Source organism: Leucobacter sp. G161 (genome assembly GCF_001482305.1).
Lineage (GTDB): Bacteria > Actinomycetota > Actinomycetes > Actinomycetales > Microbacteriaceae > Leucobacter.
In genome coordinates this window covers 1-55,905 of the sequence record NZ_LOHP01000002.1, presented here as the reverse complement: position 1 = coordinate 55,905, position 55,905 = coordinate 1, and the positions used below count along the sequence as shown (strand labels likewise).

Annotated in this window: 57 protein-coding genes (1 of these 57 only partly in view); 37 read left to right on the top strand and 20 right to left on the bottom strand. The window is 65.8% G+C overall.

The features are described from left to right. Positions 1-844, top strand: partial view of a cobalamin-independent methionine synthase II family protein gene (locus tag AUL38_RS00690; protein ID WP_059058276.1) — the 3' portion only. Its footprint begins 359 nt before the window's first position; only the last 844 of its 1,203 coding nucleotides appear in the window; its start codon lies off the left edge, out of view; its stop codon occupies positions 842-844. A gap of 274 nt (positions 845-1,118) precedes the next feature. On the opposite strand, the gene AUL38_RS00685 is transcribed toward AUL38_RS00690, so the two are convergent. Next, positions 1,119-1,475: a VOC family protein gene (locus AUL38_RS00685; RefSeq protein ID WP_059058274.1), complete on the bottom strand. Its 357-nt coding sequence runs from the start codon at positions 1,473-1,475 to the stop codon at positions 1,119-1,121. Between the two features lie 36 nt (positions 1,476-1,511). Next, a complete protein-coding gene (locus AUL38_RS00680) occupies positions 1,512-2,561 on the bottom strand; it encodes a lipoate--protein ligase family protein (protein ID WP_059058272.1) in 1,050 nt (349 codons plus the stop codon). 135 nt (positions 2,562-2,696) lie between these two features. Between AUL38_RS00680 and AUL38_RS00675 the strand changes: the two genes are divergently transcribed. Beyond that, complete coding sequence (locus AUL38_RS00675; protein WP_059058270.1) at positions 2,697-3,947, top strand: MFS transporter; 1,251 nt, start codon at positions 2,697-2,699, stop codon at positions 3,945-3,947. Between the two features lie 18 nt (positions 3,948-3,965). Here AUL38_RS00675 and AUL38_RS00670 read toward each other — a convergent pair whose 3' ends face one another. The 5 genes from AUL38_RS00670 to AUL38_RS00650 are packed head-to-tail and all read right to left on the bottom strand — an operon-like array spanning position 3,966 to position 10,348. After that, positions 3,966-4,769: a putative hydro-lyase gene (locus tag AUL38_RS00670; RefSeq protein WP_059058267.1), complete on the bottom strand. Its 804-nt coding sequence runs from the start codon at positions 4,767-4,769 to the stop codon at positions 3,966-3,968. 46 nt (positions 4,770-4,815) lie between these two features. Next, positions 4,816-6,579, bottom strand: coding sequence for a biotin carboxylase N-terminal domain-containing protein (locus AUL38_RS00665; RefSeq protein WP_059058265.1), 1,764 nt, complete (start codon positions 6,577-6,579; stop codon positions 4,816-4,818). Between the two features lie 16 nt (positions 6,580-6,595). Then, on the bottom strand, positions 6,596-8,221 hold the full coding sequence (locus AUL38_RS00660) for an urea amidolyase family protein (protein ID WP_059058263.1): 1,626 nt from the start codon (positions 8,219-8,221) through the stop codon (positions 6,596-6,598). Continuing rightward, positions 8,218-8,988, bottom strand: a complete 771-nt coding sequence (locus tag AUL38_RS00655; protein WP_059058261.1) for a LamB/YcsF family protein — start codon at positions 8,986-8,988, stop codon at positions 8,218-8,220. Before AUL38_RS00655 ends, AUL38_RS00660 begins: the two co-directional genes overlap by 4 nt. Positions 8,989-9,022: 34 nt before the next feature. Beyond that, on the bottom strand, positions 9,023-10,348 hold the full coding sequence (locus tag AUL38_RS00650; protein ID WP_083506482.1) for an NRAMP family divalent metal transporter: 1,326 nt from the start codon (positions 10,346-10,348) through the stop codon (positions 9,023-9,025). Positions 10,349-10,504: 156 nt separating this feature from the next. Between AUL38_RS00650 and AUL38_RS00645 the strand changes: the two genes are divergently transcribed. Next, positions 10,505-11,191 carry a GntR family transcriptional regulator gene (locus AUL38_RS00645; RefSeq protein ID WP_083506481.1) on the top strand — a complete coding sequence of 229 codons (687 nt, stop codon included), beginning with the start codon at positions 10,505-10,507 and terminating at the stop codon, positions 11,189-11,191. An 18-nt stretch (positions 11,192-11,209) separates the two neighbouring features. Here the strand turns inward: AUL38_RS00645 and AUL38_RS00640 are convergent, their stop codons facing one another. Next, a complete protein-coding gene (locus AUL38_RS00640; RefSeq protein WP_059058259.1) occupies positions 11,210-12,094 on the bottom strand; it encodes an alpha/beta fold hydrolase in 885 nt (294 codons plus the stop codon). Positions 12,095-12,134: 40 nt separating this feature from the next. Here AUL38_RS00640 and AUL38_RS00635 point away from each other — a divergent pair, with 40 nt between their 5' ends. Both AUL38_RS00635 and AUL38_RS00630 read left to right on the top strand, forming a co-directional pair. Then, the gene (locus AUL38_RS00635) at positions 12,135-13,088 is read left to right on the top strand and encodes an alpha/beta hydrolase (RefSeq protein WP_083506480.1); all 954 of its coding nucleotides are present in this window, start codon (positions 12,135-12,137) and stop codon (positions 13,086-13,088) included. 66 nt (positions 13,089-13,154) lie between these two features. Next, entirely contained in the window at positions 13,155-14,099 is a 945-nt protein-coding gene (locus AUL38_RS00630) for a 2-hydroxyacid dehydrogenase (protein WP_059058254.1), read from the top strand. A 31-nt stretch (positions 14,100-14,130) separates the two neighbouring features. On the opposite strand, the gene AUL38_RS00625 is transcribed toward AUL38_RS00630, so the two are convergent. Then, positions 14,131-15,525, bottom strand: a complete 1,395-nt coding sequence (locus tag AUL38_RS00625) for an APC family permease (protein ID WP_083506479.1) — start codon at positions 15,523-15,525, stop codon at positions 14,131-14,133. Positions 15,526-15,691: 166 nt separating this feature from the next. Between AUL38_RS00625 and AUL38_RS00620 the strand changes: the two genes are divergently transcribed. From AUL38_RS00620 to AUL38_RS00580, 9 genes are all read left to right on the top strand, one after another. Next, on the top strand, positions 15,692-16,312 hold the full coding sequence (locus tag AUL38_RS00620; RefSeq protein WP_059058252.1) for a TetR/AcrR family transcriptional regulator C-terminal domain-containing protein: 621 nt from the start codon (positions 15,692-15,694) through the stop codon (positions 16,310-16,312). 85 nt (positions 16,313-16,397) lie between these two features. Then, positions 16,398-17,783 carry a glycine--tRNA ligase gene (locus AUL38_RS00615; RefSeq protein WP_059058250.1) on the top strand — a complete coding sequence of 462 codons (1,386 nt, stop codon included), beginning with the start codon at positions 16,398-16,400 and terminating at the stop codon, positions 17,781-17,783. 12 nt (positions 17,784-17,795) lie between these two features. Then, on the top strand, positions 17,796-18,974 hold the full coding sequence (locus tag AUL38_RS00610; RefSeq protein WP_235590538.1) for a CPBP family intramembrane glutamic endopeptidase: 1,179 nt from the start codon (positions 17,796-17,798) through the stop codon (positions 18,972-18,974). Continuing rightward, positions 18,971-20,326 carry a hypothetical protein gene (locus tag AUL38_RS00605; RefSeq protein ID WP_059058248.1) on the top strand — a complete coding sequence of 452 codons (1,356 nt, stop codon included), beginning with the start codon at positions 18,971-18,973 and terminating at the stop codon, positions 20,324-20,326. Before AUL38_RS00610 ends, AUL38_RS00605 begins: the two co-directional genes overlap by 4 nt. A gap of 110 nt (positions 20,327-20,436) precedes the next feature. Then, complete coding sequence (locus AUL38_RS00600) at positions 20,437-20,766, top strand: hypothetical protein (RefSeq protein ID WP_059058246.1); 330 nt, start codon at positions 20,437-20,439, stop codon at positions 20,764-20,766. Continuing rightward, complete coding sequence (locus tag AUL38_RS00595; protein ID WP_083506478.1) at positions 20,763-21,260, top strand: phage holin family protein; 498 nt, start codon at positions 20,763-20,765, stop codon at positions 21,258-21,260. The genes AUL38_RS00600 and AUL38_RS00595 overlap by 4 nt, the downstream gene beginning before the upstream one ends. Beyond that, positions 21,257-21,520 (top strand): hypothetical protein, encoded by a 264-nt coding sequence (locus tag AUL38_RS00590; RefSeq protein WP_059058243.1) that lies wholly within the window; start codon positions 21,257-21,259, stop codon positions 21,518-21,520. The genes AUL38_RS00595 and AUL38_RS00590 overlap by 4 nt, the downstream gene beginning before the upstream one ends. Positions 21,521-21,715: 195 nt before the next feature. Next, on the top strand, positions 21,716-22,498 hold the full coding sequence (locus AUL38_RS00585; protein ID WP_059058241.1) for a uroporphyrinogen-III synthase: 783 nt from the start codon (positions 21,716-21,718) through the stop codon (positions 22,496-22,498). A gap of 2 nt (positions 22,499-22,500) precedes the next feature. Continuing rightward, positions 22,501-22,920, top strand: coding sequence for a hypothetical protein (locus AUL38_RS00580; protein WP_059058239.1), 420 nt, complete (start codon positions 22,501-22,503; stop codon positions 22,918-22,920). Positions 22,921-22,946: 26 nt separating this feature from the next. Here the strand turns inward: AUL38_RS00580 and AUL38_RS00575 are convergent, their stop codons facing one another. Together AUL38_RS00575 and AUL38_RS00570 are read right to left on the bottom strand one after the other, a co-directional pair. Then, on the bottom strand, positions 22,947-23,522 hold the full coding sequence (locus AUL38_RS00575; RefSeq protein WP_059058237.1) for a nitroreductase family protein: 576 nt from the start codon (positions 23,520-23,522) through the stop codon (positions 22,947-22,949). 83 nt (positions 23,523-23,605) lie between these two features. Beyond that, the gene (locus tag AUL38_RS00570) at positions 23,606-24,496 is read right to left on the bottom strand and encodes a LysR family transcriptional regulator ArgP (RefSeq protein WP_059058235.1); all 891 of its coding nucleotides are present in this window, start codon (positions 24,494-24,496) and stop codon (positions 23,606-23,608) included. Between the two features lie 91 nt (positions 24,497-24,587). Here AUL38_RS00570 and AUL38_RS00565 point away from each other — a divergent pair, with 91 nt between their 5' ends. Continuing rightward, complete coding sequence (locus tag AUL38_RS00565; RefSeq protein ID WP_059058233.1) at positions 24,588-25,199, top strand: LysE/ArgO family amino acid transporter; 612 nt, start codon at positions 24,588-24,590, stop codon at positions 25,197-25,199. Here AUL38_RS00565 and AUL38_RS00560 read toward each other — a convergent pair. Both AUL38_RS00560 and AUL38_RS00555 read right to left on the bottom strand, forming a co-directional pair. Further along, positions 25,196-26,242, bottom strand: a complete 1,047-nt coding sequence (locus AUL38_RS00560; protein ID WP_059058232.1) for a low specificity L-threonine aldolase — start codon at positions 26,240-26,242, stop codon at positions 25,196-25,198. The two genes, AUL38_RS00565 and AUL38_RS00560, sit on opposite strands and share 4 nt — an antisense overlap. Before the next feature lie 49 nt (positions 26,243-26,291). After that, positions 26,292-27,119 carry a siderophore-interacting protein gene (locus AUL38_RS00555; RefSeq protein WP_059058230.1) on the bottom strand — a complete coding sequence of 276 codons (828 nt, stop codon included), beginning with the start codon at positions 27,117-27,119 and terminating at the stop codon, positions 26,292-26,294. Positions 27,120-27,263: 144 nt separating this feature from the next. Here AUL38_RS00555 and AUL38_RS00550 point away from each other — a divergent pair, with 144 nt between their 5' ends. From AUL38_RS00550 to AUL38_RS00535, 4 genes are all read left to right on the top strand, one after another. After that, positions 27,264-27,989 carry an AAA family ATPase gene (locus AUL38_RS00550; RefSeq protein ID WP_059058228.1) on the top strand — a complete coding sequence of 242 codons (726 nt, stop codon included), beginning with the start codon at positions 27,264-27,266 and terminating at the stop codon, positions 27,987-27,989. A 104-nt stretch (positions 27,990-28,093) separates the two neighbouring features. After that, the gene (locus AUL38_RS00545; protein WP_083506477.1) at positions 28,094-30,265 is read left to right on the top strand and encodes an ATP-dependent Clp protease ATP-binding subunit; all 2,172 of its coding nucleotides are present in this window, start codon (positions 28,094-28,096) and stop codon (positions 30,263-30,265) included. Positions 30,266-30,340: 75 nt separating this feature from the next. Then, positions 30,341-31,276, top strand: coding sequence for a glycerophosphodiester phosphodiesterase family protein (locus AUL38_RS00540; RefSeq protein WP_059058226.1), 936 nt, complete (start codon positions 30,341-30,343; stop codon positions 31,274-31,276). A gap of 12 nt (positions 31,277-31,288) precedes the next feature. After that, positions 31,289-32,257: an aldo/keto reductase gene (locus tag AUL38_RS00535; RefSeq protein ID WP_059058207.1), complete on the top strand. Its 969-nt coding sequence runs from the start codon at positions 31,289-31,291 to the stop codon at positions 32,255-32,257. A 419-nt stretch (positions 32,258-32,676) separates the two neighbouring features. Here AUL38_RS00535 and upp read toward each other — a convergent pair whose 3' ends face one another. Continuing rightward, the gene (gene upp / locus AUL38_RS00530) at positions 32,677-33,309 is read right to left on the bottom strand and encodes a uracil phosphoribosyltransferase (RefSeq protein WP_059058205.1); all 633 of its coding nucleotides are present in this window, start codon (positions 33,307-33,309) and stop codon (positions 32,677-32,679) included. Positions 33,310-33,365: 56 nt separating this feature from the next. On the opposite strand from upp, the gene AUL38_RS00525 reads away from it, so the two are divergent. Beyond that, positions 33,366-33,800 (top strand): nucleoside deaminase, encoded by a 435-nt coding sequence (locus AUL38_RS00525; RefSeq protein ID WP_059058203.1) that lies wholly within the window; start codon positions 33,366-33,368, stop codon positions 33,798-33,800. Here the strand turns inward: AUL38_RS00525 and AUL38_RS00520 are convergent. Both AUL38_RS00520 and AUL38_RS00515 read right to left on the bottom strand, forming a co-directional pair. Beyond that, positions 33,797-34,075, bottom strand: coding sequence for a DUF4031 domain-containing protein (locus AUL38_RS00520; RefSeq protein ID WP_059058201.1), 279 nt, complete (start codon positions 34,073-34,075; stop codon positions 33,797-33,799). The genes AUL38_RS00525 and AUL38_RS00520 overlap by 4 nt on opposite strands. Positions 34,076-34,090: 15 nt before the next feature. Then, complete coding sequence (locus tag AUL38_RS00515) at positions 34,091-35,053, bottom strand: cation diffusion facilitator family transporter (RefSeq protein ID WP_059058199.1); 963 nt, start codon at positions 35,051-35,053, stop codon at positions 34,091-34,093. Positions 35,054-35,191: 138 nt separating this feature from the next. Between AUL38_RS00515 and proC the strand changes: the two genes are divergently transcribed. Beyond that, positions 35,192-36,043 carry a pyrroline-5-carboxylate reductase gene (gene proC / locus AUL38_RS00510; protein WP_059058197.1) on the top strand — a complete coding sequence of 284 codons (852 nt, stop codon included), beginning with the start codon at positions 35,192-35,194 and terminating at the stop codon, positions 36,041-36,043. 13 nt (positions 36,044-36,056) lie between these two features. On the opposite strand, the gene purD is transcribed toward proC, so the two are convergent. Then, entirely contained in the window at positions 36,057-37,316 is a 1,260-nt protein-coding gene (purD, locus tag AUL38_RS00505) for a phosphoribosylamine--glycine ligase (protein ID WP_059058195.1), read from the bottom strand. A gap of 22 nt (positions 37,317-37,338) precedes the next feature. On the opposite strand from purD, the gene AUL38_RS00500 reads away from it, so the two are divergent. The 4 genes from AUL38_RS00500 (at position 37,339) to tatA (ending at position 38,755) form a co-directional block, all read left to right on the top strand. Beyond that, on the top strand, positions 37,339-37,704 hold the full coding sequence (locus AUL38_RS00500) for a sterol carrier family protein (RefSeq protein ID WP_059058193.1): 366 nt from the start codon (positions 37,339-37,341) through the stop codon (positions 37,702-37,704). A gap of 68 nt (positions 37,705-37,772) precedes the next feature. Further along, a complete protein-coding gene (locus tag AUL38_RS00495) occupies positions 37,773-38,168 on the top strand; it encodes a hypothetical protein (protein WP_059058190.1) in 396 nt (131 codons plus the stop codon). A 52-nt stretch (positions 38,169-38,220) separates the two neighbouring features. Beyond that, positions 38,221-38,415: a twin-arginine translocase TatA/TatE family subunit gene (locus tag AUL38_RS00490; RefSeq protein WP_059058189.1), complete on the top strand. Its 195-nt coding sequence runs from the start codon at positions 38,221-38,223 to the stop codon at positions 38,413-38,415. 124 nt (positions 38,416-38,539) lie between these two features. Then, a complete protein-coding gene (tatA, locus tag AUL38_RS00485) occupies positions 38,540-38,755 on the top strand; it encodes a twin-arginine translocase TatA/TatE family subunit (protein WP_059058187.1) in 216 nt (71 codons plus the stop codon). Positions 38,756-38,847: 92 nt separating this feature from the next. Here the strand turns inward: tatA and purF are convergent, their stop codons facing one another. Next, positions 38,848-40,308: an amidophosphoribosyltransferase gene (gene purF, locus AUL38_RS00480; RefSeq protein WP_059058328.1), complete on the bottom strand. Its 1,461-nt coding sequence runs from the start codon at positions 40,306-40,308 to the stop codon at positions 38,848-38,850. Between the two features lie 151 nt (positions 40,309-40,459). Here purF and purM point away from each other — a divergent pair, with 151 nt between their 5' ends. The 9 genes from purM to AUL38_RS00430 all read left to right on the top strand — a co-directional run bounded on the left by purM (position 40,460) and on the right by AUL38_RS00430 (position 52,457). Beyond that, positions 40,460-41,569: a phosphoribosylformylglycinamidine cyclo-ligase gene (gene purM / locus AUL38_RS00475; RefSeq protein ID WP_059058185.1), complete on the top strand. Its 1,110-nt coding sequence runs from the start codon at positions 40,460-40,462 to the stop codon at positions 41,567-41,569. Between the two features lie 211 nt (positions 41,570-41,780). Further along, on the top strand, positions 41,781-42,074 hold the full coding sequence (locus tag AUL38_RS00470) for a WXG100 family type VII secretion target (protein WP_059058182.1): 294 nt from the start codon (positions 41,781-41,783) through the stop codon (positions 42,072-42,074). Positions 42,075-42,097: 23 nt separating this feature from the next. Next, positions 42,098-42,403 carry a hypothetical protein gene (locus AUL38_RS00465; RefSeq protein ID WP_059058180.1) on the top strand — a complete coding sequence of 102 codons (306 nt, stop codon included), beginning with the start codon at positions 42,098-42,100 and terminating at the stop codon, positions 42,401-42,403. 74 nt (positions 42,404-42,477) lie between these two features. Then, a complete protein-coding gene (locus AUL38_RS00460; RefSeq protein WP_153006404.1) occupies positions 42,478-44,457 on the top strand; it encodes an alpha/beta hydrolase in 1,980 nt (659 codons plus the stop codon). Positions 44,458-45,263: 806 nt separating this feature from the next. Beyond that, positions 45,264-45,794, top strand: coding sequence for a hypothetical protein (locus AUL38_RS00450; protein WP_059058174.1), 531 nt, complete (start codon positions 45,264-45,266; stop codon positions 45,792-45,794). Positions 45,795-45,964: 170 nt separating this feature from the next. After that, positions 45,965-46,495 carry a hypothetical protein gene (locus AUL38_RS00445; RefSeq protein WP_153006403.1) on the top strand — a complete coding sequence of 177 codons (531 nt, stop codon included), beginning with the start codon at positions 45,965-45,967 and terminating at the stop codon, positions 46,493-46,495. A 122-nt stretch (positions 46,496-46,617) separates the two neighbouring features. After that, positions 46,618-47,205 (top strand): hypothetical protein, encoded by a 588-nt coding sequence (locus AUL38_RS00440; protein ID WP_153006402.1) that lies wholly within the window; start codon positions 46,618-46,620, stop codon positions 47,203-47,205. A 66-nt stretch (positions 47,206-47,271) separates the two neighbouring features. Beyond that, the gene (gene yiaA, locus AUL38_RS00435) at positions 47,272-47,793 is read left to right on the top strand and encodes an inner membrane protein YiaA (protein ID WP_059058168.1); all 522 of its coding nucleotides are present in this window, start codon (positions 47,272-47,274) and stop codon (positions 47,791-47,793) included. Continuing rightward, entirely contained in the window at positions 47,790-52,457 is a 4,668-nt protein-coding gene (locus AUL38_RS00430) for an FtsK/SpoIIIE domain-containing protein (RefSeq protein WP_059058167.1), read from the top strand. Before yiaA ends, AUL38_RS00430 begins: the two co-directional genes overlap by 4 nt. Here AUL38_RS00430 and ispF read toward each other — a convergent pair. After that, on the bottom strand, positions 52,438-52,923 hold the full coding sequence (gene ispF / locus AUL38_RS17520) for a 2-C-methyl-D-erythritol 2,4-cyclodiphosphate synthase (RefSeq protein WP_059058164.1): 486 nt from the start codon (positions 52,921-52,923) through the stop codon (positions 52,438-52,440). The two genes, AUL38_RS00430 and ispF, sit on opposite strands and share 20 nt — an antisense overlap. Then, positions 52,920-53,696, bottom strand: a complete 777-nt coding sequence (gene ispD, locus AUL38_RS17515; RefSeq protein ID WP_059058162.1) for a 2-C-methyl-D-erythritol 4-phosphate cytidylyltransferase — start codon at positions 53,694-53,696, stop codon at positions 52,920-52,922. Before ispD ends, ispF begins: the two co-directional genes overlap by 4 nt. A gap of 115 nt (positions 53,697-53,811) precedes the next feature. Here ispD and nusA point away from each other — a divergent pair, with 115 nt between their 5' ends. From nusA to AUL38_RS00410, 3 genes are all read left to right on the top strand, one after another. Continuing rightward, complete coding sequence (gene nusA / locus AUL38_RS00415; RefSeq protein ID WP_059058161.1) at positions 53,812-54,807, top strand: transcription termination factor NusA; 996 nt, start codon at positions 53,812-53,814, stop codon at positions 54,805-54,807. Between the two features lie 90 nt (positions 54,808-54,897). Then, on the top strand, positions 54,898-55,155 hold the full coding sequence (locus AUL38_RS16720; RefSeq protein WP_083506476.1) for a YlxR family protein: 258 nt from the start codon (positions 54,898-54,900) through the stop codon (positions 55,153-55,155). Between the two features lie 74 nt (positions 55,156-55,229). Then, the coding region (locus AUL38_RS00410) for a translation initiation factor IF-2 N-terminal domain-containing protein (RefSeq protein WP_201023650.1) at positions 55,230-55,905 on the top strand (676 nt) is incomplete at its 3' end.

The window sequence follows — 55,905 nt, the reverse complement described above, 5'->3', positions numbered from 1 at the left end:
CCGCGACTGGAGCACCTTCGCTGAGGCCTACCAAGATCCCGATAGCGGCATCAGCGTCGGCAAGAACGCGACTGCGTTCCCCGCAACCACCGGCCCCATCAGCTACACCGGACAGTCCGCGATCGCCGCAGACACCCGCAACCTTACGGCCGCGCTTGCGCCGGGGGAGCATGGCTTCCTCACCGCGATCGCGCCCGGATCCGCCGCGCGCATCGAAAACGAGTTCTACGGCAGCGAGCAGGAGCACATCGATGCCTGGGTGGCGGCGCTGCGCGAGGAATACCGCGCGGTGACCGACGCGGGGCTCATCCTGCAGCTCGACGACCCGTCGCTCGCCGAGAACTGGGACCAGATCAACCCCGAGCCGAGTGTCGAGGACTACCTGGCGTTCACGCAGATCCGCATCGACGCGATCAACGCCGCGATCGAGGGGCTCCCGAAGGAGCAGATCCGGCTGCACCTGTGTTGGGGATCGTGGCACGGCCCGCACACGACCGACATCGAGCTCAAGCACATTCTGAAGACCGTGCTCGGCGCGAACGTCGGCCAGATCTCGTTCGAGGCGGCGAACGCGCGCCACGAGCACGAGTGGGCGGTGTGGTCGGAGAACGCGGCCCTTATCCCCGATGACCTCTTGCTCGTGCCCGGCGTCGTGAGCCACGCAACAAATCTCGTTGAGCACCCCGATCTCGTCGCGCAGCGCGTTGAGCGCTTCGCGAAGATTGTCGGCCCCGAGCGGGTCATCGCGGCGACCGACTGCGGTCTCGGCGGGCGCGTGCACCCGCAGATCGCCTGGGCGAAGCTCGAATCGCTCGGCGAGGGCGCGCGCAGGGCCCGCGTCTGATCGCTGTTGGGCGGGTGCCCTGAGGTCTGTGATCTACGGCGTGTGCCCTACGGCGTGTGCCCTACGGCGTGTGCCCTGCGGCCTGTGCCCTACGGCGTGTGCCCTACGGTCGGGGAAATCCCGTTCATATGCTGCCCACGGGCGAATCGGGCATAGGAACGGGAGATCGCATATCTACGGTACGCGCCGCCGCCCTGGCCCGGGGCGCGCAGCCCGGGCCAGGGCCAGCGTTCCCAGGCCCCGCACCCAGGCCCCCGCACCCCGGGCTGCGCGCCTAGTGCGGGTCGCCGATGCAGAACTCGTTGCCGGCGGGGTCGGCGAATGTATCCCAGAAGAAGTCGGCCTCGCCACGGTGGCCGAGATGTGTTGCGCCGGCGGCGATCCACTCGGCGACCATCACTTCGCGGTCCACGTCTGGGCTGCGGTCGAGATCGAGGTGGAGCCGGTTCTTGCCGGGCGTGGGATCCTCAACCTTTTGGAACCCGAGCGCAACGGGCGCATTGGGTGCGCTGACCATGCAGAACCAGCCGTCGGCGTCGTGCACGATCTCGCCGCCGAGCCGTTCGGCCCACCAGCCCGCGAGCGTGCGCGGATCTGCGGTGTCGATCGTCACCATACTGAGTCGGATCATCGTGAATTCCTTCGAACGGTGTGCGGAGCGGAGCGCCTACGGCACGCGCCGCAGCCACTCCTCGGTTGAGAACTTCTGCTCAACGAGGCGCTCCGCGGCATCCCACTCGCCCTCGGTGACCTCGCCCATGACGCCGCCGTGACGGCGCTGGAACACCTCGATCATGCGCTCCACGATCTCCTCGCGGGTCTTACCTGTCTGGCTCCGGAGTGGATCGACGCGCTTCTGCGCGCTCGCCGTTCCCTTGTCTGAGAGCTTCTCGCGCCCGATGCGCAGCACCTGCGTCATGGCCGTCGGATCCATGTCGTAGGCCATCGTGACGTGGTGCAGGATCGCGCCAGAGCCGAGTCGCTTCTGCGCTGCGCCGCCGATCTTGCCCTGGGGGCTCGTGATGTCGTTGAGCGGTTTGTAGACGGCGTCGATGCCGAGCGACTTTAGCGCTTCGAGGACCCAGTCATCGAGGTAGGCGTACGAGTCGGCGAACGACATGCCGCGCACCAGCTCGCCCGGAATGTACAGGGCGTAGGTGATGCTCGCCTCGGGCTCCATGTACATCGCGCCGCCGCCGGAGATTCGTCGCACGAGCGTGGCGCCGTGCGTGGCGGCCTGCTCCTCGTCGACCTCGTTCTTTACGGACTGGAAGCTGCCGATGATCACCGCAGGCTCGTTCCACTCCCAGATGCGCATGGTTGGCCCGCGCAGCCCCTCGCCGACCGCGGTCGTGAGCACCTCATCGAGCGCTGCGTTGAGCATTGGGGTGACCGCAGGCTCGCGGACGATCTGCCAGTCGTAGTCGCGCCAATGCGCGGCCCCTGTGACGCCGCGGCGGATCGCGACGCCCACCGAATCCGGCGTGAAACCGAGCAGGTGTACCTCGCTCGGCAGCGCCGCCAGGATTGCCTCGGCGAACGCGTCGATCGTCGAGTTCGGGTTCATGCCCTCGATGGCAGCGTTGATGTCGAGGAGCGCCTCGTCTGGCTCAAGGAAAAAGTCACCCGACAGCCGGAAGTCGGTGATCTTGTCGTCAGTGACCTCGAAATCGACGACGACGAGCTTGCCGCCGGGAACCTTATATTCGCCGTGCATGTCAGCCTCCTTGTGTGCCTGCTCCCTAGGGTACTCTTCGGCGCCAGTCTCGGCCACGAAAGCCCATTGCGCGGCGCACTGAGACGGCGCGGGCACGCGGCATGAGTATTGTGGGAACAATGAGTAGGAACCGCCATGGCTGAATCGATCTCCGCGTTTCTGCTGCGCCTGGCACCCATGATTTACGGCCCGACGCTGCTCTTCGCGCTCGGGCAGGGCGCGATCATTCCACTCATCCCGACGATGGCGACCCGGCTGGGCGCGGATCTCGCAACGTCTGGCCTCGTCGCCTCGGCCCTTGTCGTCGGGCAGCTGTGCGGCAATATCCCCGCGGGCTGGCTCGTCGCGAAGGTGGGCGAACGCTACGCGATGGTGTTCTCGGGTCTGCTCGCGCTCGCCGGAGCAGTGATGCTGCCATTCGCGACGAACATCACTGTGCTCACCATCGCGATCTTCGTCAACGGCTTCTGTGCGGCCGCCTTTGGGCTCGCGCGGCACTCGTTCATGGCCTCACACGTGCCATTCCATTTTCGTGCGCGTGCGCTCGCACTCCTCGGCGGGAGCTACCGGTTCGGGATCTTCCTCGGGCCGTTCATCGCCGCGCTCCTGTTGTCGGCGACCGGCGATGACACCTGGGTGATCTGGTGTCTGATCATCTGCCTCGCGGCGACCGTGCTGCTCGTGTGGCTCGGGCCCGATCCCGAGCGCGAGTTCGTTGCGGGCGAGCGTGAGGCCGTCACTGGACCCGCTACCGCAGGTATGAGCCTTCCCGATGCGGAGGCCGCACGCGAGGGGGTCTTCCGCACGATGGTGCGGTTCCGCTCGGTGCTTGCCCGGCTCGGGCTCGCCGCGTCATCGCTCTCGGCGCTACGAGCGGCCCGCCAGGTGGTGCTCCCGCTCTGGGGTGTCGCGATTGGACTCGACGCCCAAACGATTGCGCTTGTGGTCGGCATCTCGGGGGCACTCGATTTCGCCCTGTTCTACGCGAGCGGCCAGGTCATGGACCGGTTCGGCAGGCTGTGGGCGGTCGTGCCATCGATGCTCATGATGAGTGTCAGCTTCCTCATCCTGGCCTTCACGAGCGAGTGGGACTCAGCGACGACATGGTTCGTCGTGCTCTCAGCCGTGATCGGGGTCGCGAACGGCCTCTCGAGTGGACTGCTGCTCACCCTGGGCGCCGACCTCGCGCCAAAGGCGAACCCGGCACCGTTCCTCGGATCGTGGCGCACACTGACGAGCGCGGGTGCCGCAGTCGCGCCACTGATCTTCTCTGGAATGGCCGCCGTAGCCCCGATCGGGGTGGCTACCGCGGCGATGGGCGCGATCGGACTGCTCGGAACCGCTGCGTTCCTGCGGTGGATGCCCCGCACGGGCCATCGGCGGTAGTTGCCCTCGCGGGGCTGGCTACACGAGGTAGTTTGCGTCTGGTACGTCGGTGACGAACATGTAGCCTGGCGCGTGCGTGAGCGCGAACGGCGGGCGCGACGCCATGATCGCGGCCTGCGGGGTGACGCCGCAGGCCCAGAACACCGGTACGTCGCCGTCACGTAGTTCTGGGGCGTCGCCGAACTCGGGCGAGGCGAGGTCGGTGATGCCGAGGCCAGCCGGGTCCCCAATGTGTACGGGTGCGCCGTGAACCGCAGGGTAGCGGCCTGAGATCTGCACCGCATCCGCGACTCTGTCGCCGGGGATCGGGCGCATGGAGACCACGAGTTCCCCACTCAGGCGACCGGCCGGCGCGCACTGGCGGGTGGTCTGGTACATGGGAACGTTGCGGCCGAGCGTCTGGTGGCGTACCTCGATGCCAGCATCAACGAGCCCCGCCTCGAACGTGAAGCTGCACCCGATGAGAAAGGACACGAGATCGGGGTGTTCCTCCCACGCAGCCGAGGCATCACTTGGCTCTGCCGTGAGTTCACCGTCACGCCACACGCGGTAGGCAGGGAGATCGGTGCGCAGATCTGAGCCAGGTGCCAGTCGCGATTCGGTTGCGCCAGCGTCGAGTACCTCAAGCACCGGGCATGCCTGCGAGTTGCGTTGCCCGTAGAGCAGCACGTCGTAGGCCCAGTCTGCTGGCACTGCGATGAGGTTGGCCTGCACCAACCCGTGGGCGACTCCGCTGGTTGGCGCGATGAGACCCCTCCGGTATTCCGCGCGGGCGGTGCGCGCTGCGTTGAGCTGAGCTTCGGTTGCGAGTATGCGTGTCATGACCTGTTCTCCTTCGTTGGTACAGGGCGGCCGCCGTGGCCACCGACTAGTGCGTCTGCACGACGCCAATCGCCGCACCGGCCGCGACGACTGCGCCGGCTGGGGCCGAGTGCCGGAGCGTGCCGGCGGCGGTCGCCTTGACGGGGACCTCCATCTTCATCGCTTCGAGCACGGCGATGGTGTCGCCAGCTGATACCGCCGCGCCATCGTCGACCTGCCACGACGCGAGGGTGCCGGCAAAGGGTGCGAGGACCGCTCCAGGCGCCTGTTCGCCTGCGCCTGCGGCGCTCGCAGCACCGTCGGCCGCAGCGCCCGCGGGGGAGGCGCCCCCGACCTCTAGCCGGGAGAGCAGGCTCTCGGGCAGTCCGAGCTCGACGAGCCTGCCGTCGATCTCGATCGGGAGTCGCGTTAGGCGCGGCGCTGCCGGCGTCGCCACGGCCGCGGCCGGTTCGAACTCTGCCGTGCACTCCTCCTCGATCCACCGGGTGTGCACACCGAAGTCGCCGTCCTCGGCCGTGAACGCCGGGTCGGTGACGACGTGCCGGTCGAACGGAATCACCGTCGCAACGCCCGTGATCGTGAACTCCGCGAGGGCGCGCCGCGAGCGGGCGAGCGCCTGCTCGCGGTCGGCGCCCCAAACAATGAGCTTCGCGAGCATCGAATCGAAGCTGCCGGGCACGGTGTAGCCGGCGTATACTCCGGCATCGACGCGCACCCCCGGGCCACCCGGGGTTTCGAACCGCTCAACCGTTCCTGGGGTCGGCAGATAGCCGAGCGCGGGATCCTCCGCGTTAATACGGAACTCGATGGCGTGACCGAACGTGGGAATCTCCGCGGGAACGCTCATGGGTTCGCCCGCCGCGATCCGGAATTGCTCGTGCACGAGGTCGACGCCGGTCACCATCTCGGTGACCGGGTGCTCGACCTGCAGCCGCGTGTTCACCTCAAGGAACGACAGCGTGCCGTCCTCGCCGAGCAGGAACTCGACGGTGCCAGCGCCGACGTACTCTGCGGCAGCACACACGTCGGCTGCTGCCCGGTGGATGCGCTCACGCACCTCGTCGGTGAGAAACGGCGCGGGGGCCTCCTCGACGAGCTTCTGATTGCGCCGCTGCAGCGAGCAGTCGCGGGTTCCGAGCACCGCGATGCGCCCGTGGCGATCGCCGAGCACCTGCGCCTCGATGTGGCGTGGCCGGTCGAGGAAACGCTCGACGAGGCAGTCGCCCTGCCCGAACGCGACGGTTGCTTCGCGCACGGCAGAGTCGTAAGCCTCCTCGATCTCGTCGAGCTCGCGCACGACCCGCATGCCGCGGCCGCCGCCGCCGAACACAGCCTTGATCGCGATCGGCAGACCGTGCTCGGCAGCGAACGCTGTGACCTCCGACACGTCGGTGACCGCGCCGGGGGTGCCAGGCACGAGTGGCGCCCCGACCTCGGCCGCGAGCGCGCGTGCGCGCGCCTTGTCGCCGAGGGCCTCGATGGTGTGGGGATCTGGGCCGATCCAGGTGAGACCGGCGGCGATGACCGCCGCCGCGAAGTCGGCGCGCTCAGAGAGGAAACCGTAGCCGGGGTGGATCGCGTCGGCACCGGCCCGCTCGGCCACAGCGAGCAGCGCGGCACTGTTCAGGTAGCTTTCGCCGGGCGTGACGCCGCCAAGCGCGTACGCCTCGTCAGCGAGTCGCACGTGGAGGGCGTCGGCGTCGTCGTCCGAATACACGGCGACGCTCGTGATGCCGGCCTCGCGGGCCGCACGGATAATACGCACGGCGATTTCGCCGCGGTTTGCGATGAGGATCTTGTTGAGTGTCACGGTGCGTCTCCAGGTGTTACGGCTGTGGTCGAACGGAAGAGGTGGCGGCTGCCGGGGTGAAGCGTACGCGGCTGCCGGGGGCAAGCTGAGCGGCGAGGTCGAGGTCGTCGTCATGGACAACAGCGATGACGGGATAGCCGCCAGTGAGTGGCCGATCGGCGAGGAAGAGCACGGGCTGGCCGTCGGGTGGAACCTGGAGCGATCCGAGGGCGACGCCCTCGCTGGGAAGCTCACGCTCCGCAACACTGGCGGCACGCGGGAGCGGATCTCCTGCGAGACGGACACCAACGCGATTGCTCTGCGGTGTCACCGTCCAAGTCTGAGCTGTGAGCCGCGCGAGCGCATCGTCATCGAACCAGTCGTCTCGCGGCCCGAAGATCACCCTGAGAACGGTGTCCTCGCCCGGGGCGGGCAGCGCCGGCTCAGCGCCAAGCGGCGGCGAGACCGACCGCACGCCACAGTCGCCGGCACAGATCTTGTCACCGACTGCGAGCGGACGAGGACCGAGCCCCGCGAGCGTGTCGCGTGACACACTGCCGAGGACCGGCTGTGCCGCGATACCGCCGCGCAGCGCGAGTACCGTGCGGAGCCCGCGTGTGGGGGCGTCCAGCGACAGCTGCTCGCCAACGCTCAAGCGGAACGCCGCCCCGTGCGGCACACTGCGCTCGCCGTAGGGGCCGGACACGCGCCCCGCGCGGGGAGCGCCGGTGAGCGCGAGGACGGCCGTCGCGATCGCAGTGACAGCGAAACCGCCGTGGCCGAGCTCGAGGGCAGCAGCCCCGCGGCGGTTCCCGACGAGGGCGTTCGCGCGTCGATACGCGCCGCGCGCTGCCACCCCTGAGGTGCCGACACCCATGCCGGCGACGCCGCTGCGCCCAGCGTCCTGCACGAGCGTTTGCAGTCCGGCGTCGACGACCCGCAGTGTGGCAGCACCGAGCGGTGCGGCGCTCGCCGCCGGCGCCGCTTGGCTCGCAAGAGGTGCATGTGCGGGCACCGACTCGCGCTCCGCCGCGAAGCGCACGGTTCCGCCCGCGACGAGGGCCGCTGGCTGTTCCCGGTCGATGTCCCACAGTACGAGCGACGTCGAACCGATGATTTGCCAGCCGCCGGGGCTCTCGCGCGGGTAGACGCCGGAGAACGGGCCTGCGAGGCCAACGGAGCCCGGGAGGATCCGCGGGCGCGGGGTGCTCCTGCGCGGCACCGCGAGTGCGGGGTCGCCGCCGGAGAGGTACGCGAAGCCTGGTGCGAACCCGGTGAATGCGACGGTGTACAGGGCGGCCAGGTGTCGTTCCACGACAGCTTCCCGACTCAGCCCGGTCAGGTTCGCGACGTCGTCCAGATCTTCGCCGTCGTAGCGCACGGGGATGAGTACCTCGGGGCCCGAAGTCGCACCGCGAGCTGCTGTCGCTGCTCCTGCGAGAAGCTTGCGCAGCTTTGGCGCAAGCGCGCCAGCGTCTCGCGCCTCGCCGCCGGATACGAGCACGGTCTCGGCTGCCGGGACGAGTTCGTCCACGCTGAGTTCGCCGCGTTCGATCGCGGCGGACAGGGCTGCGAAGGCGCTGAGCGCGCGGTCGAGTGAGCCGCAGTCGAGGAGGAGCGCGCTGGATCCGGCAGGCAGGATCCGCGGTTCGACTGCGTTCATTGACGCACCGCATCCGTGAAGCTCGCGAGATCCACCCCGGCTCCCAACAGCCGTGACCGCACTGCCCGTGCCATGTTCACTGCGTCGGGACTGTCGCCGTGCACGCAGATTGATTCTGCCTGGATCTCGACCTCGCTGCCGTCGCGAGCGGTGACCGTTCCGCGTTCAACGAGTTGGAGCATGCGTGCCGCGACGAGTTCGGGGTCGTGGAGCACTGCGCCTGGCTCGGTGCGTGAGACGAGTGCGCCATTTGGCTCATACGCCCGATCGGCGAATGCCTCGGACACGGCGCGCAGGCCGGCAGCGCGCGCCTGCTCAACGAGCGGGGAAGCAGCCAGACACACAAGCGCAAGCTCGGGGTTCACGCGGCGGATTGCTGCGATGACGGTGGCGGCCTCCGCCTCGTTGAACGCGATGCTGTTGTAGAGCGCGCCGTGTGGTTTGACGTAGCGCACCTCCGTTCCAGCCGCGAGCGCGAGGGCTTGGAGCGCACCGATCTGGTAGATCACCAGGGCCTCGAGCTCGTCGGCTGGCAGGACCATCGGGCGGCGTCCGAAGCCAGCGAGGTCGGGATACGCCACGTGCGCGCCGACCGCGACGCCGCGGGCAGCAGCGCCGGTGAGGGTGGCAAATGCCGTCTTCGGATCGCCCGCGTGGAAGCCGCAGGCGATGTTCGCGCTCGTGACGGTTTCGAGCATGCTCTCGTCGTCGCCCATCCGCCAGGAGCCGTAGTGCTCCCCGAGGTCGCTGTTGAGATCGATCCGCATGGTCTGTTTCCCTTCTCAGTGGGTGTGTCGGTGCCTAGGCGCCGAGGAACTTGAAGATCGTGCTGAAGGAGACGACACCCATGTACCAGGTGAGTATGGTCATGAGCGTACCGAGCCACAGGAGCCACGGGTTCACCCGGTGCCCGTTGAGCAAATCCCGCCTGAACCAGGCGATGTACATGAACACCGTGAATCCGATGGGCAGAATGAGGCCGTTGAAGCCGCCCGCGAAGACCAGCAGGGCAACAGGCGTGGTCCCCATGAGGAGGTACGCGACGAGCCCAACTGCGATGAAGATGACGGTCGCCCAGCTGCGGCGGCGCAGGTCGAGTTTTGCGCTGAACACGGTCATGAACGATACCGAGGTGAACGCAGCGCCGATGACGCTCGAGAGCGCCGCGGCCCAGAGCACGAGACCAAACGCGCGCATTCCCCACTCGCCCGCGGCAGCTTCGAAGGCCTGCGCCGCGGGATTCGCGGACAGATCGAGGAGTACGCCACTTGCGGTGACGCCAAGGAAGGCGAGGAAGAGCACGTATCGCATGATGCCGGTGACCGCGATGCCGAAGAAGGCTGACCGGGTCACCTCCTTGATGTGCTCTGGCCCGGCCGTACCTGAATCGAGGAGCTTGTGCGCGCCAGCGTAGGTGATGTAGCCGCCGACTGTACCGCCGACAATCGTCGTGATCGCTGCGAAGTCGATCGTGTCGGGCAGCACGGTCTGGCGGAGTGCCTCTCCGACGGGCGGGTTTGCGACAATGGCGACGGCGATCGTGAGAAGCACCATGACCACGCCGAGCACGATGATCGCCCGGTCCATGATGATCCCCGCACGGTGCGAGAGGAAGATCGCGATGGCCAGGATTGCGCTGATTGCCCCGCCAATCTTTGCGTCGAGTCCGAAGAGCGCGTTCATGCCGAGGCCTGCGCCAGCGATGTTGCCGATGTTGAAGACGAGTCCGCCGACGATGACGAGTACCGAGAGCACGTAGCCGGAGAACGGAATCGCGGAGTTTGCGAGTTCGGCCGCACGCCTGCCCGAGAGCGTGATGATTTGCCAGATGTTGGCCTGGACGATGAAGTCGATGAGGATCGACACCAGGATGCCGAAGGCGAAGGCCGCCCCGAGCGTCGCAGTGAACGTTGCCGTCTGGGTGATGAACCCAGGGCCGATGGCCGAGGTTGCCATGAGGAAGATCGCTCCGAGCAGGGACGCGCGTCGCGACTTGGCGAAGCCAACTGTGCCGCTTGCCACCGTTGCCGGGCCGGGGACGGTGACCTTGGTGTCCGCTTCCTGTGAGTCGGGGCTCTCGGGGCGTGTGGTGTGTGCGTGCTGATCCGGGGGCTGCTGGGTGCTCATCGCGGGTGCCTTTCGCGTCGTTGCGTCACGGGAGAGAAAAAAATGAGGGTCAGTCATGCTGTGACCGTACTACCAGAATACTCACTTGTTTGAACAAAGCAAGCGCGATTGCTCAACAATCTTTGGAGGTGACTGTGCGCTTGCTACACTTCACGCATGTCATCAGCCCGCAGTGCAGCGTCTTCGCAGGGTGACGGGGCGGTGCTCTCGCGGGCGATGGAGGCCGCCGCGGAGATCCGCGGACGCATCTCGAACGGTGAGCTCAAGCCGGGCGACCGGGTGCCAGAGGCCAAGCTCGCTGAGTCGCTCGGCATCTCTCGGAATACCCTCCGCGAAGCGTTCCGCACGCTGAGCCAAGAGGGCCTCATCACCCAGGTTCCGAACCGTGGCGCCTGTGTCGCGATCCCAAATATCAACACGATTATCGACATCTACCGTGTTCGCCGACTCATCGAGTGCCAGGCCGTCAGCGAGGCCCTACCGCGGCACCCGGCGCTCGCCCAGATGCGAGCGGCGGTCGAAGAAGCACTCACGCACCGGGAGCAAGACGACTGGCAATCGATCGCCGGCGCAAACATCCGCTTTCACCAGGCAGTGTTCGAGCTCGCTGACAGCCCCCGACTCAATCGGCTCTATGTGCAGCTCGCCACCGAGCTTCGCTTGGCGTTCGGCCTCATCGATGACCCCGAGTACCTCCACGCCCCCTTCTTGGAACGCAATCTCGAAATCGTCGAGCTGCTTGAAGCGGGGAATACGCAGGAAGCTGCCGCGCACCTGAAGGAATACCTCTTCCTCGCCGAACGCATTCTGCTTGCCGGCTATGAGCGCCTCGATCGGGGCTAGACCGGGCGGAGCACCCGGCTAGTCCAGCCGGTCGACGAGCCAGGTGGCGACGTCAGAGAAGACGTCGTCGTGGTTTGTTTCGTTGAGGATCTCGTGGCGGGCCCCCGGGTAGATCTTCAGCGCGACGTCCCGTACACCGCGAGCGCGATACGCATCCGCCAGGCGTTTGAGGCCGTCGCCGCGGCTGAGCGGATCGTCGCCGCCTGACACGATGAGGATCGGGACGTCACGGACGAGCCGCTCGCTCGGCGTTCCGAAGAGGCGGAGCCCGTCGCTCACGCCAAAGAGTTTGAGGATATTCGCTTCGAAGCACAGCGGGTCTGCGATGAACGCCGCCGCCACTGCGGCGTCCCGGCTCAACCATTCGAAGCCCGAGGCATTCGCCTCGTCGGCCCACTTCGCATTGAGCTTGCCGCTCTCCATGTAGCGCGGCGTGCGGAAGGCGCTGCCCGAGAGCACGACAGCGTCCCACAGCCGTGGCTGTTCGTTCAGGATCCGCTGCGTCATGAGGGACCCCCACGAATGCCCGAACTGGGCGAGTTTGAGCCCCGGATGCGCATCTCGAATAATGCCCGTGAGCTGTTCGATAGCGGCCTCGGCCGCACGCAGCCCGCCAGGGCCGAGCTTCCCGAGCAACGACAGGTCGCCGCCGTGCTGTCGCCTCCCGGTTTCGCCGTGACCGCGATGATCATTCGCGTACACCACGAAGCCCGCCCGGGCGAGGAAGCGGGCAAATGCGTCGTAACGGAGGGCGTGCTCGCCGATGCCGTGCGCGATTTGCACGGCGCCGTGCGGCTCCGGCGTCGTGGCCGGGTTCGGCGCCCACGAGTACGCGCTGATGACGATGCCGTGCGCATCCGTGTACGTGAAGTCGCGGCGTCCCGAGGTGTGCTGGTCGTTCATGCCTCCATTGTTGCGCACCGGGCGCAAATATACTGGGCCAATGCGGCATCCTTTCGTGTGGGCACCGCTCCTCGCAGCGGGAGCGCTGCTGGCACTTCCCGGATGCGTGGCAACCGAAGCTGAGGGGGAAGAGCTGGTGGCTGGAGAACTACGGGTCGCATCGTTCACGGTGCCGCGTCCCGGTGTCGCGCCGGCCGCGGTGCCAAACCGGGTGGGATCCGTGGCGGTGCCAGTCCGCAGCTACGAACCGGCGGAGGGGGTCGATCCCTGGGCGACGCTCGTGTGGGCACACGGTGGATCGTTCATTCGCGGCACCCTGGACTGGCCCGAAGCCGACTGGGTCTCGCGCAGCTTCGCCGAGGCCGGCATCCGGGTGATCTCGGTCGACTACGTGCTTGCGAGTGAGAGCGTGAAGGCACCGGCGCCGTCGAACGACGTGGCTGCCGTGTTGGCATGGGCTGGCGCTGAGTATGCGGGGCCGCTCGTCGCTGGCGGGGCGAGCGCGGGTGCTCACCTCGCGGTGCTCGCGACGCTCGATCAGCACGAGGCGCACCCGGAGCGAGCCGCCGAAGCGCTGCTCCTCGAATATCCGACGCTGCACCGGGTGCAGCGCGCGGACCCCCGGATTGCTGACGCCGCGGCGGCGCTTCCCGAGGCCCGCCGTTTCCGGGCCGATCGCATCGCTGAGATGTACGACTTCTATTTGGGCGAGGATATCGCGGGGCTTCGTGTCGCAGGGGAGCTGTCGGCTGAGCAGCTCGGGCAGCTGCCTCCGACAATCATGGTGCACGCGGACGCTGACGAGCTGCGCGCCTCGGGCGAGGAGTTCGCCGAGCAACTCCGCTCGGCAGGAGTGCCCGTGACAGAGGCGATCGAGCCCGACACCGTTCACGGCTACCTCAATAGGCCGACCGAGTCTTCCGCGGCGCAGCGCCAGTCGGCAGCAACGATCGAGCGTTTCGCGCAGGAGCTTCGGCGCGTCCTCGGCGCCTGAAACGGGCCCCCGGTCAGTCCCGAGGCAGCTGGCGTGCCGCCCATCGCATCCCCTTAGTATTGGGGCATGAGCGATTTCGTTTTGTCACTGCCGACCGACCCGGGATTGCGAGAGGCGATTGGAGAGATCGACGGTGTGGACATCGTCGAATGGGATCTTGACACTCCTGCGCCCCGCGAACGTTTCGACATTGTGGTGCCGCCGTATTGGGGGAGCGCCCGCATGCTCGCGAACCTTGATGCCGTCGAGGCGCGTCTCGTGCAGTGGCAGTCGATCGGGTACAACGGGGTCGACAAGTATTTGCCGAGCCGCTTTGTTCTCGCGAACGCGACGACGGTGCACGAAGCGTCGACCGCTGAGCTCGCGGTCGGGCTGACCCTCGCAGCGCAGCGCGGCCTGCCCCGGTTCATCCGCGACGGTCTCGAGGGCAAGTGGGATCTGGTGTCATTCCCGAGCCTCGCGGATCGCAGGGTGTTGCTCGTCGGTTTCGGCGGCGTCGGCAAGGCCATCGAGGCGCGGCTCGCCGGCTTCGAGACGCACATCACTCGACTTGCCCGCACCGCCCGTGATGAGCTGAATCTTGCAGGCGAGCTCGTGCACGTGCACGGCCTCGGTGAGCTGCACGAGCTGTTGCCCGAGGCCGAGGTGCTCATTCTGGGCCTCCCGCTGAGTCCGGAGACGAAGGGCCTGTTTGACGCGGCAGCGCTCGCAGCGCTCCCGGACGGTGCACTGGTGGTGAACGTTGGCCGCGGGCCACTCATCGACACGGATGCGCTTGTCGCCGAGCTCACCGCCGGGAGGCTCCGTGCGGCGCTGGACGTCACCGCCCCCGAGCCGCTCCCAGCGGATCACCCGTTGTGGTCGTTACCGAACGCCCTCATCACTCCGCACGCCGGTGGCGACTCGAGCGCGATGCTGCCGCGCATGGTGGATCTCATCCGCCGACAGATCGAGCGGCTCCGCGCGGGCCAACACCCCGAAAACACTGTGGTCGGGGAGTGGACCGAATAGTCGGGCGGCAGCGGGTGTACACCGCCCCGAGCTACTCGCTGAGGTCGAGCATTGGTGTGCGCCTGCGGAATCCGCGGGTAAGCCACACCAGCCAGACCATGCCCACTGCGAGCCAGATGAGCCCAATGGTGAGGGCCGTGCTCGACAGGCTCGTCCACAGCCAGACCGTCAGGCCGAAGCCGATCAGTGGCAGCACGAGGAAGCGGACGCTGTCGGCGCCGCTGCGACGGCCGCGGTCCACGAAATAGTGTTTGATGACCGACAGGTTGACGGCGGAGAATGCCACCAGCGCCCCAAAGCTCACGGTTTCAGAGAGCAGCCCGAGATCCACAACGACCGACAGCAGTGAGATCACTGAGACGATGAGGATGGCGGTCACCGGGGTGCGAAAGCGGGCGCTCAGGCGCCCAAACACCCGCCTGGGCAGGACGCCGTCGCGGCCCATCGCGAAGAGGATCCGCGCGGCTGACGCCTGCGAAGCGAGCGCAGAACCGGAAGCGCCTGCGACGTAGGCCGCGGTGAAAAAGACTGCCAGGAACTGGCCGCCGACGCTGGTCATGACATCGAGAGCGGCGCTGTCGGGGTCGGCGAACGCGTGGCTTGGGTAGGAGAGGTGCGAGACGTAGGCGAGGCAGACGAAGAGGATCCCGGCGAGTACGGTGACGAGCGTGATCGCCCGGGGGAGCGCCCGCTGCGGCTCGCGCGTTTCTTCCGCGAGCGTCGACACCGAGTCGAAGCCGAGAAATGACAGACACAGGATCGCCGCACCCGCCAGCACAGGGCTGAAACCCTCGCTGTCGCCAGTGCCGACGAACGGAGCAGTAAGGTCGACCTCGCCAGGGCCAGCGCCGTTGATGGCGACGATCGCGAGCGCAACAAACACGACAATGAAGATGGCCTGCACCGCGATGATGACGGTGTTCGTGCGGCTCACTGACACGATGCCGACGGTGTTGAGCACGGTGACTGCCGCGATCGCGAGCACGATGAACACCCAGTTCGGAACGGTGGGGAACGCGGCATTCAGGTAAATCCCGATCACCAGGTAGTTGATCATTGGGAGGAACAGGTAGTCGAGCATGAGCGCCCAGCCCGCCATGAAACCAATCCCCGGGCCGAAACTGCGCTGTGAGTAGGTATATGCGGAGCCCGCGTATGGGAAGGCTCGTGCCATGAGCCCGTAGGAGCGTGCGGTGAACAGCATGACGACGAGGGTGACGAGGTATGCGAGAGGAAGCCGACCGCCGGTGAGCTGCGTGACGATCCCGTATGTCGTGAAGAGCGTGAGCGGAACCATGTACACCAGGCCGAAGAGCACCAGTGAGGGCACCCCGAGTACCCGGCGAAGCTGAGGGGTGGCCGGGCCGCCGATCGTGGGGGTCCCCGTTGACCACGGGGATCCGGTGCTCGCGTGCTGCTCTGCCATCGTGACCCCTTGCTCGGTTCTGCACCGGGTGAGCCTTGGCTGTCCCGGCGGCGGGAAATACGGGACGAACGAACATTGTTCGTGATTTACACTTGTAATGTAATAGTGTGAAATTGCGGTGTCAAGAGCCGGGTCGCAGGCGCCCTGGCGGGAGGGCGTCCGGGACATGAGACTGAATCGCCGAGAGCTCGCGCGTGCAGCGCTCGACCTCGTCGAGGAGCAGGGGCGTCACTCACTCACGATGCGGCAGCTCGCGGACCGGGTGCAGCGCCGGCCCTCCTCTCTGTACAACCACGTCAGCGGGAGGCAGGCCGTCATCGAGGAAATGCGGGCGCTCATTGTCGAGGGGATCGACGTGAGCCCCTTCGAATCAGCCCCGTGGCCCGAGGCGCTCGCCGCCTGGGGGCGTTCCTACCTTGCCGCGTTCTCTGCCTACCCGAACAGCATTCCGCTCATGGCGACGACGATGATTACGGACCACTCCACCCTGCGAATGTACGAGTCGGTGATTGCTGCGCTGATACGCGGAGGCTGGGCCCCGGGCGACGCCGTGGCCGCGATGCGCACGGTCGAGGCATTTGTGTTGGGATCCGCACTTGACCTCGTCGCGCCCGAGGGCCTGTTGAGCGTTGCATCCTTGCCGGCTGACCTCGCAGCCCTCCACGCGGGCCTGTCCGGTGAGGCGGGGCGGCGTGCGAGCGCGGTGGCCGCGTTCGAACTGGGGTTCGGGGCGCTCATCGAGGGCCTGCGCAACAGGCGGAGTGACGTTCGGGATCCCTCAGCGTGAGCAAGATAGGCTTACATGGTCGGTGCGCGCCCGCGCGCCCGGCAGCAACCAAGATCCCCGTCTGCCCCTTGGAGTGAAATTCACAATGGCTGAACAGTCCCGCCTCGATAAGGTTATCTCTCTCGCCCGCCACCGCGGCTTTGTCTTCCAGGCGGGTGAAATTTATGGTGGATCGCGCTCCGCGTGGGACTACGGACCGCTCGGCACCGCGCTCAAGGAGAACATCAAACGTCAGTGGTGGAAGGCCATGGTGCAGCGTCGCGACGACGTCGTCGGTATCGACTCGAGCATCATCCTGCCCAAGCGTGTGTGGGAGGCCTCCGGCCACGTCGAGGTCTTCAGCGACCCGCTCGTTGAGTGCCTGCAGTGCCACAAGCGCTACCGCGAAGACCACCTCATCGAAGAGTTCGAAGAGAAGAAGGGCCGCGAGCCCAAGGACGGCCTCTCCGAGATCGTCTGTGTTGCCTGCGGCACCCGCGGCCAGTTCACCGAGCCGCGCGCTTTCTCCGGCCTGCTCAAGACCTACCTCGGCCCCGTCGACGACGAGGCAGGGCTCCACTACCTCCGCCCCGAGACCGCGCAGGGCATCTTCGTGAACTTCGCGAACGTGCTGCAGGCGGCTCGCATGAAGCCGCCGTTCGGCATCGGCCAGATCGGCAAGAGCTTCCGCAACGAGATCACGCCGGGCAACTTCATCTTCCGCACCCGCGAGTTCGAGCAGATGGAGATGGAATTCTTCGTCGAGCCCGGCACCGACGAAGAGTGGCAGGAGTACTGGATGAAGGAGCGCATGGATTGGTACGTCGGCCTCGGCATCGATCCTGAGAACCTGCGCTTCTACGACCACCCGAAGGAGAAGCTCTCCCACTACTCGAAGCGCACCGCCGACATCGAGTACAAGTTCGGATTCACCGGCAGCGACTGGGGCGAACTCGAGGGTATTGCGAACCGCACGAACTTCGACCTCACCACGCACTCTGAGCACTCCGGCAAGGACCTCAGCTACTTCGACCAGACGAAGAACGAGCGCTGGATGCCGTACGTGATTGAGCCGGCTGCGGGCCTTACCCGCTCGCTCATGGCGTTCCTCGTCGACTCGTACCGCGAGGAAGAGGTGCCGAACTCGAAGGGCGGCACTGACACCCGTACGCTGCTCGCACTCGACCCGCGTCTCGCACCGGTGAAGGCTGCGGTGCTCCCGCTCAGCCGTAACGAGCGGCTTTCGCCGCTCGCTCGCGAGATTGCGCAGGAGCTGCGCGAGGACTGGAACATCGACTTCGACGATTCGGGCGCGATCGGCCGACGCTACCGTCGCCAGGACGAGATCGGTACGCCGTTCTGCGTCACGGTCGACTTCGACTCGCTGGACGACGACGCGGTCACGGTTCGTGAGCGCGACACCATGCAGCAGGAGCGCGTGCCCCGCGCCGAACTGCACGCCTACCTCGCACAGCGCCTGCGCGGCGCATAACCAGGGAGCACGATGACGCAACCCCCGAACGACGGTTACACACCACCCGCCGGAGGTTCGCAGCCTCCGGGGGAGCCGGTTCCGCCAGCGGCGCCGCTTCCCCCGGGGGCACCCGTTCCGCCTGCGCAGCACCAGGCTCCGGGCGGGCCGGGGGTGCCGCAGCAGTGGGCATGGGTACAACCGCAGCAGCAGATTCAGCAGATCGAGACTGAGCCGCTGGAATACCACCGGCTCTACCGTGGCGCACCCAAATACGAGTGGTGGAAGCCGCTGGTGGTGCTGCTGCTCGCAGCCGCCATCTATTTTGCGATGAATATCGCGTTCTCGCTCGCGCTCATGCCGCTGCTGGTCATGTTTGACCCGGACTACGTCAACGATGCGCTGTTCCTACAGATCGCTCCGGTGCTCGACACGCAGCACCCCTGGTCGATCGTGCTTGGGCTCGGAAGCGTAGCGCTCATGATTCCCGCGGTGCTGCTCGCGATGCTCGCGCTTGGCATCCGACCGACGGGCCGCGTGTGGTCGGTCGCCGGCCGGATCCGCTGGGGGCTGCTGCTGCGCACCACCGGCGCTGCCGTGCTCGCTGTGATCGTGATGAACGGCATCGGGATCCTCATCGGAGTGGCGATGGAGGGCCTGTCCGGTACCGTCGCGACCGAGCCGCTAGCTGCCGAGAGCGCAGACTTCAATGCGACCGCAGCCCTCGCGTCATTTGTGATCGCGTTGCTGCTCGTCCCGTTCCAGGCCGCGGCCGAAGAAGTTGTGTTCCGCGGGCTGTTCCTGCAGGTCCTTGGTTCGTGGATGCGTTCGCCGTGGCTCGCGATCGGACTGTCGACGCTCGCATTCGCGATGATGCACATCTATGACATTTGGGGTCTGCTCGCTGTCGGCCTGATGGGGCTGACTGCCGCGTGGGTGACGTGGAAGACCGGCGGCCTCGAAGCCGCGATCGCGATCCACGTCATCAACAACATTGCTGCCTTCGGCTTCATGTCGGCGGGGATGAGCGGCGATACCGGCCAGGTGGAGAGCTCGGGTGGACCCGAAGCGCTCATCGGTGAGGCAGTGGGGCTCGCGCTGTTTGTCTGGCTCGTCGTGCGCATCTTCCGCAAGCACGGCTACGGTCGTGAGCGGATCGATACGGTTTGGCGCTCCGTTCCCGTTGCGCCCGTCGGGCAAGGTGGCGTGTGAGCCAGGTACTACTGCTCGGGGGTGACCTCGCGGCCTACGCGGCAGCCCTCGAGCTTGCCGAGGTTGGGATCAAGGTGTGGTTCACCGAGCCGTCGGTCACCATTCCGCACGAGCCGGTGCGTGACCCAGGCGGAGAGATCTCGGGGTTTCTGCAGGCGATCGAGGCGCCGCTCACCGCTGGCGGACCGGCTACCCCCGGGGCACACCCGCGCGTCGTCACGCAGCCACGCGTGGTGCTGCGTGCACGGGATGGCGCGTGGAAGCCGGTGCCCGAACTGAGCGTGTGGGGCATCCCTGCCGTTCCGCTCTCGAAGGAATGCATGGCGATGCTGGGGAGTAGCGGCGCGTTCCGGGCCTACCTCGACCGGCTCAAGCCCGTGCTCACGATCGGTAAAGAACACAATCTCCGCAAGCTTGTCGATTCCCGGCTGGGCAAGGCGGCACGGTCGACGCTTGTCGAACCCATCGTCTACGAACGCTTCGGCGTCCGCACTGATGAGGCTGAAGTTGCCCGCGTTGAGCCGGGGCTGAACGCAGCCCTGACACGTGCTGGGTCGCTGAGCGGCGGCGTCATGCAGCAGCGTGAAGAACACGTTGCACGTGAAACCGTGATCGAGCCCGAGAGCGGGTGGCGCGGCCTCGCGGCCCTGCTCCTCGAGCGGCTACGCCTGTACGGAGCGGAACCGTTCCCCGCAACGGTCGTCTCGTGTGAGCCGTCAGAACACGGGTGGACGGTGACCGATGACACGGGTGAGCAGCATCACTGTGACGGCATCGTAGGCGGTCTTGACGAGGTGTCACGTATCGTCGGCCAGCCAGCACCCACGGATTCTGCGACCGTCGAGCACGACGGCGCCTCGGGAATCGTGGATCATCTCGTCGCTTTGCGGCCCGGAGCCGTGCGCGAATATGTCGAAATGAGCATTGAGCCCGGCCCGGACTCCCCACCCGCTTCCGACACCACGGCTGCGCTGTTTCTCGTCGACTCCGAATCCTCTGAGACGTGGGCTGCTCGGGTCACACGCAGTGCCAGTGGCGACGCCGTGCTGCGTCTCTCCGGGCCAGCGAAGCCCACTGGCGCCGAGGGGGCTGCCCCGGTCGCGGAAGCGCTGGCAGCTGCAGGGGCGACAGCCACTGCGGCGCCGCCGGTCGTCCGCACGAGTGCTGCCGCACACGCGACTGCTTCGGAGCGAGACGCCCAGGCGGCAGCGCGCGCCGCCTGGGCGGAGGCCTTCCCCACGATGATCGTGGCCGGGGCAGCTCTGCACGGCGCCGCGCTGGGCGAAGCGCTTGCAGAAGCGCGGACCGAGGCTGTCCGGCTACGGCGAAAGCTGACCGGGATCTCTAAATAGCTCAGCTGGCGTTGATAGCCTCGCCGGACAAGCTGTATATTTCGAATCAGGAATGTATCAGATCTGGCCGCAAAGAGTAGGCTGGGAACAATACGGTCGGGAGGCGCCACATGAGGGGCAAAGTAGGTTTCGTTTTGGGAGCCGCACTCGGCTACGTGTTGGGTACTCGTGCAGGGCGCGCTCGGTACGAGCAGATCAAGCGTGGCGCAATTGCCGTGTGGGAAACCCCGCTCGTGCAGCAGGGCGTCGGCTCCGTCAAGGGCGCCGTCGGTGACCGCGTCGACGACGTGAAGGCGGCGGCCTCGCGGGCGGCAAAGTCTGCGTTTGTTGCGGTCACCCAGCCGAACCGCACACCAGACACCACAACCGGGGCGTCGCAGTCGGCAGCATCGGCCACTGCTTCGACGCCGAAAGGCACAACGGAGGAGACTTCGGCATGAGCCGCAAACGCGATGAGGCCGGCACCTTCGAGCTGATGGCCAGACTGCCGCAGCAGATTGTCTCGTTGGCGAAGGTCGAATACAACAACGCCAAGCGCGAAGCGATCGGCGCAGCGAAGAAAGCTGGCATCGGTGCGGCTGGCGTGGTTGTCGCCCTGTTCTTCATCTTCTTCATGCTGCAGGCACTGGTGATCGCCGCGATCGCCGCGCTCGCGCTCGTGTGGCCATGGTGGCTCGCAGCGCTTGTCGTGGCTGCGGGGCTGCTGCTGCTCGCAGCGGCAGCGCTCTTTGCCGGGTTCACACTCGTGAAACGCGGCAACCCGGTGCCCGAGCAGACGCTGAACCGCGTCGGCGGAGATATTGCAGCCCTGGGCGATGTGCGCTTCAACAGCGACACGAGTCCCGCTGCGGCGGCCGCGTCGAGCCGCACCGGTGCCGCGGCGCCCGCTGCAGCACACACGGCGGAGACCTACGGATACGGAGTGGATCGATGAACCCGCAGGAGCAGCGCGCACTCGGCATCGCGGAGGCAGAGGTGGCGCGGGCCGAGCTCTACGACACTCTGGGCCAGCTGAGCAACCGGTTGAACTACGCCAAGCGCATCGACGAAGCCACCGAGCGCGTCGGGCTCCGGATCCGTGAGGAACGGCGCGAGCGGCCGCTCGTGTTTATCACGGGTGTTGTCGTTGTAGCAGCAACCGCGGGCGCAGTCGTGTGGGCGCTGGCTCGCCGAGCGGGGCGAAATCTGCGGTAAGTTGCACTGTAGATGCCGAATTCGTGCCCTCAGCGCGCGTAACAGGTAGGTTTCAATTGGCCGGATGCGGCCCTCGGTTTTGCGTCTTGACCTGCGCAGAGCGAGAATAGGTGAACACGCGGCGCTGAAAAAGGCCGTATCTTTGAGAAGTCGCCCTTAGCGCGGTTGATATTCGTTTCGAGTGATGTGGGGTGTATGTCGGATCAGGCTAAGCTGCTCGGCGGCCTCCGTGTGCTTGTTCCACGGGGCGGGATCTGGGGAGACCTTGTCTCGCAGGCGCTACGCGACCGTGGCGCCCAGACCGTGATCGCGCCGCTCGTGGATTTCTCTCACACGAGCGAAGAGGACAAGCTAGTCGATGCGCTGAAGGACCTGGAGTCCGGCGTTTTCGATTGGATGACCGCCACGAGTGCAACCGTCGCCGACGTTCTGAAGCACCACAGTGCGACGTTTCACGAGCGTACAAAGGTAGCGATCGTCGGGGAGGCCACCGCGGTTGCCTTTCGTGAAGCCGGATATCCGGTGACCATCACGCCCGACGAAGACAACAACACGACGTTTCAGCTGCTGAAAGAGTGGACTGAGATTGACTCGGGCGAGGTGCTCCGGGTGCTCACGCTCCGCTCTGATGTCGCGACGCCGGTGCTCACGACCGGGCTCATTGAGCGCGGCCACGATGTCACTCAGGTGCTTGCGTTTCGTACGATCGGAGTGCCGGCGTCCGTGCACATCCGAGAAGACATCGACTCGGGTCGCATTAACGCCATCCTCGTCGCTTCGGCGAAGATCGCCGAGGAAGTCCTGAAGCAGTTCCCGCAGCTCCCCGCGGACACGCTGGTGGTGTGCGTCGGAGAGAACACGCTCGCTGCCGCGGAAGCGCTGGAGCTGGCCGACGGTGGGCAAGCCCGCCAGGCTGAGGTCGACGCGATCATCGAGGCTGTCGAATCAGCCATCGACCACAGCGACATGCTGGACTAGCGATGGCTCGCGTAGAAGTACACGCCGACCGGGTGGTGATCCGCCTCACCGCCGCGGAAAAGACGGTCGCCCTGCGCCGCCGCGACATCGTGCTCGACCGTGCGGCCATCCGCTCCGCCGTCATCACCGAGGACCCGTGGGTGTGGATCAGGGGCATTCGCTCGCCGGGTGCCGGCCTGCCGCGCGGCCTTGCCTACGGCACCTGGCGCACCCGTGGGGGCCGGGACTTTGTGCTCGCCCGTCGCGGTCGTGAGGCGGTCGTCATTGACCTTGATGTGCCGGAGGGTGCCGACGAGGGCCGCGGCTGGATCGGTGAGTTCGACACGTTCTCGCGCGTCATCATTTCGACGGTCCACGCTGCTGACCTGGTGCGAGCGCTACGCCTCGATGGCGCAGAGTTTGAGGCCGAAACTACCGAGTAGGTTCGGCCCCAAACGGGCTGCTGGCCTTAGTCGTTGACGACGATGAGGTCGTGTACGACCATGCGCGAGCGCGGGGCGATTTCGCGCTCCTTGAGCGGCTCCGCGAGCTGCTCGGGCAGGCCGAGCTTGCCGATCGTCATCACGGACACGGGACGGAGCTTGTCGCTCAGCGCGAAGGACTCGCTGATCTTCGCCGCATCAAAGCCACCCATCTGATGGACGTAGAGCCCCTCAGAGTGCGCCTGCACCGACAGGTGCGCGACGGCCTGGCCGAGGTCGTACTCGGCCCAGCGCTGAGGCTCACCGTTGTCGTTCTCGACCACGGCGAGATTCACGACGAGCGCCGATGCTGCGCCCGCCCACTGCGAGTTGAATCCTGCGAGCGTCGCCTCGATCTTCGCGAACGACTCGCTGCCGCGACGGGCCACGATGAAGCGCCAGGGCTGCGTGTTACTTGCGCTCGGCGACCAGCGGGCAGCCTCGAACGCGCTGAGCAGCGCGTTCTCAGGGAGCGCGTGGTCGGTGTCGAACGCGCGTGGGCTCCACCGCTCAGTGAGTGTGGGGAGGATGGGTGTGCTGGTCGTTGCGTGCTTCGCAGACATGAATCTCCTGGATGAAACAAAAACGCGGAGCGATGGTGCCCCGCCAAGGGGATGGAACGTCCGATGCGCGTCCGGTATTCCAGCTACGCGAAGGTGAGCGCTGTGCGGGCTTCCGCGGCGACGATACTCGTGAGCTGGTCGAGCACGGGCGACCGGAGATTCCAGCGTTGCCAGAACAGCGGGAGGGCGAGCGGCCTCCCCGGCGTGAGCTCCACGAGCCCGCCGCTTGCGATCAGGGCGTCGCACTGCAGGCGAGGGAGCATGCCCCAGCCCAACCCGAGCTGGATAGCGCTGAGGAACGCGGCTGAGGACGGGACGAAGTGCCGGGGAGGCAGCACGGGTGCGTCGCTGAACCGCTGCAGGAAGCGCTGCTGGTGCATGTCGTGACGGTCGAACTCGATCATCGGGGCCGTGGCAAGGGCGTCAGCGGTCACGCCGTGGGAGAAGTGCGTCGCGAAGAACGCGGGGTCGGCGACCGCGGAGAGCTGATCTGTCCCGATCCGCTCGGACACGCATCCGGGCACGGCCTCGGCCGTGGCGGTGAGAGCAGCCATGACCTCGCCACTGCGGAGCTTCTCGGTCGAGAGCGTCTCATCGGCCCGGAGTACTTCGAAACGCGCGCCGGTGGTCTCGGCTGCGCGCGCGAGCGCCGTGACAAACCATGTCGCGAGCGAGTCCGCGTTGATGACGAGTTTCACGAGGGATCCGGCTCCGGTTCCCGCATCGAGCTCGACAGCGACGTCATTCATGACCTGGGCGACCTGCCGCGCGGCGCGAAGCACGGCTGCTCCGCTCGCGGTGACCGCAACGGGCCTGCTGCGTTGCAGGAGCACGGAGCCGGCCCGCTCTTCCATGCTGCGGATCCGCTGGCTCACCGCCGAGGGGGAGATGTGCAGCACGCGTGCGGCGCCGTCGAGGGAGCCCTCATCGATGACGGCAGCCAAGGTGCGCAGGTGTTCGAAGGGAAGGTCCACACGCTCATAGTAAGCGCAGCTAATGGAGCGTCACAAACATTCACTGAGCTGAACTGGCGGGTCGCCCTCGCCAGCCCGTAACGTCATCTCCGTGATCCTTCCATTTCTCACGGGTATCGGCAGCGGCCTCGCCCTCATCATCGCGATCGGCGCCCAGAACGCATTCGTGCTGCGGCAGGGTATTCGCCGTGAGCATGTACTGCCCGTGGTGCTCATTTGTGGGCTCACCGACGCGGTGCTCGAAATCTTGGGCGTCGCGGGGATAGGGCTGGTCATCGAACGCGCGCCCCTGCTGCTCGAGGTCGTTCGCTGGGGCGGAGTCGCGTTTCTGCTCTGGTACGCCTGGTCGGCGGCGCGCAGGGCTGCAACACCGGAATCGCTCGTCGCCTCGGGCGGCGGCGAGCCGAAATCGTTGAAGAGCGTGGTGCTCGCGTGCCTCGCGATCACCTATCTCAACCCGCACGTGTACCTCGACACGATGGTGCTCATGGGATCGATCGGCAACGCGCAGGGTGACCCAGACAGATGGTGGTTTGCCGCGGGTGGCGGGCTCGCAAGCATTGCCTGGTTCTTCGTGCTGGGCTATGGCGCCCGGTCGCTCACGAGGTTTTTTGCAACGCCGCGCTCCTGGCAGATTCTCGACGGCGTGGTGGCCGGCGTGATGCTTCTCATCGCTGCGCGGCTCGCCTTCGGAGGCCTCTAGCCGGCGATGAGTCCGACCAACTCGTCGACGTCCGCTTCGGTAGTGTCAAACGCGCACATGAGCCGGTAGAGTCCCGGCTGCGTCGGCCAGGCTCCAAACGCGAAGCGCTGCTGCGCGCGGCGTGCGGTCTCCTCGGGGAGTTCGACGAACACCGCATTGGACTGCACAGGGAACGCGATCCGCACGGCCGGATTACCGGCTGCAGCGAGCCCGGCAGCGAGACGGGTTGCCATCGCGTTCGAGTGCGAAGCGGAGCGGAGCCACAGGTCGCCGCCGTAGAGCGCGTTGAGCTGTGCCGAGGCGAACCGCATCTTCGAGGCGAGCTGCAGGTTGATCTTCCGCAGGTATTCCATCCCTGGGGTCGCGTCGGGGCGCAGCACGATGATGGCCTCGGCCCCGAGTGCACCGCTCTTGGTCGCGCCAAGGCTCAGGAGGTCTGCGCCGGCATCGCTCGACACCGCGGCCAAACTGGTGCCCAGGTGGGCGGCCGCCGCGCCGAGGCGCGAACCGTCAACGTGGAGCAGCATGCCCTGCTCGTGTGCGTGGTCGGCCAGCGCCCGGATCTCCTCGGGGGTGTAGCAGGTGCCGAGCTCGGTGGTCTGCGAGATGGTTACCGCGAGCGGCTGGGCGCGGTGCTTGCTGCCCCAACCCCAGGCCTCGCGGTCAACGAGCTCGGGGGTGAGTTTGCCGTGCACGGCCGGTACGGGAAGAAGCTTGAGACCACCGGTCTTCTCCGGTGCGCCGGTCTCATCGGAATTGACGTGCGCAGTCGCAGCGCAAATCACCGCACCCCATCTCGGCAGCGCAGCCTGCAGCGCGAGCACGTTCGCGCCTGAACCGTTGAAGACCGGGAACGCCTCCGCCGTGGTTCCGAACAGTCGCTTCGCGGTCTCCTGGAACTCGAGCGTCCAGGGATCCCCACCGTAGGAGACGGTGTGGCCGACATTCGCGGCGGTGATCGCCTCGAGAATCTCGGGGTGGATGCCTGCCCAGTTGTCTGAGGCGAAGGCATGCGGGTGAGTGGCTGCGCTGTTCTCGGTCACTGTTTCAGCCTAGACCCACTGGGGGTGGTCCGCTCGGCGACACCACGCCCTAGCGCTGCCGCCAGTAGCCGCAGAACTTCACCTGGGTTTTCGGGATCCCGAGCTCGTTCACGAGGTACTTGCGGCCGCCGCTGGCGAGCTGCTGCTCGCCAGCGACGAATGCATGGAAGTCGCTGATGCCGCTCTCCGCAGAGGTGGGGGCGTCCGCGGCGCTTCGAGGGCGGAACGATCTCAGGGCGGCGAGCGCCGCGGTTCCGGGGCGGGCGTCGTTCTCCCGCTCGATCCAGTGCACGTTCACGCCAGCGGGTGCGTGCACGGGCTGCCGGTCATCGAGGTCAGCGACCTCGATAACGGCGTCACCCTCGCTATCCGGCGGCAAATCGCGTAGCACCCCCAGCACCGCTGGCATGGCGCTCTCGTCCCCAGCGCACAGCACCCGACGGGCCGCGTCCGCGGCGGTAAATCCGCAGCCCTGGTCGATGAGCCCGACGGGCGCGCCCACCGGCAGCGAAGCCGCCCAGGGACCCGCGACCCCAGCGGTGCCATGGGTGAGGAAGTCGACGTCGAGTTCGAGACGCTCGGGCCGGAACTCGCGAACCGTGTAGCTGCGGATCACGGGCCTCGTGGCCTTGGGCAGGGTGAGGTACCGGAGGTAGCCGCGCATGTCGAAGCGATCGGAGAGCCTATCGAAGCGGGTGCCATCGCTGACCGGCAGCGCGATGCGGAACCACTGGTCGTAGCCGAGGTGGCGCCACGAGGCGAGCGCATCACCGCTCAGCGTCACCCGCACAAAGTTCGGAGAGATCTGCTCGGCGCGCGTGACCTCAGCGGCGACCAAGCCCGTCGGCGCGTGATCGACTGCGATGTTCGTTGCCATGGCGGCTCCTTACGGTTCCCTCGGGTGCGCTGACCCGACTGTGGAGGGGCATAGGGTTCCGAACGTCAGTGCCGCGCAGTAGGGTCAGTTCAGGTTAGATCGAATCATCAGATGATTCAAGGGTCTGTGGAATGAGGTGCTGCATTGCGACTAAATACGCTCCCGCTGCGGTGGGTGGAAGAGGACGGCTCGCACCCGGCGGATCGCGAATCGTGGTTCGCGCGGATCCCAGCGGTGCGGCAGCTGCTCGAGGGGCGACTCGAGTTCGGTGCGCTCACCGTGTTCGTTGGCGAGAACGGCGCGGGCAAGTCGACGATTGTCGAGGCGCTCGCGGCCGCCTACGGGCTCAACCCAGAGGGCGGAACCCACAATGCCAGGTACGCAACGCTCGCGAGCGAGTCGCCGCTCGACGGGCATCTGCAGCTTGCACGCGGCGCCGGCTCCTCGCGCAAGGGGGTGTTCTTGCGGGCCGAAACGATGCATGCCCATTTTGGATACCTGGAGGAGATTGAGGGCGGGCCGCCTGGAGCTGCGGGGCGTTACAACTATCAGAGTCACGGGGAGTCCTTCCTTGACTTCATTGAGGCGCGCGCCCGCATCCCCGGATTGTGGGTATTTGATGAGCCCGAGTCGGCGTTGTCGTTTGCGAGTTCCCTTCGACTGCTCGCGCACATGAGCGAGCTCGCGGCTGCTGGCTCCCAGGTGATTCTGTCGACGCACTCGCCGATCCTTGCCGCCGTGCCAGGGGCCGACATTTATGAGCTTGGGGAGTGGGGGATGCGGACGAGCACCTACGACGATCTGGAGATGGTCGACAGCTGGCGACGGTTCATGGCAGCTCCCGAGCGCTATCTCAGGCACCTGGAGTAGCGGAAATTCAGAATTCCACATAAACTTGAGTCACATGCACTCAAGTTTGCGACGTGGTGCACCCTGCACCGAGTCGCACAGCCCGCTCATCACGAAAGGACACCATGCAGGCAAACTGGCAGCCAGCCGAAGGCGAAGGCAAAGAAAGCGCGCTCGAGCAGTTCGGCGTGAACCTCACCGAGGTCGCCCGCTCGGGCAAGCTCGATCCCGTGATCGGGCGCGATAGTGAAATTCGGCGCGTCAGCCAGGTGCTCACGCGCCGCACGAAGAACAACCCGGTGCTCATCGGCGAGCCGGGCGTCGGCAAGACCGCCGTCGTCGAAGGCCTCGCCCAGCGCATCGTCGCGGGTGACGTCGCAGAGTCACTCAAGGGCAAAGAGCTCATCTCGCTCGACATCTCCGCGCTCATTGCCGGGGCGAAGTACCGGGGCGAATTCGAGGAGCGCATGAAGGCTGTGCTCGCAGAGATCAAAGCATCCGACGGTGAGATCATTACCTTCATTGACGAGCTGCACACGCTCATGGGTGCCGGCGGGGGCGAGTCCTCGGTCGCGGCCTCGCAGATGCTCAAGCCCATGCTCGCCCGCGGCGAGCTCCGCCTCATCGGCGCAACCACGCTCGATGAATACCGTGAGTACATCGAGAAGGACGCGGCCCTCGAGCGCCGATTCCAGCAGGTGTACGTTGGCGAGCCGTCGGTCGAGGACACCGTCGGCATTCTTCGCGGGCTGAAGGAACGCTACGAGGCGCACCACAAGGTGACGATCGCCGACTCGGCGCTCATCGCCGCCGCTTCGCTCTCGAACCGCTACATCACCGCGCGACAGCTGCCCGACAAGGCAATTGACCTCATCGACGAGGCAGCGTCGCGACTCCGCATGGAAATCGACTCGGCGCCGCTCGAAATCGATGAGCTGCGCCGCGCCGTCGACCGACTGAAGCTCGAGGAACTCGCGCTGAAGAAGGAGAAAGACGAGGCCTCGAAGGAGCGTCTCGCGAAGCTGCGCGAGGACCTCGCCGAGAAGCAGACCGAGCTTGCCGGCCTCGAAGAACGCTGGGAGAAGGAGCGCGCGACGCTGAACCGCGTCGGTGCGCTGCGCGAACAGCTCGACCAGACGCGCATGGACGCCGAGCGTGCACAGCGCGAGGGCAACCTCGAGCGAGCCTCGAAACTGCTCTACGGTGAGATCCCCGTGATTGAGAAGGAACTCGCGGCGGCAGAAAATGCTGAGGCGACCGCGAGCGAGACCGGCGATGCTCGGATGGTGAACGATCAGGTCACCGACGAGGACATTGCCGGTGTGGTTGCGGCGTGGACAGGCATCCCGGTGGGCCGTCTCATGCAGGGCGAAACCGAGAAGCTGCTCGCGCTCGAGCGCGAGCTCGCAAAGCGCGTGGTTGGTCAGGAGGAGGCCGCGCGCGCGGTCGCCGACGCGGTGCGCCGCACCCGCGCTGGCATCGCCGACCCGAACCGCCCGACGGGCTCGTTCCTCTTCCTCGGCCCGACGGGCGTGGGCAAGACCGAGCTCGCGAAGGCGCTCGCCGAGTTCCTCTTCGACGACGAGCATGCGATGGTGCGCATCGACATGAGCGAGTACGGGGAGAAACACTCGGTCTCGCGGCTCGTCGGTGCACCTCCCGGGTACGTCGGTTACGAGCAGGGCGGCCAGCTCACGGAGGCTGTCAGGCGTCGCCCGTACTCGGTCGTGCTTCTCGACGAGGTCGAGAAGGCGCATCCCGAGGTGTTCGACGTGCTGCTGCAGGTGCTCGATGATGGTCGGCTTACTGACGGTCAGGGGCGCACGGTCGACTTCCGCAACACAATCCTCATTCTCACTTCAAACCTTGGCAGCCAGTACCTCGTCGACCCCGACATGCCGTGGAATGACAAGGTAGCGGCGGTGCAGGAAACCGTGCGCCGGGCGTTCAAGCCCGAATTCGTGAACCGGCTCGACGAGATGGTGATCTTCCACCCGCTCTCGGTCGACGCGCTTGCGCAGATCGTGGAGATCTCGATCGACCGGTTGCAGGATCGGCTCGCCGAGCGGCGGCTCACGCTGGCGGTCACGCCCGAGGCGCGTGCGTGGCTCGCACAGCGCGGCTACGACCCCGTATACGGCGCGAGGCCGCTACGTCGGCTCATGCAGCGCGAGATCGATGATCGGCTCGCACGCGGCATTCTGGGCGGCGAGATTCGTGACGGCGACGTCGCACGAATCGATGTCGCACAGGGCGGTGAGGAGCTCGTACTCCTCCCGGCGGCACGGGCAGAATAAATATCACAAAACGGTAACGTAGTTCGATAGGGTGAGGGGCACCGCGCGAAGTTGCGCAGAGTGAGGAGCCCCCAGATGCACCGCATGTCCCGCACACAGGCTGTGCCCCTCCCCACACGACGAGGCCGATTGGCGTTCCACGCGGCGCTCTTCGTGCTCTCCCTGATCGCCAGCATCGGGTCGAACCCGTACGCCGCAAACGCCAGCGCACTCCAACTCCACGGTGCGCTGAGCCGGGCCGAGGGGTTCGGCATCATCTCGCACCGTGGCGCCGCGGCGCTCGCGCCCGAGAACACGCTCGCGGCGATGCGGCTCGCCTTCGACCAGGGAGTCGACTTCGTCGAGGCCGATCTGCACCTCACTGCGGACGAGGTGCCTGTGCTCATGCACGATCCAACGCTCGACCGCACGACGACCGGCCGCGGCACCGTCGCCTCCCACTCGCTGGACCAGATTCGGGCGCTCGACGCGGGCTCCTGGTTCGGCAGTGACTTCGCGGGTGAGCCCGTACCGACGCTCGAGGAGTTCCTTGACGAGCTCGCCCCGACGAACAGCCGGGCACTCATCGAACTCAAAGGCACGTGGAGTGACGAGCAGGTTGCAAACGCCGTCGCCATGCTGCAGGAGCGGTATCTCGTCGATCGCGTCGCCTTCGAATCGTTCGAGGTTGAGAACCTCGAACGGTTGGCGCTGCTCGCGCCCGAGTACGCGCGGGTGATGCTCACCCGTGACTGGGGGCGCGCCACCCTGGAGACGGCGATCGAGCTCAAAGTTTCAGCAATCGGCGCACGAAACAAGGTCTTCGAACGCGACTTCGAGCTCATCGACGAGGCGCGCGTACTCGGTATCGGCACGATGGTGTACACGCTGAACACCGAGAAGCAGTGGGCGAAAGCCCGGTCGCGCGGCATCGACCTCGTGATCACCGATGATCCGGTATCGCTTGGGCCTGGCGCGGAGATCTCAGCGCCGACGTGTAGCGTCAGGGGCAGTGCGCTGTCGCGCCGCTGACGAAGGAGATACATGTCGAAGAGTGTTCGTATCGGTCAATCTGAGCTGGCGGTCGCGCCGCTCTCGCTGGGGGCAAACGTGTTCGGCTGGACTGCCGACCGCGACGCGTCGTTCGCGGTGCTCGACGGGTTCGTCGCCGGTGGCGGCGACTTCGTGGACTCTGCCGACGGGTACTCGGCGTGGGTCCCCGGGAACTCGGGCGGTGAGTCCGAGACGATCATCGGCGAGTGGCTTGCTGCGCGCGGCTCGCGCGACGGCCTCACGATCGCGACGAAGGTCTCAACTCACCCCGAGTACCCCGGGCTCGCAGCCGAGAACGTGCGCGCCGCGGCCGAAGCGTCGCTCGGGCGCCTCCAGACCGACAGGATCGACCTGTACTACGCGCACTTCGACGACGCGGAAACTCCGCTCGAGGAGACCGTCGCCGCATTCTCCGGGCTCGTCGATGCCGGGAAGATCCGCGCAATCGGCGTGTCGAACTACAGCGCCGATCGCATCGCCGAGTGGTTCCAGATCGCGCGGGCGGGCGGCTACCACCTGCCCGTCGCGCTGCAGCCGCACTACAACCTGCTCGAACGCGACTTCGAGACGAACGGTCTGCGTGCGGTCGCTGAAACCGAGCAGCTCACGGTGTTCCCGTACTTCGGGCTCGCGAAGGGATTCCTCGCCGGCAAATACCGCGAGCAGAGCGCGGCGCAGGCAGCTGACGCGAGCCCGCGCGCCGGGCAGGCAATCGGCTACCTCGACGACCGCGGACGCAGCGTGCTGGCCGCGCTCGATGCGGTCGCCGAGAGGCACGGCGTCGAAGTTGCAACGGTCTCGCTCGCGTGGCTCCGCCAGCAGCCGACGATCGGCGGCCCGATCGCGAGCGCCCGCTCCGCGGAACAGCTCCCGGCGCTGCTCGCATCGATGGAGCTCGACCTTTCCTCCGCTGAGCTTGCCTCCCTCACCGAGGCCGCCGGCGCGCCCAGCAAGGTCTAGCAGCGCCCGGCAGCGCCCGGCAGCGCTCGGCAGCGCTCAGCACGACGCAGCCCTGCCGCATCTCCACACCCCGTTTTATCTAGTCCGTCCCTTGTCCAGTGTGGCTTTGGGTCGGACTAGATAAAACGGGTGCTTCGGAATACAGGGGAGCGCCAGGCGCCTCGGAGGGAGCTCGCGCATCCATCCTCTCCGACCCGATTCATCCAGACCGACTCCTGCGAGGGCGAAAAACGGGTCGGAATGGGTTACTCGGGGGTCAAAGCTTGAAGCGTGTCGGCGTTCGGGGGGTTGCACGGTGCGAGGCTGCCGCGGGCTCTTCGCGCCCTTGCCGTTCGAGCAGGCGCACCGGTGCCCAGCATCGCAGCGTCCGCGAACCCAACACTGCAGCGCTAACGCTCAGCAGGAGAGAGCGATCAGACCTAGGCCGTGCCGTACAGGCGGTCGCCTGCGTCGCCGAGGCCCGGCACGATGTACGCGTGCTCGTCGAGCCCCTCGTCGAGGGCACCAAGTACGAGCGTCACGTTGCGGTCGCCAGCGGCCTTCTCCATGAGCGCAACGCCCTCGGGCGTGCCGAGGATGCAGATCGCGGTGATGTCGTCCGCGCCGCGCTCAAACAGGAAATCGATGGCCGCGGCGAGTGATCCGCCCGTGGCGAGCATCGGATCGAGCACGAAGCACTGCCGGCCCGCGAGTGAATCGGGGAGACGCTCAGCGTATGTCGTCGGTTCGAGGGTTTCCTCGTCGCGCACCATGCCGAGGAAACCGACCTCCGCGGTCGGGATGAGGGTGACCATGCCCTCGAGCATGCCGAGCCCCGCACGCAGGATCGGCACGATGAGCGGCAGCGGCTCACTCAGTCGGACGCCGGTGGTGGTGGCTACGGGCGTCTGGATCTCGATCGGATCCACGCGCACCTCGCGGGTGGCCTCGTACGCGAGAAGCGTCATGAGTTCCTCAACGAGGAGGCGGAACGTGGGCTGCGGCGTCTTCACGTCGCGCAGCACCGTCAGTTTGTGTGTGATCAGTGGATGATCTGCAACGAAGACTCGCATGGGCCTATTCTATTGCCGTGACCACCATCCCTCCATCACCAGACGAGCATCTCGCCATGGCGGACGCCCTTGCAGAGGCTCGACTCGCTGCCGGCGAGGGTGAAATACCGGTCGGGGCGGTGGTGCTTGGTCCCGATGGCAGCGTGATTTCGACGGGACGGAATGCGCGCGCGGCGAGCCTGGATCCCACCGGACACGCGGAAGTGCTCGCGATCCGCCGTGCCGCGGCCGCGCTCGGAGACCGGTATCTCGCGGGCTGCACACTCGTCGTCACGCTCGAGCCGTGCACGATGTGTGCCGGCGTGATTCTCGCAGCCCGGGTGCCGCGCGTCGTCTTTGGGGCATGGGACGAGAAGGCCGGCGCCGTCGGCAGCGTCTACGATCTGCTGCGCGACGGCCGGCTCCCGCACCCGGTGCCGGAGGTTGTCGCGGGCGTGCGCGCGGAAGAGTGCGCGGAGTTGCTCGCGGAATTCTTCGCCGAGCGGCGCTAGTCGCCTGTCAATTCGCGTCGCTCTCGCGTGGTGACGCGCAGCCCCGAGGCGATGAGCCGGCGCACGAGCTCGTGCCCGCTCACGTGGGTCGCCCCTGCCGCAACAAGCGCGGCATGCATATCGGCGGGCACGTCGTAGTGATCGACATCAAAGCCGCGCCGAGGGATCCCGTTCGCCGCCGCGAACAGGTGGAGCTCCTCGAGATTGTCGTCGCTCACGAGGTGCGCCCACAGCTTGCCGTGGGCCGGCCACCTCGGGTCGTCGATGAGGACCATTGGGGCCTCCCGCGCCTAATCGCTCGACAGCATGACGATCGAACTCGTCGTCGGTGTCGGCAGGTCGGGGTCGAGCCAGACGTCTGGCTCGATGTAGATGACGCGCGCCGCGGGTACCGCAGCGCGGATTCTGCGCTCAGCCATGTTGATGATGACCGACACCTCTCCCATCGTGGTTGACGCAGGCAGTGACACCTTCGCGCCGACCATGAGCTCGTCGGGGCCGAGGTAGAGGGTTTTCATGTGGATGATGCGGTTGATCTCCTTCGCATCGCCGAGCGCCAGCTGGATCTTCTGTACATCCTCTGCGGTAGCGCCCTCACCCACGAGCAGACTCTTCGTCTCAATCCCGATGATCACGGCAACCGCGATGAGCAGCGTGCCGATGAGGATCGTCGCAGCAGCGTCGAAGACCGTATTGCCGGTGAGCGCGGTGAGGCCGACGCCGAGGAACGCGAAGACGAGACCGACGAGCGCGGCGAAATCCTCGAGCAGGATCACGGGAAGTTCGGGAGACTTCGACCGCTTGATGAACGTTAGCCAGCTCGCGGCGCCCTTGTGCGGGCGGCTCTCCTTGATCGCGGTGCGCAGCGAGAAGCTCTCGAGCACGATCGCGATGGCGAGCACCACCAGGGGCAACCACCACATCGCGAGGGTGTGCGGGTCGCGGATCTTGGAGATGCCCTCCCAGATCGAGAAGAGGCCGCCGATCGAGAACAGCACGATGGCGACGATGAACGCGTAAATGTAGCGTTCACGCCCGTAGCCGAACGGATGCTCGCGGTCTGGAGCGCGCTTCGCCTTGCGGCCACCGAGGAGGAGCAGGAGCTGGTTGCCGGAGTCCGCGAGTGAGTGTACGCCCTCCGCGAGCATCGCCGAGGAGCCGGAGAGCGCCCACGCGATGAACTTCGTAATGGCGATTCCGACATTCGCGAGGAGCGCTGCGATGATCGCGCGCTTACCGCCTTCACTGCTCATTGTGCCTCCTGGGTACGTTGCCCTTCGGCCTCAAGTGTATGCGGGACCACATTCTTTACCAGGGGTCACGCTGGAGAACCACAAAATGCCCGCTGAGCCTGACCGGGCGTTGAGCGAAACTCGGGCAGACTGGAACGCATGACGACGCAGCCAGAAACCGTAACCCTGCCACGCACCGCAATGATTGGAGTCGGCTCGATGGGCGGGGCCATTCTCGCCGGCCTCCGCAGCCCATCGGTGGACATCGCGCGCCCCATCACGGTGACGACGAACTCTGCCGCAAGCGCGGCAGAGTTCGCTGACGCGGCCGATGTCGTCGCGTACGCGGCAGAGACGGAGCCAGACGCGAACCGGATCGCGGTGCGCGACGCCGAGATCGTGATGCTCGCGGTCAAGCCGTGGATGATCGCGGACGTCGCACGGGGGATCGCCGCCGATCTCGCACCGGGCGCGATCGTGGTGAGCGTCGCTGCTGGCGTCTCCTGTGCGCAGATCGAGGCGGTCCTGCCTGACGCGCAGGTGGTGCGGGCAATGCCGAATACGCCCTCGCATCTCGGCCGCGGCGTCACGGGTGTCGCTGGCGGGGACTCGGCTTCCGCAGAGGCCGTCGAGACCGTACGCCGGGTGTTTGAGACCGTCGGCGACGTCATCGTGGTCCGCGAGGACCAGATCAACGACGTCGCCGCGGTGTCCGGTTCCGGCCCCGCATACGTGTTCCTCTACGTCGAGGAAATGACGGCGGCGGCGATCCGCCGCGGCTTCACCCCGGAACAGGCGCGCGTGCTCGTCAACGGCACTGTGTCCGGCTCCGCGGAGCTGCTCGTACAGAGCGGCGAGGAGCCCGGCCAGCTGCGCCGGAACGTCACCAGCCCGAAGGGCACCACCGAGCAGGCCGTCATCGTGCTGCAGGACGCCGGGTGGGGCGAGCTCTTCGACCGGGCGCTCGCGGCGAACGTGCGCCGGTCAGAAGAGCTCGAGCGCGGGGAGTAACCCCGCGGGGCCCCTACACGACGCGTTCGGCGATATCGGTGCGGAACTGACCGCCCTCGAGATCGATCTCGTTCATCGCCGAGTATGCGCGTGCGCGAGCCTCAGCGAAGTTCTGGCCACGCGACACCACGCCGAGCACGCGGCCGCCGGTTGCGATCCAGCCGTCGGTCGCGGTGCGGGCGGTCGCGGCGTGCACGAGGTGAACGCCAGTCACCGCGGCGGCGGCATCGAGACCGGTGATCTCACGGCCCGTTGCGACGTCGCCGGGGTAGCCCTCGCTCGCGAGCACGACGATCATCGCCGGCTCGTCTGAGAACGTCGGAGCGGGCAGCGATGCGAGCTCGCCCTGTGCTGCAGCGAGCAGGTACGCGCTGAGCGGCGACTCGAGGCGTGCGAGCACAACCTGGGTCTCCGGATCACCGAAGCGCGCGTTGAACTCGATGACGCGCACGCCCTTCGACGTGACGATGAGGCCGCAGTAGAGGAGCCCGATGAACGGGGTGCCCTCGGCCGCGAGCTGCCGCACAGTCGGGATCGCGACGGTCTGCTTGATCTCCTCGACGAACGCCTCGGTGCCGCCCGGCAGCCAGGGGAGCGGCGAGTACGCCCCCATGCCGCCGGTGTTCGGGCCCTCGTCGCCGTCGAAGATGCGCTTGTAATCCTGCGCGGGGGTGAGCGCGACGACGTCCGTGCCGTCGGCAAAGAAGAACAGCGAGACCTCCTGGCCGTCGAGGAACTCCTCGACGAGTACCTCGCCGTGCGGGGCCCAGGTGGCGACGTGCGCGAGCGCTGCGTCGCGATCCTCCGTCACGAGCACGCCCTTGCCCGCGGCGAGCCCGTCGGCCTTCACCACGTAGGGAGCCCCGAACTCGTCGAGCACAGCGGCGGCGCTGTCCGAGGTGACCTGGGCTGCGCGGCCGGTCGGCACGCCTGCCTCGTCCATGATTCGCTTCGCGAACGCCTTCGAACCCTCGAGCTGGGCAGCATCGGCGTTCGGGCCAAACACGGGTACGCCACCCGCGCGCAGCGGGTCAGCGACGCCGGCGACCAGCGGTGCCTCCGGGCCGATGATGACGAGGTCGAAGCCGCGATCCGCCACGTACTTCTCCACGGCGACGGGGTCGGTGAACGCGAGGTCCACCGTGTCGACCCCACTCGCGGCGATCCCGGCGTTCCCGGGAGCGCAGACAATGCTGTGCCCAGCATCCTCAGCGAGCAGAGCAAGAACGATGGCGTGTTCACGGGCACCCGGCCCCAAGACGAGAATCTTCACACCTCAAGGATAGTCTGGGCAGATGGCCAGACGCAGGATCTCAGCAGCAGACGGGCTCGCTGCGCTCGCCGCAGTCGAGTCAGGGAGCACCGCGCGCACCGATATCGCGACCGCGGTGCGGTTCCTCCTCGAGGAACTTGCCGAGCTTGCCCCCGGGAAAACCGTCGAGGTGCGCGTGCCGCCCTTCGGCGCGGTGCAGTGCGTTGGCGGGCTCACCCACACGCGAGGAACACCGCCGAACGTCATCGAGACCGATGCCGAGACGTGGATCGGGATCGCGACCGGCACCCTCAGCTGGGACGAAGCGAAGGCGGGCGCGCGCGTGCTCGCCTCCGGTTCGCGCGCGAACCTCGAGGGACTGCTGCCCGTGATCCGCCGCCGTCCCTGAATCTTCGATCGCGTTCGGCGAATCCGGCTGAAACGAAACACACAACCGAAACCTGAGAGAATAACCCCATGTCAAGCGAAACCCAGCAGACCGTCGAACTTCAGCGATCCGTGCGGATCGGGCGTCTGCTGATCGTCGGGGCAATTGTCGGCGCGATCGTTGGCGCGCTCGTGACGACGCTGTTCCCGATCCCCGAGAAGGCCCTGTACTCGATGGGCCAGATCGCCGGCTTCATGCTGCTCATCGGTGGCGTCGTGGGGCTCCTGCTCGGCGGCGTGCTCGCGCTGATCCTCTCGGCTGTGGCGAAGCGCAAGCGCGGTACGGCAGTGATCGAGCACAAGGTCGTTGTTGACGAGGGTGTCGAGCCACAGGACGTCGCCGCTTCCAGCGACGCCTCCGCCGAGCCGGCAACTCCCGCTGCCGAGCCCGCTGCGAGCGAAAAAACTGAGTCCGAGCGCGAATAACCCGCAGCGAGCTGTGCAATAATCAGCCAGTTCTTAGTGAAAGGGGCTCGCCATGTTGCAGGGACTTAGCGGAGCACATCTGATCGTTCTCGTCTTCCTCGTCGTGCTGCTGTTTGGCGCCCCGAAGCTTCCCGCGCTCGCGAAGAGCTTGGGCCAGTCGATGAAGATCCTGAAGCAGGAGGTCCGCTCCGACGAGCCAAGTGACACCGATCCGCAGCAGCCTGGCGGCACTGCGGGCGCGAACTAGACGCGGCGTCTGCCCGAGTCTGCGCGCCGACGGTGTGGCGCGGGTTCTCAGGCTTCTCCGCGCGCGTATCGCGGAACTGCGGTAGCTTTGACCTAAGCGTTATATAGCGAGGAGTGCGTTAATCATGATCGGCAACATGGGTGGACCCACCCTCATCGTCATTGTATTCATTGTGCTGCTGCTGTTTGGTGCGCCGAAGCTTCCCGCGCTCGCGAAGAGCCTGGGGCAGTCGATGAAGATCCTGAAGAAGGAAGTTCGTTCAGACGACACCACCACCGGCGAGGACTCTGGTTCCGCTGGCAAGGGTGACACGACCGAGGCTCCGAAGAAGTCGGAGTAAGCGCGCTCCTCTCGAGCTCACATACGAAGAAAGCCGCTGCGTTCATAACGAACGCGGCGGCTTTCTTCGTAGCGCGGCTTCCCGCTGTACGGCTAGCTCGTCTGCGTCTCCTCGACCCAAGCGAGGTACTCGGCGTCGACGTTGCCGGCGATGTACTCACCGGTGAAGCAGCTCTCCTCGAGCTTCGTGACCTCGGACTGGCCCGCGAGAATCGCGCGGTTCATGCCCTCGACGGTTTGGTAGATGAGGTGATCCGCCCCGAGCTCCGTAGCAATCTCGGCCGGGGTGCGGCCGTGCGCGATGAGCTCATCGCGCGACGGCATGTTGATGCCGTACACGTGCGGGAACAGCACCGGGGGAGCGGCCGACGCGAAGATCACCGAGCGGGCACCGGCGTTGCGAGCCATCTCGACGATCTCGCGCGAGGTGGTGCCGCGCACGATTGAATCGTCGACGAGGAGCACGTCCTTGCCCTTGAACTCGATGTGCATCGCGTTGAGTTTCTGCCGCACGCTGCGCTTGCGCACCGACTGGCCGGGCATGATGAAGGTGCGGCCAACGTAGCGGTTCTTGAAGAAGCCCTCGCGGTACTCGATGCCGAGGTTGCGGGCGAGCTGCATAGCGGCCGGGCGCCCCGAATCCGGGATCGGCATGACGACGTCGATGTTCACGCCTGGCAGCTCCTCGCGGATCCGCTCTGCGAGCACGTCGCCCATGCGCAGGCGCGCGTCGTAGACGGAGATGCCGCTGAGCACGGAGTCTGGGCGGGCGAGGTAGATGTACTCGAACGCGCAGGGTACGAGCTGCGTGTTCGGAGTGCACTGGCGCGACACCATGGTGCCGTCGGCGGCGATGAGGATCGCTTCACCAGGCTCGACGTCGCGCACGATCTCGTAGCCACCGGACTCGAGCACGAGCGACTCGGAAGCGACGACCCACTCGTCCTGACCGGACTCTGAGAGCCGGTGGCCGAGCACGAGGGGGCGAATGCCGTTCGGGTCGCGGAACGCGACGAGGCCGTAGCCGGCGATGAGCGCGATCGCGGCGTAGGATCCCTCGACACGCTCGTGGAGACGGGTGACCGCCTCGAAGACCTGGTCGGCGTCGAGCGACAGGCCGGTGATGCTCGCCTGCAGCTCGTTCGCGAGGACGTTGAGCAGCAGCTCCGTGTCCGAGTGCGTGTTGAGGTGGCGGCGATCCACGTTGTACAGCTCTGCGGTGAGCTCACGGGTGTTCGTGAGATTGCCGTTGTGTACGAGGATGATGCCGTAGGGCGCGCCGACGTAGAAGGGCTGCGCCTCCTCTTCGCGGGCCGCGTCGCCCTTCGTGGCGTAGCGCACGTGGCCGAGGCCGACGTTGCCCATGAGCATGCGCATGTCGCGGGTGCGGTAGCCCTCGCGCACCTGGCCCTTCATTTTTACGGTGTGAAAGTGATCACCCTCGAGGGTCGCGATGCCGGTGGAATCCTGGCCGCGGTGCTGCAACAGCAGCAGGCTGTCGTAGATCTGTTGGTTGACGTTTTCAGACGAGACGATTCCGACGATGCCGCACATGTTGCGAGTTCGCTCCACTGGGTAAGGTGTTTGCGCCAAACGACGCAGCTAACAGTTTCCCACACCTGCGACCGTGTAAACGATCAGGAAACAAACCGAGTCTTGAAAGGCGGTGCCGCTGCACCCGCCCGCGGCAGGGTAGCCTTAGGGTGTGAGCGAAAACTCGTCGATCTATGCCCAGTCCGGTGTTGACACTGCCGCCGGAGACCTCGCTGTCGAACTCATGAAGTCGGCCGTCCAGCGTACACACGGGCCGGAGGTGCTCGGTGGCTTCGGTGGCTTCGCCGGCATGTTCGACGCGTCAGCGCTCACGGGATACAAGCGCCCGCTGCTCGCCTCCTCGACCGACGGCGTCGGCACGAAGGTCGCGATCGCCCAGGCGATCGACAAGCACGACACCATCGGACAGGATCTCGTCGCGATGGTCGTTGACGACATCGTCGTGGTCGGCGCGAAGCCGCTGTTTATGACTGACTACATCGCCTGCGGCAAGGTCGTGCCCGAGCGCATCGCCGACATCGTGCGTGGCATCGCCGAAGCGTGCGAAGCGACCGGCACCGCACTTGTCGGCGGCGAAACCGCAGAGCACCCCGGATTGCTCGGCCCTGATGACTACGACGTGGCTGGCGCCGCGACCGGCGTGGTCGAGGCCGACAACATGTTGCACTCGGGCCTCGTGGAGGATGGCGACGTCGTCATCGCGATGGCAGCCTCGGGCCTGCACTCAAACGGGTTCTCGCTCGTGCGCCACATTCTCACCGAGAAGGGCATCGGCTACGCAGAGCACAGCGCTGAGCTCGGCGCGAGCTACGGTGAGGCGCTGCTCACCCCGACTGCGCTGTACACCGCACCGCTGCTGCGCGTACTCGAAGCCCCGGCCACCGCGGGCGCCATTCACTCGCTCAGCCACGTCACCGGAGGCGGCATCGCGGCGAACCTCGCCCGCGTGCTCCCCGTTGGTTCATGGATCGAGGTGGATCGTTCCACCTGGTCGCCGCTGCCCGTGTTCCGGCACCTCGCCGACCTCGGCGGACACACCCTCGAATCGCTCGAGGGCGCATGGAACCTCGGCGTCGGCATGTTCGCCGTCGTCGCCGCAGACAAGGCACAGCTCGTCGCGACTGCGCTCACCGCTGAGGGTCTTGACCCGTGGCTCGTTGGGACCGTTTCGACCTCGGTACGCGACTTCACCGGCTTCGAACAGGGCGCCAAGGGTGTTGACGGCGGGGCAGTGCGTCTCGTTGGGGCGTACAAGAACTAAGCACTCCATCACCGGCTGGTTTTGAACGAATGTTCGAGGCCAGCCGGTTTTGTGTTTGATTGGCCCGTTATCCACATCTACAGAAAGTTCTTTGCTACGAGTGTTGATCAACGTAGTCTAAGTGCGTCGCACCGCGCGATCGCCCGCCCAGCCGGCAGGCGCTGCGAACCTGGGGGCTCTTCGCAATCTGAATCAGATTGGAAGCACGCACATGGCAAACGTCAACATTTCCTACCAAGAGATGGAATCCGCCGCGACCCAGCTGGGAGCTGGGCGTGACGAAATCACCGCGAAGCTGCAGCAACTGCAGCGACAGATTCAGGGGCTCGTCAGCTCAGGGTTTGTCACGGACAACGCCTCGAAGCGGTTTGAGGGCGCGTACACCGAGTACACGACGAGCGCGAACCGTGTCATCGAAAAGCTGACAGAGATCCAACAGTTCATCACTCAGACCGCCGCGGCGCATCGTTCGATGGACGACGAGATCGCCGCTCGGATCAACTAGCCCGGTCCTGCGGGTGACTGCTCATGTCTGACGGTCTGACGCTCAACGACGCAGTGCTCTCCGAAGCGGGGCGCAAGCTCATCGAAGCCGCAGCCGGGATGCTGAACAACAGCGTGAAGCGGCCTGCGGCCGTGCCCACGATCAGCGCTCTCAGCGGAGAGATCGACCTCTATCTGCGCGGCATCTCGGTTGCGAGGGCTGCGCTCGCTGACGCTGCGAAAGCCGCGAGCCTCACAGTGTTGTCGGTAATGGAGCAGAGCGCCGCGCTCGATGCCGAGATCGCCGCAGCGTTGCCCGCTGGCTTCTCGCTGCGGGAGGGCAAATCGTGAGCGGGCGCGTACCGGGAGTCAGCGATATTTTGCGTGGCACACCGAAGGCCGGGACCGGTGGTGAAGTGCGCGCCGTGGCTAAGTATGCGCAAAACGCTCGAGTCAATGCGTCCTTGTTCTCCCACTTCGCTGGCGGGGCTCAGGCAGACCTGGTCCCGCTTCGGAGCGGCGCGCTCACCGCGCTCCGAGCAAACTTCGACCAGAACCTCCTACCCGGCGCCGGGGCACTCCAACGATCGGCGAGGGCCGCTGGCGGCGCGCTCAACACCTATGCGAACAAAGTCGACAGCATTCATCGACGAGCCGATGGACTGCGGGCTAATGTGGTGGCCCTGCTGTATGGCATCGAGCGTGCAATGGGTGAGACCGAAGAGATCTGTCAGGCGATCCTCGCACCGTTCGGATACACCTGGAATACACCGCCACCGATGGAGATGCCCGAACCACGGATGCGTCCCGGGGTTGCGCCAACAGACGCTGACGAACTGGCGGACAAGGTGAAGCGCCTCCGGCAGGTGCACGAGAGACGGTGGTACGACAGCGCACTCAGGTGGCAACGCGAGGTCGATGAGGTCGCGACCGCCAGACGCCGTTGGGCGGAGCTCATTGAAGAACGTCGTGGCGCAGAGGACGCACTCAGCAGCGCGCTAGCCGACACACCACTTGGGCAGCTCATCACCGTCGGGGCAGGAACCCCGGGTGGCCGGAAGCGCGCGATCGCGGTCGGTCTGACCGGGGAGCTTGGGGGTGTGCCCCGTGTGGTGGATGCCCTGAACACTGGGCACCCGTTGTTGGCGGGCCTCTTTCCGGGAAGCGATGGGTCGAGGGTGTGGGACTCGCCGCCCGACCCCGAGGACGTAGTGGCCTGGTGGGCGGCGCTCAGTCAACCAGAACAAGAGGTACTCATTCGAACGGTTCCCTATGTGATCGGTAATCTGCCAGGGCTTCCCGCCTGGGCGCGTGACCGCGCGAACAAGCTGTCCCTCGAGTTTTACCGCGCCAACCCGCAGCTGCTCGGCCCGGAGCAGCTCAAGCTCGTCGCTGAGGTGCAGCGGATACTCGATGATGAGGCTGAGCAGCACGTACCCAATCCTCCGATCCAGTTGATTTCATTCAGTTTGAGGGAAACAGTGCCGATGGTTGCTGTTGGGTATGGTGAAATTGACTCCGCTTCCCACCTCAGCTGGATGGCATTTGGTATGGACAACGACGCTCAGAACGGGATCAAGACCGCTGATACCGTGAGTCGTAACCTCTTACAAGAACAGCAATTGATGTCTGTGCGCGATGCAACGAGTTCACCGGCGACAATTGGTTGGCTTGGCTACGACACTCCGGACAAGTCTTTGAGCGGTGAGGTACTGAACTCTGAATCTGCCTCAGAAGGTTCCAAGAGGCTGGGTTCAGAACTGGATGGAATCGCTGCATTGCGCGGGGTAAGCGATATAGGAATGCCAATTACCAACGTTGTTGCGCACTCCTACGGTGCGACGATGGCAGCAATTGCCTTGACCCTTATAAAGGTGCCAGTTGACTCTTTTGTGATGCTTGGAGGCGCTGGTCTCGATCTTGACTTGGTTCCTTCGCTCCGGGTGCTCAACGTGAAGAACGTTACGAACGCTCAGAAGGGCGTTTTCGCGACGACGGCTCAGAGCGACCGTGTTGCTCCGACAGGGGCTGCTTGGGCAGGACGCGGTCTCGTGGATGCCAACGCGAAATCGATACTGGGCTGGGAGCGAAAGGTGCCTGTCCTTGGAGGAGCCGTAAGTTTCCCCTCGGACGGTGATCCCTCTCTCGGGCAGCTCGGCACGACAGGCCATCCATTGATAGGCAGCCAGAGCCGACCGCCGCTGGGAGTTAGGGACGTGGGGTACGGCGACATAGGCTCCCAATCCTTGTTCATCACTGCGCAGATAACAATGCAAGAGATCGGCCCTGAGACGCTGAAGAAGCTGGCTGTGACAGCAGGAGAAGACGTCAGAGTGTTAGTGGACTCCGAGTCAGGTAGGAAGACCTTCCTCCGGGTCCCACTCAGAGAGGCGGCGCAAAGGTGAAAAAGAGAAACCAACTCAAGTGTTCCGTGATCATCGCCTCAGTCGCGACTGCCTTCACATTGTCAGGGTGCACAGCGAAGGAAACTCAGATGCTTTCAACACCTTTAACATACAGCGGTGAGTCTCTTGTCGAGCAGCTTCGATGGATTGAGTGGCAATTGGATGATGCGATAGCAGCTAGCGGCATCGAAACACCATGGCTTGCGCCCTTGGGCGGTGAGGAGTTCCGATGGAATGGATCCCTCGTAGCCCGGTCGGACATTCTGGCTCCTTGTTACCCGGCCGTTGTGGACAAGGAGGACGGCTATCTCAAGGAGTCGTAGCGCGGGAAATTGAGGATCCGTTCGAGGCGGCCGAACGCATCCGAGCACACTGGGAGACGTCAGACTGGACCGTTGTTGATGTGTTTAATCCACCCGAAGTAACGAATCCGATCTTTCGAGCAGATCGAGACGACGGCGCAATGCTCGTGGTTAACGTTAACTCGGACGGCATAATCCTCCAAGCGACGACCTCATGCTCGGCTGCGCTCGGTTCCAGTCCTGACGAGCTTGAAGTAGGAGAACGGGATGCTTTTTTGGAAGAGTTGCTTTCCGGAGAAAGCGCTGCGCCGCGCGCTCAACACCCCCGAGATAATGATGCTGCAACCGGGTGAGCAGACGACACCCAGCGCACGTGGAACGCCGGGTTTTACGAAGAGTGGACCCCGGGTAAGAGCGCTGGCGGTGCGTTCCCGGGTCACCTTGGTTGGGGTAGTTCTCGCGGCCGCAAGTCTCTCTGGCTGTGTCCCGATGGAGGTACCGATTGTGTCAGAGCCCAAGACGTACGTTGGAGGAACGCTGGTTGAGCACCTCCAATGGGTCGAGGAGGAGATCGACAAAGCTGTGGCCGCCAGCGGCGTGAAGGACGGGTGGTTCAAATCATTCTCGGGTGAGGAGATTGAGTGGACGGATGATCCAAAGTCTCGGTACGAGATTTTTGGGTCGCTCCTTCCTTGGACCTGTGGGAGGGGAGGGCAGCTTGTTCAAGACCTGGTTGTTCGAGACGTCCCTGCATGGGCCGAGACTGCCGGCCGGATAAGGGCTGGCTGGGAAGCGGACGGGTGGGTCGTGAGCGATATCTTCAGCGTCGAAAGGCCGGACAATCCGTATTTCCGTGCTGACAGAGAAGACGGGGCCATGCTCTCCTTAAATGCCAATGACGAGGGACTGATTTTGAGCGTGGAGAGTCCATGTTCTGGAGACCCAACCATGTCCACCAAGACCCTCCGTCTCGAAGAGCGCGACGCATATCTCGAGGAAATGCTCGAGCGTCCCTACCAGCGAGATGAAGAGTAGACGCCCTGAAACTGCGCGGCTCCCAACAGAAGCCGCCGTTACAGGCTGTCGCTGTAAGAGGGGGCGATTCTATGCACCGCGCTAACGGGAGCCGCCCGGTGCGTGCGGTTGCATGCCTAGCGGTCCTGGCAGCTACCGCTTCGGCTTGCTCCCAGATGGAGATGCCGATTGTGTCAGAGCCAACGACCTACGTGGGGGGAACGCTCGTCGAGCATCTCCAATGGGTCGAAGAGGAAATTGACAAGGCTATCGCCGTGAGTGGTGTGAAAGATGGGTGGTTCAAGTCGTTCACAGATGAGGAGGTTGAATGGACCGATGACCCCCGGTCTCGCCGTAAGATATTTGGCTCGCTACTCCCCCGCGCCTGCGGCAACGGAGGCGTTCTAGTGCAGAATCTGGTTGTGCGTAACCTACCCGAGTGGGCCGAGATCGCTGAGCGAATGCGGGCTGCATGGGAGGCCGAAGGCTGGGGCGTTACGGATGTTTCCAGTGTTGATCTGCCGAGTAATCCGTACTTTCGGGCGGACAGGGATGACGGCGCCGTGCTTGCTTTGAACGCCAGTGAGAAAGGAATGATCCTGAGTGTGGAAAGCCCCTGCTCTAGTGACCCCACTATGTCCGTAACAGTCTCAGATCGCGGAGAGCGCGACGCATACCTGCAGGAGATGCTCGAGCGGCCCTACCCGCAGGATGACGAGTAGACCCCAAAAAAGAACCAGGTTCTATGTATCGAGGCAAGAAGGCAAATAAAACCACTCACCGGACGAGGCTCATACTTCGGTTTGACCAAATGCGGAGAAGGCGCTGTGCTATCAGCAGAATTATGGCACTGACGCTGATTCCGGCGCTTTCGGGGTGTTCCCTACAAGGAGTGCCGATTGTCTCGGAGCCAACGACGTACGTCGGAGGAACGCTTGTCGATCACCTCCAATGGGTAGAGGAAGAAATCGATAAGGCTATCGCTGTGAGCGGTGTGAAAGAGGGGTGGTTCAAGTCCTTCTCTGGTGAGGAGATTGAGTGGACGGATGATCCAAAGTCTCGGTACGAGATTTTTGGCTCTTTACTCCCCCGCGCCTGCGGTAGCGGAGGTGCTCTTGTGCAGAATTTGGTCGTGCGCGATGTCCCCAAGTGGGCCGAGATTGCTGAGCGTATGCGTGCGGCCTGGGAAGCCGACGGCTGGGTCGTTATGGATGTTTTCAGTGTCGATCGGCCGAGTAACCCGTATTTCCGGGCGGACAGGGAGGACGGGGCCCTGCTTGCTTTGAACGCCAGTGAGAAAGGGATGATCCTGAGCGTTGAGAGTCCGTGCTCTGGAGACCCAACAATGTCCACGAAAACCCTCCGTCTCGAAGAGCGCGACGCATACCTCGAGGAAATGCTCGAGCGCCCGTACAACCCGGCTGAAGAGTGAACACCACGCAGTACGACTCAAACCGACGCTCTGGCACCCTGCCATGGACCCAACAGAAGGAAGCACGTGGAACCGACACCTAATTCCCCGCAGAAACCCACCCCAGCGTTTATCGGGGCGTCTTGGGCAGCCCTGCTCATCGGAGCGACGGCGTTCCTGATCGGGCTCTTCAACGCGACAATGGAACTCAACGAGAAGGGTTACTACTTTGCGGTGCTGATGTTCGGCCTCTTCTCGGCAGTATCGCTCCAGAAAACGGTGCGTGACCGCGCCGAGGGTATCCCGACCACCAGCCTGTACTACGGAATCGCATGGGTTGCGCTCCTCCTGTCTGTCGCACTGCTCGGCATAGGTCTCTGGAATGCGGGGAGCTTGAGCCTCAGCGAGAAAGGGTTCTACGGAATCGGGTTCGCGATGAGCCTGTTCGCTGCGGTTGCGGTGCAGAAAAACGTGCGTGATCTCGCAGCGTTTCGTGGTGACCGTGCAGAGGACGAAGTAGATGCACCGTCGCTCGTCGATCGCTTCATGCGAGCAACCGCCGAACAGCGGCCACCAGAAACACAAGACCCCGAACACCCGGCTTCATGAAACTCAAGGTCGCACTCGCGCTCCCCAACGGTGCACTCCACGACGTCACGCTCTCCTGCGACGTCACCACCACAGTCGGAGACACCGCCAGAACGCTCGTACGCTCCGGGCTCTACCGAGACACCAACATCGAGGCATTCCAAGCGCTGCAGCACGGCCACGTCACGCTCATCGGAAGCCCGGACGGCACCGATGAGTACCTCCTCGACCCAGTTGCACCGCTCGGCCACTCCGGGCTGCAGTCCGGCTGGCAAATCCGGGTTGCCGGCGAGTTCGATCTGAACCTGCCTCGGCCGATCCCAGCGGTCGGGCTCGTGGAGGTGCTGAGCGGGGAGCAGGACGGTGCACGCTTCAGCCTCGTCCCCGGCGACAACAGTGTTGGCAGGGATACTCGAAGCCGTATCAGGCTGAACAGCAGAAGTGTGTCCCGCCGGCACGCGGTCATCGAAGCGGGCGACCGCATGATCTTGCGCAATCTTGGATCGGCGAACGGTATTGAAATCCGCGGACATCGCGTAGCGGTACTCCCCATAGACCATGCCGTCGAGGTGCTGCTGGGATCTGTACGTATCCGAATTACCCCGTGGCAGCCCGATCGGCACCCCGGCGACGTTGCACTTGACCACCGGCGCCCACACACACGTGCGCCGCGCGTCGACCCCCACTTCGAGCCAAGCAAACGAGAGCTACCGGCACCCCCGAAGCAGCCACAGGGGAACCGCATCCCAATGCTCGCGATGCTGGCGCCCATGCTCATGGGCGGTGCGCTCTTCGCGATCACCCGCTCGCCGATGAGTCTCATGATGGTGGCGTTCTCGCCGATGATGATGATTGGCTCATGGCTTGACGGCCGCCTGACCGCGCGACGCAGGCGGCGCGGCGAAGACCGCGTCTTCGCTGAGACCCTCGCCTCCGAGCGTCAGCAGCTCACCGCGCTTCGCGAGGACGAGATCGCGACGAGGGCCACCGAAACCCCCAAGCTCGAGGACATTGCTAACGGCATGCGGGATCAGGGCCGGTTACTGTGGGCGAGGCGACCCGAACACCGCAGCTTCCTTGAGCTCCGATTCGGCGAGGGCGAGCTCCCCAGCCGGACTGAGATTGTCATCCCGAAGCGCGGCGAAGCGGCGGGAGCGCAGTGGGAAGCGATTCAGCAGATCGAGCAAGATTTTTCACGCGTCGCACCGGTCCCGGTCACCGAGCGATTGGATCAGTGCGGATCTATCGGGATAGCAGGCGTCGACCCGGGCGCCTCCGGCCTCGCACGGTCGCTCCTCGTCCAGCTCACGGGCTTGCATTCGCCGGCAGAGCTCACTGTCGCGGCGTTCACTGGCGAGACGCGTGCCCCCGCTGAATGGGAATGGCTGAAATGGTTGCCGCACGCTGATCCCGTCGGAGGACCGATCCCCAGCTGGCAGCTCGCGGATGATGAACGAGCGTCACTCAAGCTCTTGATTGCGCTCGAAGGTGTCATCGAACAGCGGAGTGAGGCCGCCGGAGGGCGAGGGCCGGGCGTCACGCTACGTTCACACCTGCCGCAGCGCACCGGGCAGGATGCGGCGACCGAGGCTGTGACCGACCTCCCGGTTACCCCCGCGATCGTGGTGCTCGTCCTCGACAGTGGGGTGGCGCAGGCTCACCGATCCAGGCTTATTGCGCTCGCGGAAGACGGTCCAGACCTGGGGATGCATGTCATTTGGGTTGCCGACAGGCTCGAGCGGGTGCCAGCGGCCTGTCGAACGTTCGTCGACGTGGGAGCCGCCGGCGAGACCACCACCAGCACAGTCAACTTTGTGAGGCAACGCGAACGCGTGCGGCTCAGCCGCATGGAATATCTCGACGCCGCAGCCGCGGCTACCCTGGCCCGTGCCATTGCGCCCGTCGACGATACGGCTGCCCGCGCCCTCGACGAAAGCGATCTGCCACGCTCCGTGCACCTCCGGGAGGTCCACGGAGTCGACCTGTTGGGCGGCGCCGAACCGTTCCTGCAGAACTGGCAACGATCCGGCAGCCTGGTGCGTGAGTGGCAGAAAGGCGAGGATCGTGCGGCGGTGTCGCTTGCTGCTGTCGTCGGGCAGGGCGCAGAGGGGCCCGCGGTCCTCGACCTCCGAACCCACGGGCCACACGCACTCGTGGGCGGGACGACCGGGGCCGGAAAGTCAGAGTTTCTGCAGAGCTGGATCATGAGCCTCGCCGCGAATGTCAGCCCGGACCGGCTCACGTTTCTCCTGGTGGATTACAAGGGCGGGGCGGCCTTTGCGGAGTGCGTCGACCTCCCGCACACCGTCGGGCTCGTGACAGACCTGTCGCCGCACCTCGTGCGCCGCGCACTCACCTCGCTCCGCGCCGAGCTACGACGACGAGAAGAGCTGCTCGCGGAACACGGGGCGAAAGACCTCATCACGATGGAGCAGCGCTCCGACCCGGCGGCTCCGCCCGTGCTGGTGATCGTGATTGACGAGTTCGCCGCGCTGGCTGGTGATGTTCCAGAGTTCGTCGACGGCGTCATCGATGTCGCTCAACGCGGCCGTTCGCTCGGGCTCCACCTTGTGATGGCGACCCAACGCCCCGCAGGAGTGGTCACCGACAACCTGCGCGCAAACACCAACCTGCGGATCGCACTGCGCATGGCGGACGAGGCAGACTCGGGCGACGTACTCGGCGTTCCAGACGCCGCCTTCTTCGCCGCGGAGACGCCAGGCAGGGGCGCGATGAAGGTCGGCCCGGGACGGATCGAACACTTCCAAACCGGGTACCTCGGGGGTCGCGCCGGAGGCGACCCTCGACTGTCGCGTCTCGAAGTGCGAACCCTCGGGTTTGTCGAAGGAGAACCGTGGAACATTCCGGCTGAGCAACAGCACGGCGATACCCGGCAGACCGCGCGAGCCGCGCGAGACATTGAACGACTTCGCGACGCGCTCGCCGCAGCGGCCGCGGAGGGAGAACTCCGAGTGCCGACACAACCCTGGCTGCCGACGCTGCCCGCGCTCCTACCGCTCGAAACTCTCCTCGGGCAGCCAGAGCACTCGACACACCGCGGGTTCCCTCTCGGACTCGTTGACCTGCCGGATGCGCAGGCACAGGAGCCCGTGCACATCGACTTCGACGAGGCTGGCAATCTTGCGATCTTTGGGGCGAGCGGCACCGGAAAAACCACGGCGCTGCTCACGCTTGCTGCCGCGGCGAGTGCGACCGCGGATGCGGAACCGGTACACATCTACGCGATCGATGCCGGCGGCGGCAGCCTGGATCCCCTGGCATCACTCCCGACCGTCGGTGCGGTCGCGCCGATCGCCGACGCCGAACTCACCCACCGGGTGCTCCGCCACGTGTGGGAAGTCGTACAGGAGCGCGGTCAGCGTTTTGCCGCTGCCCGAGCGAATGGCCTCGGTGCGTACCGGGCGAGCGGGCGCGATGACGCGGAGCGAGAATCGAGAATACTCGTCCTCATCGATGGCTTCTCAGCGCTCACGGAAGCCATCGAGGGGTTTGGCGAGCGGGGCGTCGCAGCGAACCACCTCGCTGAGCTCATGCGCGCGGGCAGGTCTGTCGGGGTGCACGTCGTGCTCACCGCCGAACGCTTTGCCGCGCTCTCGAGTGCGCTCGCCGCAACCGTGCAGGAACGACTCGTGCTCCGCCTCGCATCCGCGAACGACTACGCATATCTCGACGTAAAACCTGACGCACTCGAGACGGCCGGACCCGGCCGGTGCCAGTTCGCGGGACAGCCGCAGGAACTCCAACTCGCATTCGTGGGGGCGTCGCCGGATCTCGCCGACCAGGCTGAGGCGCTCGAATCCCTCGGGCGTCGCCTTGCCGCCGTCCGCGTGACGGGGCCGGCGCAGATCCGCAATGCTCCCGAACGCGTCTCGCTCGATGCGCTGCCCGTCGAGGTGGGGGAGCGGCCCGTCTATGGAATCGATACCCGGACGCTTGGCGGCGTGAGCCTGCCGCTTGCCGGGCTTGGTGTGATCACCGGGCCGCCAGGATCCGGACTCTCGACGGCGACCCGGAGCTGTGTGCGTGCGCTGGAGCGGTGGGCGCTCGCCCGTGGCGAGGCGGTGGATCGGGCGTTGTTGAGCTGTGCGGGCAGCACCGACGAGGGGCGCGACGCGGTCGAATGGGACTCTCAAGCACAGGGTGATACCGAGGTTGAGGTGCTTGCTCGGCGGCTGGTCGTGGCGCTTGGCGGGCGGCCGCATCGGGCCGCCGCGCCGTTCACCGGCGCGCTCGGCGGCAGCTTCGGCGTCGAGCAGCCCGCCGATGAGGTCGACACCGAAGAACCGCTGGCGTTCCCACGCCCTGGGAGCCGCGGGGTGATTGTCGTCGAGCGACCGGGAGACGCCGAGGAGAGCGAAGCGCTGCCGCAGCTCGTTGCGCTCGCGAAAACAGCACGCCGCGCAAACGTGCTTGTGCTCTTCGAATACGAGTTGGGCGGCGGAGGCGCATGGGATCTCCTGGCGGCGCTCAAGCAACCGAACTGGGGCCTCGCCTTGCAACCCGACGACAGCGAGGGACAGACCCCTTTCCGGGAGACGTTCGGCAGGGTAGCGCGGGCGGACTTTCCGCCGGGCCGGGGGTTCGCGGTCGAGCGTGGCAGGGTCACGCCTGTGCATGTGGCGCTGCCGGAGCAGAGCCAGCCTGCTACGCGGAGCGGACGATGAGGGCTGTCGCGATCGCAGCAATGCCTTCGCCGCGGCCCGTGAAACCGAGATGGTCCGTCGTGGTTGCACTGAGCGAGACGGGTGCGCCGACGAGTGCGGTCATCACCTGTTCTGCTTCACTCCTGCGCGGCGCAAACTTCGGCCGATTGCCGATGATCTGCACCGACACGTTAACCGGGCGGAATCCCGCCTCGGCCAGCTGCTGCAGAGCGAGTCGCACGAAACCCGTGCTCGCAGCGTTGTGCGTGGCGGGGTCGTCGACGCCGACGAGTCCGCCGATGTCACCGAGTCCTGCCGCCGAAAGCAGCGCGTCGACGACTGCGTGGCAGACCGCGTCGCCGTCGCTGTGCCCGGAGAGTCCCGGCTCACCCGGCCAGTCGATGCCGGCGAGCCGCAGCGGTGACTCGTGATCGTACGCGTGAACATCAAAGCCTGAGCCAACGCGAATATCGGGGAGGGGGCTCATCGGGGGTCTCCGTTCTGCGAGGCCAGCAGCGCCTCAAGTAGCGCGAGGTCACCGGAGGTGGTGAGCTTGTGCGCAAGGATGTCGCCCGGCACGGTGCGCACCGTGCCGCCGGCACGCTGCACGACCTCGGCGTCGTCGGTCGGCTGATCCTCACCCTCGATGGCGCCGGCCGAGCCGAGGCGGTCGTGCGCTGCAGCGAGCTGCTCCCGGGGAAAGCCCTGCGGCGTCTGCACCGCCACCAGCGGGGCGCGATCCACTGTCTCGTGCACGACGCCATCTGCAGCGACGTGCTTCAGCGTGTCCGCGACGGCAAGCGCGGGAATCACGGAAGCTCCCGTGTGACGCACCTCCGCGGCGACCCGTTCGAAGAGTTCGGCGGGTGCGAGCGGCCGCGCAGCATCGTGGACCAGCACGATGTCCGCCTGGGGATGCAAAGCTTCGAGCCCGAACCGCACCGACTCGTGCCGTTCGCGGCCGCCAGGGGTGACGGAGACCTCCCAAGAGGGTCCGCTGGGAATAACGTGTGACACGAGCCCGAGGGCCTCGGAAGCTGAGGCCTCGGGAACGACGATAACCAGGTGCCCGCCGCCCGGCAGGCCGGTCACGATCGAGGTGCAGTGCTCGATGAGGGTGCGCCCTCCGAGTTCGACGAACGCCTTGGGGATCCCGGCGCCGAGTCGCTCACCGCGCCCGGCAGCGACGAGCACCACGCCGAGCGAGGAGAGAGAGTGCGGTGCACCGGCTGGGGGCTCATGCTCGGGAACGCGGATCATGCTCCAAGCGTACCGGGAGGTCAGATTGGGAGCAGTGAGCTATTCTTATGGACTATCCGAGCGCGAACATCTGCCGGAACATCTGAATAGACATCTCAATATCCAGGAGGAAACCGTGAAGATCGATCTTGCCATGTTGCGGGGGCTTGAGCGCGAGAAGGAGACCCCCTTCGAGGAGCTCGCCGAGATTATCGAGCAGGCTGTCCATTCCGCGTACCTCCGTCACGCAGAGAACCAGAACCTCACAGTCCCCTCACCCGAGGACGTTCGGGTCACGCTTGACCGGAAGAACGGCGAGATTACCGTACTTGTCCCCGAAGAGGACGACAACGGAAATGTGATCGGCGAGGCGGCGGTGACAACCGATGAGTTTGGTCGGGTCGCTTCCAGCGCAGCCAAGCAGGTCATTTTCCAGCGACTGCGTGACCTGTCGGACGACGCGGTGCTCGGCCAGTTCAAGGACAAGGAAGGCCAGGTCGTCTCGGGCGTCATCCAGCAGGGCCCGAACCCGCGTATGGTGCACGTCGACCTCGGTGAGGTTGAGGGCATTATTCCTCCCGAGGAGCAGATCCCGGGTGAGGAATACACGCACGGAGCCCGCATCCGCGTGTACGTGACGAGTGTGTCAAAGGGCCTTAAGGGGCCGCAGATTGTCCTCTCGCGCACCCACCCGGGTCTCGTGCGGAAGCTGTTCGAACGCGAGGTTCCCGAGCTCGGCGAAGGGCTTGTAGAGATCGTGTCACTCGCTCGCGAGGCTGGTCACCGTAGCAAGGTAGCGGTTCGCGCGAAGCAGGCAGGGATCAACGCGAAGGGCACCTGCATCGGCGAGATGGGAAGCCGTGTTCGCGCGGTCATGAACGAACTCGGCGAGGAGAAGATCGACATTGTCGACTACTCGCCCGAGCTGCCCAAGTTTGTCGCCAATGCACTCTCGCCCGCGAAGGTCACCGACGTGTTCATGATCAACGAGTCTCTGAAGCAGGTTCGGGCGCTCGTGCCTGACTTCCAGCTGTCGCTTGCGATCGGTAAGGAGGGCCAGAATGCCCGCCTCGCCGCGAAGCTCACCGGCGCAAAGATTGATATCCAGCCCGACTCGATCATGAACGACTGAGTCACAGCGGGACAAAATAGCTCACTGTCCCCGGGTGTTGCTCCGCAGCGGGGCAACACCCGGGGACACGCACGGCTGGAAGCTGGTAAGATGGATCCGATTCGGACTTGCGTTGCCTGTAGGACACGGGCGGCGCGCGCGGAACTCCTTCGTGTGGTGGTGCGTGACGGTCATCTGATTATCGATGACCGTGCTGTGCTGCCAGGGCGAGGCGCTTGGGTGCACGAGACCGCAGAGTGCATGAATCTTGCAGTGCAGCGTGGGACCTTCGCGCGAGCACTCAGAGCGTCGAGGCAACTCGATGTTCAACCACTAGAGAACAGGCTGAAAATGCTGATGGACAAGTAATGAGCGGCTCACAATGAGACCCGTCCGGTAATTTTGGTTCTCGCCTGTCTGGCGTGAACCCAGACAGGAGAAAAGTGGCTAACCCACGCGTAAGCGAGATCGCTAAAGAGCTCGGTATTGAGAGCAAAAAAGCGGTCGAAATTTTGAATGACGAACTCAATGAGTTCGTAAAGACCCCGTCGTCGACGATCATGCCGCCTACTGTGCGCAAGCTCAAGGCATTCGTCAAGGACCACCCCGAACTCGTGAAGGCAGGCGAGCCCGCGGCTGACGCGGCACCGGCAAAGTCCGCTGCTCCGAAGAAGCCCGGCGCGCCGAAGCCCGCACGTCCCGGTGCCCCGAAGCCAGGAGCCCCTGCTCCTGCAGCACCGGCTGCTGAGGCTCCGGCTCCCGCAGCCCCGAAGGCTGCGCCTGCTCCTGCAGCTCCCACCCCCGCGGCTCCTGCTGCCCCCGAGGCAGCAGCGGCTCCGGCTGAGGAGCCAAAGGCTGACGGCGGCAAGCCCGCAGCTGACGCAAAGGCTGGCGCCCCGAAGCCCGGTGGCGCAAAGGCTGGTGCTCCGAAGCCCGGCGGCCCGCGCCCCGGCAACAACCCGTTCGCTTCGAGCCAGGGCATGGGCATTCCCCGTCCCCCGCGCCCGGGCAACAACCCGTTCGCGGCGAACCAGGGCATGGGCGGCAACCGCCCGAACCCCGGTAACATCCCGCGTCCCGCAGCTCCCCGCCCCGGCGGTCCCGGTGCTCCGGGTCGTC

Coding starts and splice junctions, on each gene's coding strand:
- AUL38_RS00515 (WP_059058199.1), bottom strand. CDS start 35,053: ATGAGCAGTGAAGGCGGTAAGCGCGCGATCATCGCAGCGCTCCTCGCG.
- AUL38_RS00655 (WP_059058261.1), bottom strand. CDS start 8,988: ATGCGGATCGATCTCAACAGCGACCTCGGGGAGCACTACGGCTCCTGG.
- upp (WP_059058205.1), bottom strand. CDS start 33,309: ATGCGAGTCTTCGTTGCAGATCATCCACTGATCACACACAAACTGACG.
- AUL38_RS00645 (WP_083506481.1), top strand. CDS start 10,505: ATGTCATCAGCCCGCAGTGCAGCGTCTTCGCAGGGTGACGGGGCGGTG.
- AUL38_RS00500 (WP_059058193.1), top strand. CDS start 37,339: ATGGCCAGACGCAGGATCTCAGCAGCAGACGGGCTCGCTGCGCTCGCC.
- AUL38_RS00680 (WP_059058272.1), bottom strand. CDS start 2,561: ATGCACGGCGAATATAAGGTTCCCGGCGGCAAGCTCGTCGTCGTCGAT.
- AUL38_RS00520 (WP_059058201.1), bottom strand. CDS start 34,075: ATGGTCCTCATCGACGACCCGAGGTGGCCGGCCCACGGCAAGCTGTGG.
- AUL38_RS00615 (WP_059058250.1), top strand. CDS start 16,398: ATGGCTGAACAGTCCCGCCTCGATAAGGTTATCTCTCTCGCCCGCCAC.
- proC (WP_059058197.1), top strand. CDS start 35,192: ATGACGACGCAGCCAGAAACCGTAACCCTGCCACGCACCGCAATGATT.
- AUL38_RS00670 (WP_059058267.1), bottom strand. CDS start 4,769: ATGACACGCATACTCGCAACCGAAGCTCAGCTCAACGCAGCGCGCACC.
- AUL38_RS00585 (WP_059058241.1), top strand. CDS start 21,716: ATGTCGGATCAGGCTAAGCTGCTCGGCGGCCTCCGTGTGCTTGTTCCA.
- AUL38_RS00620 (WP_059058252.1), top strand. CDS start 15,692: ATGAGACTGAATCGCCGAGAGCTCGCGCGTGCAGCGCTCGACCTCGTC.
- AUL38_RS00650 (WP_083506482.1), bottom strand. CDS start 10,348: ATGAGCACCCAGCAGCCCCCGGATCAGCACGCACACACCACACGCCCC.
- AUL38_RS00440 (WP_153006402.1), top strand. CDS start 46,618: ATGGCACTGACGCTGATTCCGGCGCTTTCGGGGTGTTCCCTACAAGGA.
- AUL38_RS00675 (WP_059058270.1), top strand. CDS start 2,697: ATGGCTGAATCGATCTCCGCGTTTCTGCTGCGCCTGGCACCCATGATT.
- AUL38_RS00580 (WP_059058239.1), top strand. CDS start 22,501: ATGGCTCGCGTAGAAGTACACGCCGACCGGGTGGTGATCCGCCTCACC.
- AUL38_RS00610 (WP_235590538.1), top strand. CDS start 17,796: ATGACGCAACCCCCGAACGACGGTTACACACCACCCGCCGGAGGTTCG.
- AUL38_RS00640 (WP_059058259.1), bottom strand. CDS start 12,094: ATGAACGACCAGCACACCTCGGGACGCCGCGACTTCACGTACACGGAT.
- AUL38_RS00490 (WP_059058189.1), top strand. CDS start 38,221: ATGTTGCAGGGACTTAGCGGAGCACATCTGATCGTTCTCGTCTTCCTC.
- AUL38_RS00555 (WP_059058230.1), bottom strand. CDS start 27,119: ATGGCAACGAACATCGCAGTCGATCACGCGCCGACGGGCTTGGTCGCC.
- AUL38_RS00595 (WP_083506478.1), top strand. CDS start 20,763: ATGAGCCGCAAACGCGATGAGGCCGGCACCTTCGAGCTGATGGCCAGA.
- AUL38_RS00540 (WP_059058226.1), top strand. CDS start 30,341: ATGCACCGCATGTCCCGCACACAGGCTGTGCCCCTCCCCACACGACGA.
- AUL38_RS00590 (WP_059058243.1), top strand. CDS start 21,257: ATGAACCCGCAGGAGCAGCGCGCACTCGGCATCGCGGAGGCAGAGGTG.
- AUL38_RS00625 (WP_083506479.1), bottom strand. CDS start 15,525: ATGGCAGAGCAGCACGCGAGCACCGGATCCCCGTGGTCAACGGGGACC.
- ispD (WP_059058162.1), bottom strand. CDS start 53,696: ATGATCCGCGTTCCCGAGCATGAGCCCCCAGCCGGTGCACCGCACTCT.
- AUL38_RS16720 (WP_083506476.1), top strand. CDS start 54,898: ATGGATCCGATTCGGACTTGCGTTGCCTGTAGGACACGGGCGGCGCGC.
- AUL38_RS00430 (WP_059058167.1), top strand. CDS start 47,790: ATGAAACTCAAGGTCGCACTCGCGCTCCCCAACGGTGCACTCCACGAC.
- AUL38_RS00470 (WP_059058182.1), top strand. CDS start 41,781: ATGGCAAACGTCAACATTTCCTACCAAGAGATGGAATCCGCCGCGACC.
- AUL38_RS00635 (WP_083506480.1), top strand. CDS start 12,135: ATGCGGCATCCTTTCGTGTGGGCACCGCTCCTCGCAGCGGGAGCGCTG.
- purF (WP_059058328.1), bottom strand. CDS start 40,308: ATGTGCGGCATCGTCGGAATCGTCTCGTCTGAAAACGTCAACCAACAG.
- AUL38_RS00545 (WP_083506477.1), top strand. CDS start 28,094: ATGCAGGCAAACTGGCAGCCAGCCGAAGGCGAAGGCAAAGAAAGCGCG.
- AUL38_RS00660 (WP_059058263.1), bottom strand. CDS start 8,221: ATGAACGCAGTCGAACCGCGGATCCTGCCTGCCGGATCCAGCGCGCTC.
- AUL38_RS00575 (WP_059058237.1), bottom strand. CDS start 23,522: ATGTCTGCGAAGCACGCAACGACCAGCACACCCATCCTCCCCACACTC.
- tatA (WP_059058187.1), top strand. CDS start 38,540: ATGATCGGCAACATGGGTGGACCCACCCTCATCGTCATTGTATTCATT.
- ispF (WP_059058164.1), bottom strand. CDS start 52,923: ATGAGCCCCCTCCCCGATATTCGCGTTGGCTCAGGCTTTGATGTTCAC.
- AUL38_RS00535 (WP_059058207.1), top strand. CDS start 31,289: ATGTCGAAGAGTGTTCGTATCGGTCAATCTGAGCTGGCGGTCGCGCCG.
- AUL38_RS00465 (WP_059058180.1), top strand. CDS start 42,098: ATGTCTGACGGTCTGACGCTCAACGACGCAGTGCTCTCCGAAGCGGGG.
- AUL38_RS00495 (WP_059058190.1), top strand. CDS start 37,773: ATGTCAAGCGAAACCCAGCAGACCGTCGAACTTCAGCGATCCGTGCGG.
- AUL38_RS00630 (WP_059058254.1), top strand. CDS start 13,155: ATGAGCGATTTCGTTTTGTCACTGCCGACCGACCCGGGATTGCGAGAG.
- AUL38_RS00685 (WP_059058274.1), bottom strand. CDS start 1,475: ATGATCCGACTCAGTATGGTGACGATCGACACCGCAGATCCGCGCACG.
- AUL38_RS00600 (WP_059058246.1), top strand. CDS start 20,437: ATGAGGGGCAAAGTAGGTTTCGTTTTGGGAGCCGCACTCGGCTACGTG.
- AUL38_RS00525 (WP_059058203.1), top strand. CDS start 33,366: ATGGCGGACGCCCTTGCAGAGGCTCGACTCGCTGCCGGCGAGGGTGAA.